The organism is Streptomyces sp. NPDC043952 (assembly GCF_056435325.1).
The window spans coordinates 70,243-127,913 of record NZ_JBWKES010000013.1 but is presented as its reverse complement, the minus strand read 5'-3'; the positions used below and the strand labels follow the sequence as shown (position 1 = coordinate 127,913).

Below are 57,671 nucleotides of genomic sequence, written 5' to 3'. Positions count from 1 at the left end.
GGCGTGTCCGGCTCGTCCGCGCCGAGCGGCTCCGCCGCGTGGCCGTCGCCCACCGGCAGCACGACCAGCGCCGCCGCATCGTCCTCGTCCCGATGCCGGTGCCGTCGTTCGGGGGACTCCTCCGCGGAGCCCGCCGCACCCGCGCCGAATGCGGCCCCGGCCACGGCCGCCGCGGCCGTTCCCGCCGCCACCCCGAGCAGGGCGGCCGGCAGCGTGCCCTCGCCCACGCCTTCTTGAGCCGCCACGACCGGACGCTCACCGTCGGCCTCCGCCTCCGGCGTCCACGCCCGCTCGTCGGGCTCCAGCAGACCGGAGGCGTCCGACCGCTCCTCCTGCGCCCCGGCGGAGGCGGCGCCCGCGCCGGGCATCATGCCGGGCATCGCGGGCGCAGGCTCGCCCGCGACCGAGTCGCCTGCCACCGAGGCGCCTGCCTCCCCGGCCTCGCCCGCCCCGGCGGCCCCCGCCTCCCCGGCCCCGGCCCCGCCCGCCACCGCGGTACCCGTCTCTCCGGGCTCCGCGAGCGGTTGCACGGGAGCCGCCGTCGGCCGCGGTGCGATGGGCAGCCCGTCCGAGCCGATCATCACACCCTCGCTGGGGTCGGGCAGCGTGAGACCCTCGCCGCCCGCTCCGGTGCCCCCGGTGATCTCCTCGGGGACTCCGGGCTCACCGGTCCACGGCTCACCGTCGGGCTCCAGCAGCCCCGAGGCATCGCTCGGATCGGCCGCCCCCTGCGCGGCGGGGCCGCCCTGCCCCATGCCGGGCATCATGGGCATGCCGTTCATCCCGCCCATGCCCGGGACCGGGCCTGCCCCGGCCTCCTCGGCGGCGAGCGCGCCGGGCAGCGCCTCCGCCTCCTCGTCCAGCGGCAGTCCGAGCCCGTCGCCGCCCGCCGGGGCGCCGTTGCCGCCGATCTCCTCGCCCAGCTCGGGGTCGCCGGTCCAGGGTTCGGCCTCGCTGTCGAGCAGGCCGCTGGCGTCGCTGGGGTCGAGGGTGCCGCTCTGGGGCATGCCGCCCGTGCCCATGCCGGGCGTCATGGGCATGCCGCCGGTGCCGGTGAGGCCGTCCTCGGTGGAGAGGTCGCCGGGGTAGTGCGCGGCCGTTTCCTCGTCCGTCGGCAGTCCGAGTCCGTCGCCGCCTGCCTCGGCGCCGTTGCCGCCGATCTCGTCGGCCACGCTCGGGTCGCCGGTCCAGGGTTGGGCGTCGCTGTCGAGCAGGCCGCTGGCGTCGCTGGGGTCGAGGGCGCCGCTCTGGGGCATGCCGCCCGTGCCCATGCCGGGCATCATCGGCATGCCGCCCGTGCCGAGGGCCTTTTCGCCGTCCGACAGGCCGCCGACGGACGGCGACTCCAGCGCGTCGTCCAGAAGTGACGGCGAGTCGAGCCCCGCAGGCAGCCCGGACTCCGTGTCGAGGCCGCCGGGGAACTGCTCGGGGGAGACATCGCCGAGCCCGTCCCCCGCGGTCAGATCGCCGGCGGGGCCGCCGACACCTGTGTCGCCGGGAAACTCCTCCGGGGCGCCGCCGCCGTCGGCCCAACTGGCCGGGTCCTCCGCGAGGTTGTCGGCCAGCGCCGGCACCTTCCCGCCGTCCGTGTTCAGCCCGCCGGGGAACGCGGCGGGCGAGAACGTCGGAACACCGCCGGCCACGTCGGTGCCGTCCGGGAACGAGGTGGGCGAGAGGGTGGGCGCACCGTCGTCCACACCGGTGCCACCCGGAAACGCGGACGGATTGAGCGCCCGGTCCAGGGCGCTCGGATCGAGGGTGTCGTTGCCGATCGCGTCGTCCGGGAGCCCGTCGAGACCGGGCGCGTCGCCGTCCACGCCGGTGCCGCCGGAGTACGGCGCGGGTGTGGCCAGCGCGTTCATCGGGTCCAGTCCTGGCATGTCCGGGTCCGGGAGGCCCGAGGTGTCGGGGGCCGAGTACGCCTGCGGGTCCGGCGCGTTGACGTCCGGCAGGTTCGGGTCGGTCAGATCGGGGTCGGAGACGTCCGGGACGTCGTCGGACACATCGGGGTTGTCCGTGGGGCTGGTGACGGGCGGCGGGGTGTGCACCGAGTCGATGGTGACCTGGTACTCGCCCGCCAGGCTCTTGAGGACCGCGCGCATGTCCCTGGTCATCCACTCGACCAGCTGCGGCTTCTCGTGGATGGGGATCAGTCCGTTGCTCATCGGCTGGACGCCCATCTTCAGGGCCTGGTTGGCGTACCAGTTGTCGATGTCGGCGATCTTCGCCTTGGCGTTGTAGAGGTTGGCCGAGTTGTCCGCGAGCTGCTGCGGCACCGAGTTGCCCGCCTCACCGCCGGAGAGCACGTCGGCGGTCGCCTTCACCTGCCGGGAGAAGGTGTTGATCATGTCGCAGAAGGCGTCCGCCGCGGCCCCCTTCCACGGCCCGTTCTCCCCGGCCAGCGCGTTCGCCTGGTCGGCGAGGCTCTTGGCGATGCCGGCGAGCACCACCTGCGCGTTGAGGAAGTGACCCGCCGCGTCCAGCAGGGACTGCGGGTCCGAAATGCCCTTGGCACGCTCCTCGTTGGCGTCCGAGGCGGTCCCGGCGGACATGCCGTTGATGGCCGCCATGATCTGCTTCCAGTCCCACGAGTTGTAGTCGTCGATCGAACCGGGATCGTTTCCGGGATCGGCGAAGATGCCGTCGCCGCTGTCGCTGAACCCACCGCTGTTGTAGTCCGGGCTGGCCATCTGTGCCCCAGTCTCCCGCTCGCGCCCCTGTCAGGGTCCCCGCCGCCCCCGGCCGCCGTCGTACGGCGCCGGGAACGGCGGGGACCACCCGTCAACTTGCTCCGCCGCCGGACCCGCCGGCGTCGGTCACCAGGCTGGTGAAGTCGCTGCTCGTGCTCTGCATGGCGTTCTGCAGATCCGTCGCCTTCATCCGCCCGGCGTCTTCCAGAGTGGTGTAGTGCTGCGCCAACTGCTTGACGCCGTCGCGCAGATCACCCAGACCCTGGGCCAGGTCCTGGAACACCTTGATGTACGACTCCTTGAGCCCGGAGTCGGCGTTCGGACCGTTGATCTTCGTCCGGATCTGGTTCGCGTGGTAGAACGCGCCCGGCTCGGCCTGCACCTTCCCCAGCTCGGTCGCGGCGTCCCGCGCGGGCTGGATCAGCTTGTCGATGTTGTCGGCGAACAACAGCATCGACGGGGTGTCCACGCTGGTACCGCTGCCTGGATTGCCCGAACCCCCCGGCACGTTCGGCGGGGTGAACGTCGTGCTCGCGGTCACGGTGCGGTGGCCGGGGTCGATCGTCGTACCGCCGTCGTACTGCTGCGGCTGTGGATCACCGCCTGAGTTCGAATTCGAGTTGCTGTCGGAATTCGACTGGGCGGAGTAACCGTCGGTCATCCCGGATCACCCCCAGAGCCGAACGCCCTGGCGCTCGCCGCTGGAGTAGTACTCGTTGATCTCACCGAGCATCTGGGTGGCGGAGGCGGCCTTCTGCGTCATGTCCGCGGCGGCCGCGTCCCACTGCGCCTTGACCTGCTGGTAGGTCTGCTGGGCGTCGCTGGTCCACTCGCTGAGGTGCATCTTCGCGGCGTTGTCCAGCTCGGTGAGCGTCTGGTTGATGCGCTGCGTGATGGAGTTCATCTCGCCGACGATGTAGTCGACCTGCTCCATCTGGACGGTGTACGTGGTCATCTGCTGTCCGGCTCCTTGGGAACGGATGCGAGTACGAAGGGGTGTGTCGGCCGGGGACCGGCTCAGGAGGGGAAGCCCGGCAGGCCGACCTGGCCGGAGCTCATCTGCTGCGCGACCTGCTGGGCCTGCTGCTGGGTGTTCTCGTGGGTGTTGGCGTAGATGTGGGTGTTCTCCGCCAGCTTCTCCAGCATGGTGCGCAGCGCCTGGTTGACCTTGTCGAAGTCGGTCAGCCAGTCCTGCATGGCCGAGTGGTAGATGTTCGCGGCTTCGCCGCTCCAGCTCGCCCGCAGGCCCTCGATCTGGCCGTCCATCTGCGCGTACGAGCCGGTGGTCTCGTCCAGGGCGGTCTGGAAGCTGCCCTGGGCGGCGGTCATTCCCTGTAGTTCGACTGACGTCAGTGCCATTCGTATGGTCCTCTCTCGAACTGCGGCGCCGGCCTAGGCCGTTGACAGCGATGTCACATCCACGGGGGATGCGCATCGGCGCCGGATGGTGGGGGGTTCACCCGCCGTCCGCCGCCGCGCACGAGGCCGTGTGCGGGGGCGGGGGCGGACGTCTCTCAGGTCTGCACCAGGGGCCTCGCCGGGGGCGGCGGCTCCGTGGTGCCCGGCCGCCCGGCCCCCGCGTGCGGGGCCTTCGCCGGGTGCGCTGCGGCGGCCGGTGCGGGGTGGGGCGCCGGTCCCGCCGCCGCGGCGCCCGCAGGACCCGCGGCGCCCGCAGGGGCTGCTGAACCGGCAGGGCCCGGTGAGCCCGTCGGGTGCGGTGAGCCCGCCGGTCCGGGGCCCGCTGGCGTGTCGCGGGCCGGGGGGCCGGGGAGGTCGGTCGCGGAGACGGTACGGGTACGGGCGGACGCGGCGAGCCGTTCGGCCAGGCGGTGCGCCTCCCAGGCACCCCCGCGCGGCGGCGCGGCATGGAAGGCGGCGGCCAGCATCTCGCCTGCGTCGTCGGCCAGTTGGAAGCCGAAGGCCCACAGCCGCCGTCGTACCAGCTCGATGGCCTGCTCCACGGTGTACGGGTCCAGCCGCAGGTACTCGGCGAACTCCCCGGCGACGTCCGCCCGTTCGGCCACCAGCGCACGCAGCTCGGCGGGCGAGCCGCACAGCGCGAGCACCGCCTCGCAGGGCGTGCCGGCCAGCCGGGCCAGTCCGTCGAGCACCGCCGCGCGTTCGGCGGGCGAACGGCGGCCGAGGGCGTCGTCGAGGCGCAGCACCAGCAGCCCGCCCTCCGCCTCCTCCAGGGCCGCCGCCAGCCGGTGGGCGGGCTGCTTCGGGAAGCGTGCCGGGAGCGTGGAGAGCCGTACCTCGTGCACGGCGCCCGAGGGCAGCAGCCCCGCCTCGGTCAGACACCGCGCGTACGCGCGGGCCAGCGCCCGCCGGCCGCTGCCCTGCGGCCCCTCCAGCACGATGTTGGCCTGCGCGGAGATCGGCCGCCCGTGCTCCCGCGGCGCACCGGCCAGCGCCTCCACACGGGTGGCCAGGGCGGCGCGGGCCGTGTCGAGGCCGGTCATCGCGGCCAGCTTCCGCAGGCCCGCCGGACGGGGAGGGCCGGCAACGGGGGCCGTCGGCGAGGGCGCGGGGGCCGGGGCCGCGGGCTGATGGTCCCGGCCGCCTCGTGCAACGGGCCGATCGGGTCGGCCACTTGCCGTGGCCGTCGGTCCGCCGCCCTGCGCCTGTGCCGCGCCGCCCGGCACCGTGATGACGTCCGACCCGTCGAGCCGCGACAACTCCGTGTCGTCGCCCGGCGGTTGGGTGGCGAGCCGGGACGCCTGCCGGCTGATCATCTCCTCGAAGACCTGGCGGGCGACGCGCCCGTTGCCGAAGGTCGCGCCCTTGGGCACGTCCTGGAAGTAGCGGTCCAGGGCCTCCAGCGCGGAGCCCGACAGCTCGTAGTAGTGCTTGGCGCACAGGCCCCGCACGATGGTGACCAGTTCCTCGGCGCTGTAGTTGGGGAACTCCACGGTGCGGGCGAAGCGGGAGGCCATGCCCGGATTGGAGGCGAGGAACTGCTCCATCTGCGCGGAGTACCCGGCGACGATCACCACGACCTCGTCGCGGTGGTCCTCCATCAGCTTCATCAGCGTGTCCACGGCCTCCTGCCCGAAGTCGGGGCCGTTGCCGCGGGACTGGTTGGTGAGCGTGTACGCCTCGTCGATGAACAGCACACCGCCGAGCGCCTTGTTGAAGACCTCCGTGGTCTTGATGGCCGTGCCGCCGATGATCTGCGCCACCAGATCGGCGCGGGCCACCTCGACGATATGGCCCTGGCTGAGGATGCCCAGTTCGGCGAGGACCGCGCCGTAGAGCCGGGCCACCGTGGTCTTGCCGGTGCCGGGCGGGCCCGCGAAGACCAGGTGCCGGCTCATGGGCGGCATCGGCAGGCCCATCTCCTGGCGGCGCTGCGCCATCTTGTTGAGGTTGATCAGCCCGGTGACCTCCCGCTTCACGCTCTCCAGGCCGACCAGCGCCTCCAGCTCCGCGAGCGGCCCGGTGCCGGTGTGCGCGGCCTGCCGGGTCGCCGCGTCGCCGTCCGCCGCGCCGGAATCGCCGGGACCGCCGGCGCCGCTCGTACGGCCTGCCGGGTCGCCGCCGGTGTCCACGCGCTCCACCGAGACCCGGCCCGAGGTGAGCTGGCGTACCGGGACGCCCCCGTTGTCGCGGACCTCGCAGTCGTGCACCCGCACCGGTTCCTCGGTGTTGCAGCGCACGCCGTCGCCGCCGTTGTCGAAGACGGCGCAGTTGGTCAGCTCGGCCCGCGAGGACGCCTGGACGTTCACGCCGTGCCCGCGCGCGCCGTTGACCCGGCAGCCGACCGCGCTGAGCGCACCGCCCGCGCTGATCCGGATGCCGTCGCCGTCCGCGCCGGTGAACTCGCTGTCCTGAGCGCTGAGTTCGCACTCCGCGCCGACGAGCGTCGTACAGCCCGTGAACGCCGAGCCGGTCACCTCGGCGCGGGCGCCCGAGGCGAGGGCGAGGCCGGGGCCGCCACCGGAGCGCAGCCGCACCGCGGACAGCGTCGCCGACGCCCCCTCGGACAGCTCGACGCCGGTCGCCAACTCGGCCTCGCGCACGGTCAGCCGGGCCTTGGACCCGGCGCCCAGCAGCGCGGTGCCGCAGGCGTCGGCCGTCAGCCGGTCGAGGACCACCACACCGTCCGCCGCGTGCACGGCCGCCGTGCTCGCGCCCTCGACGGTCAGCCCCGCGCCCTCGGCCTGCCCGCCCGCCTCCACCAGCAGACCGGTCGGGGTGCCGGTGATCCGGCAGTCCTGCAGACGGGGCCGCGCCCCGGCCGCGACATGGATGCCCTCCCGCCGCGCCCCGGCGACCAGGCACTCCCGCAGCACCGGCGCGCTGCCCTCGCCGACCCGGACCGCCTGACCCCCGGAACCGGTGAACGAGCAGCGCACCAAGGCGACTTCGGCGGCACTGGTCAGATACGCGTCCAGGGCCGCGCTGCCGCTCACCTCGACGCCGGTCAGCGTGGCGCGCGCCTGCTGCTCCACGGCGAGCGCGGGCTTGCCGCTGCCGCTGATCCGGGTCGCCTCCACCACCGCCGTGGCCTGCCCGTTGACACAGACACCGTTGCCCCGCGCCCGGTCCAGCCGGCAGTCGCGCAACGTCAGCCGGCCGTGCTCGGCCACCACGACCGCCGACGAGCCGACCTCCTGGATGTGCGTGCCCTCCACCGCGTTGGCGCCGCCGGAGGTGACCACGATGCCCGCGCCCTGCGCGTTGGTGACCTGGCAGTCCCGCAGCGCGACCACGCCGTCCTGCCAGGCCAGCACCGCCGCCCACGCCTCGCCGGAGATCCGGCAGCCGTCCAGCGCGGCCTGCCCCCGGCGCACGTCGAGCACCGGGGCCTCCCGGTCGGTGCCGGACAGTCGGAGCCCGGTGATCCGTACCGCCTCCGCGTCCAGGACGACGGTGCTGCCCGCGGACGCCGCGATCTCCACCGTGCCGCCGGCGCCCTCGGCGGCCAGCGTCACCGCGCGGTTGATGTACAGGCTCTCGTCGTAACGCCCCGGCGCGACGGTGATCAGCGCGCCGTCGGTGGCGTCCGCGAGCGCGTCGGCGATGGCGCGGTAGGCACCGGGGCGGTCCGGGGACACCAGTAGCACGGGCCGGGTCACAGTTTCGCTCCCTCGTCAGGCGCACTCAGGTCGCCGCTGTCGCCGTCGCCGGTGGTGCGCGGGCCCCGCCGCGGCGCCGGCGCTTCACCCATCAGGCCCGGAGGCGCCCCGAGGCTCTCCTCGCCGCCCCGCTCGTCCCGCCCGGCCGCGTCGTCGGCGCGCAACGCGGCGGCCGCGCGGTCGAGGCCGTCCAGCGCGATCTCGTCCAACGGCACCCGCTGGGCGTCCACCTTGCCGTCGGAGGCGATCTCCGAGGGCGACAACTCCCGCAGCAGCACCGGGCCTTCGCCTTCCGCTGGACGCAGCACCTTGAACCTCGTACCGGGCAGGAACACCACGCGGTCCGGCTCGGCGGGGTCGATCAGATTGGTACGGCGGGCGGTGATCGACCAGATGAGGAAGTCGGTGGCGTCGTGCGGGCCGGGGCGGGGGGCGCCGTACGCCGTGCAGAACGCCCACTCCGTCACCAGCCGCCCCTCGCGGAACCACGCCCGCTCCGCCGCGCTCGCGCGGGCCCGCAGCAGCGCGGCACCCCGGTACGACGGCAGCCTGCGCAGCCCGGCCGCCACACAGCGGGCCAGCGGCACGTGCGGGCCGACCGCAGCGGCGCGTACGGCCGCGTTGACCCGCGCGCTGTCCCCGGACAGGAACAGCCGTACGGCCACCAGGTCGGTGAGCGCGTCCGCCGCCTCGCCGCGTGCGCCGCCGCGCAGGCCCGGTGACTCCGACATCACCCGCGACACCGTGCCCGCGACCGCGTTGTACTGCGTGCTCAGCGTCCGCCGTACCCAGTCCCGCTCCTTCTCGGTGCCGCGCTCGGGCGGCACGGCGCAGGCGGACGCCTTGGGGGTGGGCTGGACGCGGACGCCGGGGGTTGCCGCGGGGGGCTTCGGGGCGTCCGCGGCCTTCGGCGCGGCGGCGGGCGGCGCCGCCGCGCCGGCCCGGTCGTCGTCGGCGGCGGCGGGCGCCACGGGAGCCGCGGCCGGGGAGTCGGACTCCAGCCGGATCGACGGCGCGGGCCGCACGACGGGCTTCGGCTCGGCCGGCCGGGGGGCGGGGGCAGGGGCCGTGGGCGCGGGGGGAGCGGTCGGCACCGGGGGCGCGGTCGGCGGCACCGTGGGCTGCGGCTGCGGTTCCGCTTGCGGTGTTTCGGTGGTGGGGGTGGGCGGCAGCGACGGACCGGCGCCGGGGCTGCCGGGCGCGTGCGGGGCCGACCCTGCCGGTTCCGGTTCCGGCTCCGCGTTCCGTTCCGGTTCCGGTTCCGGGACGGGCGGTCGTGTGGGTACGTCGGTCCGTGCCGGGCGGTCCGTGCGCCGGCCGTCGGGAGCGTGCGCCGGGCGCGGGTTCTCCCGCGGCGGCTCGCCCGGTTGCCCCGGCTCGGACACGGCCGGAAGGTCGGGCAGGGGAAGGCGCGCGGGCGCGGTGGGACGAGGCGGCGCGGGCGGCGGCGGAACCAAGCTTTGCGGCGCGGGCGCCGGCGGAACCACGCCCTGCGGCATGGGCGGTGGCGGAACCAAGCCGTGCGGCGCGGGCTGCGGCGGAACCGAGCCCTGCGGCGCGAGCAGCGGCGGAACCGGGCCCTGCGGCGCGGGCTGCGGAACGGGGCTCTGCGACGTGGGCTGCTGCGGGACGGGGCCCTGCGACGTGGGCTGCTGCGGGACGGGGCCCTGCGACGTGGGCGGCGGCGGAACCGGGCCCTGGTCCACGGGCGCGGGTGCCGGACCCTCGGTGCGCGGCGCGTCGGGTATCGGCTCCGGGCCAGGACGCGGCGCCTCCCGCACCGGTACGGCGACAGGTACGGGCACGGGCGTGGGTGCGGTTGAGAGTCCCCCGGTCGCCGTAGCGGCCGACTCGGCGGCGGTCTCCCGCGCGGGCCGGCCGGCCATGCCCCCGGCCCCGGAATCGCCGGTCACGTGCACGTCGTCGCCCGACTCGACCCGCGGCAACCCGGCCGCCGGCGATCCACCCGACGGCGCCTCGGACTCGATCCTGGCCGCGGGCGGCACCGTGGCGGGAGCGGGCGTCGCCGGTGCCGCGGCGCCGCGTACCCGGACGGTCCGCTCGTCGAGGTCCAGCCGCGCCAGCGCCGACGCCGCGCCCGAGCCCTCACCTCGTACAACCCCGTTCTCCGCCACCGGAGTTGCCGCCGGAGCCGCCGCACTCCAGGGCGCCACCTCCGCGGCCCGCGCCTGCCCCCGGAACGCGGCGGGGGCGATCGCCTGCGGGCCCGTCGCCGTGGCGTCCGGCGCCGACCACAGGTGCGCGTCGTCCGCCAGGACCGCCAGGTGGCCCGGCTCGTCGGCCGGTGCGATGGTGAAGCCCTCACGGCGCTCGGGGTCCAGCCGCCACAGCATGTCCTCGGCGAGGGAGCGCATGCGCTCCTCCGTGCCCGGCGTGCCGCGGTCGTAGAGGATCGCGGCGTAGCCGGGCGCGGCCGGTATCCGGCGCACCGCGTCGCCGTCCGCGGGTTCGGCCAGCGGGCGCATCCACAGCCCGCTCTGCACCACTTCGAGCACCGCGTCGGCGGCGTACTCGTACACGCCGGTGGAGATCTCCGGCACCCCGGACAGGGGGCGGCGCAGTCCGAAGAGGGCGGGCGGGGCGGGGGCGCTCCCGGTGCGCGGGAAGTACATCAGCTCGCTGACGAAGGGGCGGTGGCCGAGCGTGCCGTCCGGCCGTACCGCCGCCACCTCGGGCGAGGCGAGACCGACGCGCGACTCGACGGGCACGCCCGCGTACAGCACCACCTGCTGGCCGAGCGCGTCGGCGAGTTCCTGGCCCAGCGCCTCGGCGCCCTCGGGCAGCGCGACGGGACCGAGGTGCAGGAAGCGCACCCAGGAGCGGGCGGACGGCAGGACCGTCTCCCACAGCCGGGTCACGTCCGCCAGGGTCACCGGCGGTCCGCCGGGGCTGCCGAGGACCACGGTGAGGATGTCGGGGTGGCTGGGCAGCCGGTCCACCAGGCGCCGGCCGCTCTCGGCGGCGGGATGGTCGTGCGGGCTGCGCACCCACACCCCGCAGGGCGCGGGCTCGGCGATGCCGTGGCCGCTGGTCGTCCAGGGGCGGTCGAAGGTGGAGAACTCCCAGCGCGGCTTGGGGAACCGGCGCGAGTCGCGCTCCGCCGAACGGCCGGGCCGGAACCGCAGCCAGCCCGCGCCGTGGTCGCTCGGGATGAACAGGCCGCCGCCGTCGGTCGGCAGCACCGCGCCGTCCGGCGCGAGCACCAGCCGGCCGAGCCGGTCCGCGATCCGCTGGGCGGCGCGCCGCGACTCCTGGGGCGTGCCCCGGCCGAAGACCAGGCGCAGGCTCTCGCCGCGGCCCGCCAGCAGCCGTGCCACCGCGTCCGCCGAGCCCTCCAGCGACCCGTACGGGAGATCCACCACGGCCAGGGTGTGCTGGGGGTCGGCGGCGAGCCCCGCGGCGAACGCGGCGGCGTGCGGGTCGGGTTCGCCCTTGGGGTGCACCAGCAGCGCCCGGCCCTCGGCCCGGCACTGCAACGCCGTCCCGCCCGCGCGGGTGGTGCCCAGTCCTCTGCGCATCCGCTCACCCCACCCGTGCGGGGGAGCCGGTGGGGGAGGGGTCGGCGGAGACCGCCGGGACCGGGGCCCGGCCCCCGCCCGAAGTACCCGTCACACCAGGGGAGTTGGTGGAGGCCGAGGCCGTCGCTCCGTCCTGCCCGGCCTGCACCGTCAGCGCCGCCGCCGAGCGGTCGAGGACCGGCCCGTGCGGGAGCGCGGCCAGCAGGGTCTCCGGCAGCGCGGTCGCGGTGCCGGAGCCGATGCCGAGGGACTGCGCGGCGGAGGAGCCCAGCGGGTAGACGATGCCCTGGTCGGTGATCAGGAAGGTGTGCGGGTTCGACACCCGGGCCGCCACCTCCCGCTGGTCCACGGCGTACACACCGTGCGACGGCGGCACCAGCACCCGCTGGCTCCCGGTCGCCGCCGGGCCGCTCTCCACCTCCACGCTCGCGGTCAGCCGGGCCCCCCTCGTGCTCTCGCGCAGGCACACCGCCTGCCGGGAGGTGTCGAGGGCCGGGGCGCCGAGCAGGTCCGGCACCCCGCTGTCCAGGGAGTGGGCGGCGGAGACCCGCGCGGAGGCGATGTCGGTCACCGACACCTGGCGCGGGGCCGGCGCGCCGGGCCGGGCCGCGAGCAACGCGGCCTCGGTGGGGCTGACTTGGGCGACCCCGTCGGCGGTCATGACGTACGTGTGCTTCGCGCCCGCCGTGGTCATGGTGAACAACTGGCCCACGGTGACCGGCCGTCCGGCGACCTTCCCGGCCGGGCGGCCCGCCTGGTCGAGCTTCGCCGGGGCGAGCGCCGCCCCGGTCGGTACGGCGGCCAGCCACGCGGCGGAGGCGGCCACCGGCCGGTCACCGTCGAGGCCGAGCGCGATCAGCGCGGACTGCGCGGGCACCGGGTACTTGGTGCCCCGCCAGAGCACGAAACGCCGGCCGTCCGCCGACTTCAGCAGCAGCTGCCGCCCGGCGGGGAAGGCGCCCGCCCGCTTGCCCGGCGCGAAGTCGACCACCTGGCCGAACGGCAGGTCCGGGCGCAGGCAGTCGGTCCAGGACCCGGCCAGCAGGGCGGCCGGGGTGGGCAGCGAGTCGGGCGCGCCGTCGATGCCGACCGGCGCGCCGTGCGGTACGCCGCTCAGCGCCTTCGCCGCGACCGTGCGTACGGCGGCGCCGTCGCCGGTCAGCAGCAGCGCCGAGGCGTAGTTGCGCACCGGGCGCAGCCGGCCGTCGAGGAACAGGTACCGGGTGCCGGTCTCCTTCTCCACGACGATCGAGCCGGGCTCGCGCCAGGCCGCCGTGGTCACCGGCGACAGCTTGCCGTACACCAGGAAGCCCAGGCACAGCAGGACGACGAGTCCCGCGCCGAAGAAACTGCCCAGCGCGGCCCGCTTGGTGGGGCTGTCGCCGCGGCCGGGGTCCCCGGTGACGAGGGCGGTCGCCAGCCGGCCCATGGCGAACTGGTACGCCTGCATGTGATCGCGTCGGGTCTGCACGCCTCGGCCTCCCTCAGCTCGTCAGGGCGCGGAAGTAGGTGTACGCGTGCAGGACCTGGAGCAGCAGCGGCAGCAGCGCGATCGCGGTGACCGTCTCCAGCAGGTCGCCGCTGTGCCCCCACACCGGCAGCAGCCGGCCGCCGGGCAGCCGCCACGCGGCCACCAGCAGGGCGAGGACCGCGGCGAGCAGCAGGGCCACCACGATCAGCCGGGCGCCGTCGCCCGCCGCGGCGAACCGGGTGAGCGCCACCGTGGCCAGGCCGGCGGCCCCGGCGAGCACGGTCGGCACGCGCTGCGCGGACCGGTTCAGGCCGCGCGCCCGCAGCAGCACCGCGCCCGCGAACACCAGCGGCAGCAGCCAGCCGATCCAGCCGCCCTCGCGGGTCATGTACCAGAACCCGGCCGTGTAGACCAGCGCGGAGGACACGCTGAGCGTGTCCAGGAAGGCACCGGCCGCCTTGACCCTGCGCTCCACCCGCTCCTGCGGCTCCGGGTCGATGTCCTCCTGCAACTCGGCCGCGTTGTGCGGGAGCCGGGGCACCCGCAGCCGGGCGGCGCGCAGTGCGAGCCGGGGGCCGAAGTGGCCGAGCACGAACATCGCGACCGCGACCACGGCGACCGCCTGACCGCCGTGCCAGTGGGCGGCCCGCATCAGCCCGGTCCCCACGGCGGCGGCGAGCGCGGTGCCCAGCGCGGTGCCGGGCACCACCGGCGGCAGCGGGCGCAGCGCCAGCAGCGCGACGGCCACCACCGCGACCCCGCCCGCCGCGGCCAGCATTCCGGGCAGCCCCGGCGCGAAGCCGCCGTGCGGTCCCTCGCGGAAGGTCAGCCCGGCCAGCGCGCCGAACGCGAGGGCGCCGAGCCCGGCCACCAGCACGCCGGCCGCGTCGGCGGCGAGCCGGTGCCCGGCCACGCATCCGGCGGCCAGCAGTACGGCGATCACCCCGGCGCCGGCCGAGGCCGCGAGCCCCGGACCGAACCCCAGCAGCGCCCACGCCACCGCCGGCAGCGCCAGCACCGCGAGGGCGAGCGCCAGATTCCGGGTCAGGGCCGGCCGCCAGCCGCCTGGCAACGCTGTCACGACGTGCGCGACCCCGTCGGCGACATCGTCGAAGTGCAGGGCGGGCAACGGCTCGTCGGCGGGCCGCAGCTGGAGCACCTCGCCATGGCGCAGGCCGGCGGTGGCGGGGGTGGCGTCGGCGTCGAACGGGTCCTCGCCGAGCCGTTGCAGCACCCAGGGCGTGCCGCGGTCGGCCGCCTCCGTCGTCACATGGCGCACCAGCACGGGCAGCAGCGCGGAGACCGGCGTGGTGAGCGGGATCGCCAGATCGGCCTGGCCGGTGGGGCCCACCACCGTGACCCGGCAGACCTCCGAGGCGGGTGCGGTGACCGCGGGGGCTGTGGTCATCGGACTGCTCCTGGGGAGAGGGAGGGGGACGTGGGGAGGGCGCTCGGGTCACTCATGACGACACCAGCCCGGTCTGCACGAGCCGTACCGAACGCCGGGTGACGAGCTGCGCCCGGCCCGCGGGCAGTGTGCGCGGCTTGGCCTCGCCGAGGAACTTGCCCTCCTCCTTCGGGTAGGAGAAGAGGAGTCCGGGGTTGCCCAGCTCCCACAGCCGGCGCAGTACCGGGTCCATCATGGCACGGACCGATCCCGAGGTGCTGCGGGCGACGACCAGGTGCATGCCGATGTGCAGGCCCTGCGCGAGCAGCGGCACCAGGGGCGCCATCGGGGAGGGCGCGCCGGGGGTCCCGGAGAACAGGTCGTAGTCGTCGATGAGCACGAACAGCAGCGGCCCCTCCCACCAGTCGCGGCGGGCCAGCTGCTCCGGGCTGATGTCCGGGCCCGGCACCCGCTTGCCCACCGACACCGAGGCGCTGGTGGCCAGTTGGGCGAGCGCGTCGCTGTCCACGACATACCCGACCCGGTACGCCTCGGGCACCGAGTTGAGGAGCCCGCGCCCCGGATCGGCGACCATGATGCGCGCCTCCTCGGGGGTGTAGCGGGTGGTGATGGCGCGGATCATCAGGCGCAGCGCGTTGGTCTTGCCGGTCTCGCCGTCGCCGAACACCATCAGGTGCGGGTTCGTGGTGAAGTCGTGCCACACCGGTTCGAGGCGCTGTTCGTCCCAGCCGAGGCAGACCCTGAAGTCGCCGTCCGCCAGCGGGAGTTCGGTCGCCGGGAGGCGGGTCGGCAGCAGCCGGACGCCCGGTGCGGGGCGGCCCGTCCAGAAGGTGTCGATCTCGGCCACGGCCGACTTGGTGGCCGTCGTCAGATCGCCGGTCTCGCCGGAGCCGTCCAGGCGGGGCAGCGCGGACAGGAAGTGGTGGCCGGCCGCCGTCAGACCGCGGCCGGGCTGGTGCGGCACGGCCGCCGCGATCCGGGAGCCGACCTCGGACTCCATCGAATCGCCCAGCCGCAGCTCGAACTTGGTGCCCAGCAGATCGCGCAACCGGGGCCGGAACTCCGACCAGCGCACCGCGGAACCGATCACATGCAGGCCGAACGACAGGCCGCGCGCGGCCATCTCGATGACGCGGGGCTCCAGTTCCTCGTAGTCCTGGCGCAGCGTGCCCCAGCCGTCCACCACCAGGAACACATCCCCGTAGGGGTCGTCGATCTCGCCCGTGGCCCGCAGCCGCCGGTAGGCGGCCATCGACTCCAGGCCGCGCGAGGTGAACTCCTCCTCGCGCTTCTCCAGCAGCTGGCTCAGCTCGGCGACCGTGCGCAGCACGCGGTCGCGCTCCAGGCGGGTGGCGACCGAGCCGACGTGCGGCAGACCGGCCGTGGAGACCAGACCGCCGCCGCCGAAGTCCAGGCAGTAGAACTGGACTTCCTCGGGGGTGTGGGTCAGCGCCAGGGACAGCAGCAGGGTGCGCAGCAGTGTCGACTTGCCGGTCTGCGGGGCACCGGCCACGCCGATGTGGCCGTCGGCGCCGGAGAGATCGGCGACCAGCAGTTCCCGCAGCTGCTCGAAGGGCCGGTCCACGATGCCGAGCGGCACCCGCAGCGAGCTGAGCGAGGGGTGGTCCGCCGCGCTCATGCCGCGCACCGGGTCCGGCACGATGCCCGGCAGCAGCTGGTCCAGGCTCGGGGGCTCGGTCAGCGGCGGCAGCCACACCTGCCGGGCCGGCGGCCCGCTCTCCTCCAGGTGCCCGATCAGCACCTCCAGGAGACTCTCCTCGCTCTGCTCGCCGCCCGACGCTTGCGCGGCGGCCTTGCGTTCGGCGGCGGCCGACGCCTCCCGCGCGGCCTCCAGGGCCTGCTGCTCGGCGATGCGCTCGGACCTCAGCGTGCCCTGCCGCTCCAGCCCGAACAGGGTGATCTCCTGCCCCGCGGCGGCCAGTTGCGCGGACTGCTCCGCCTCGCCCACCGGCTCGGGTGCGGCGCCGGAGACGTAAGCGGCCTTGAAGCGGACCAGGTTGGTGGTGTCCACCTTCAGATAGCCGTTGCCCGGCGCCGACGGCAGCTCGTAGGCGTGCGAGACGCCGATGACGCTGCGCGACTCCATCGCGGAGAACGTCCGCAGGGCGATCCGGTACGACAGATGTCCCTCGACCTTGTGGATGCGGCTCTCGTCCAGCCGCTGGGAGGCCAGCAGCAGATGCACCCCGAGGCTGCGCCCGAGGCGGCCGATGGAGACGAACAGGTCCACGAACTCCGGCTTGCTGGCGAGCAGTTCGGAGAACTCGTCCACGATGATCAGCAGCGAGGGCAGCGGCGTCAGGTTCGCCCCGGCGCCGCGCGCCTTCTCGTAGTCGAACAGCGAGGAGTACCCGGACTCGCGCAGCAGCTCCTGGCGGCGGATCATCTCGCCGTTGATGGAGTCGCGCATGCGGTCCACGAGGTGGATCTCGTCGGCCAGGTTGGTGATGACCGCCGAGGTGTGCGGCAGCCGGTCCATGCCCAGGAAGGTCGCGCCGCCCTTGAAGTCGACCAGCACCAGGTTGAGGATCTCCGAGGAGTGCGTGGCGACCAGGCCCATCACCAGGGTGCGCAGCAGCTCGCTCTTGCCGGAGCCGGTGGCCCCGATGAGCAGTCCGTGCGGGCCCATGCCGCCCTGCGCCGACTCCTTGATGTCCAGCTCGACGACCTCGCCCTCCTCCGTGACGCCCAGCGGCACCAGGAGACGCGCGGACTGGGTGAGGCGCGGGCGCCACTTGGCGGCCACGTCGAAGGTGCGCGGGTCCCGGATGCCGAGCAGCGCGGTGAGGTCGAAGTCCGACTCCAGCGGCCGGTCCACCAGGTCCACGCTGCCGCTGGTGCGCATCGGCGCCAGCAGCCGGGCCAGCGTGTCCGCCTCCGTGCGGCTCAGCGCGTCGGCCTCGGCGGTCACCGTGTCGTCACCGGCCGGGAAGGCGACGCCGGTGCCGCGCGTGGTCAGCCGCAGCACCTTCGGACCGCCGGTCATCGCGCCGGTCGCGTCCAGCAGGACCACGTTGCGCAGCCCGCCGTGCGTCAGCCGCGACGTCTCCGGCAGCCGTACGCCCTGCGCCACGATGACCACGAACGGCTCGGCCACGCTCGGCGAGGCGTCCGGGTCGTGGTCGGGCCGGTCCCGCACCTCGGTGCCCAGCAGGTCCATCAGCGCGTCGTGGTCCTCGGCGGCGAGCCGCACCTGACCGGCGTCGTCCTCCTCGTGCGGATGCGCGTTGTGCGGCAGCCACTTGAGCCAGTCCCACTCGGCCCGCGCCGACGCCCCGCCCAGCAGGGCGATCCGCAGCTCGTCGGGGGAGTGGAAGGCGGCGAGCTGCGCGACCATCGCCCGCAGCAGCCCGAGCGCGGGCTCCGGCTCACCGGCCAGCTCCACGCTGGTGAACCGCCGTAGCGCGACCGGGATCGGCAGCCGGGGCACCGTCTGGTGCGCCTTGGTGAACCGGCGCAGCGAGATCGCGGTCAGCGGCTCCAGGTCCTCCACCGGCTTGGTCTGCGGCGGCAGGAACTCCAGCGCGGCGCGGCGCACCCCCTGTCCGATGCGGACGCGGGCGAAGTCCTCGTGCGCCGGGCGGCGTTCCCACAGCCGGGGGCCCATCACCAGCGCCCACAGCCGGCCCGGCTCGGGGTTGTCCCACAGCAGGGCGGCCCGCTGCTGCTCGGCGGCCTGCCGGGCCTGCCGGCGCTTCTGCGCGAGGTAGCGCAGGTAGTCACGCCGTTCGGCCCGCATCCGCCGCCGTCGCTCGGCTCCGGCCCGGCCGATCTGGGTCAGCGTCATGCTGACCATGGCGACGCCCATCATCCCGGACATCATGTACGTCGTCGGTCCGGCGCTGCGCATGGAGAACATGAGCACCATGGCGCCGGTGCCCAGCGCCATGGGCAGATACATCAGCGCCGATCCGAAATCGGCGCTCGCCGGCTCCCCCAGAACCGGTGGCTCCGCCAGCTCGACCTGTCCCTCGGGGAGCTGCGGACCCTCGGCGCGCGGTGATCGTTTGGCCACCACGGTGCTCAATGGCAGGGACCTTTCTGAGGCGCTCACGCGGGCATGGCCGGTCAACCATTCAGGTGTGGGCGCGGGTTGACGCTTGTTGATGTGGAGGGCAGTGATCCACTACTGGGCAGATGATATGCACGAGAAGGCGGTGCCGGGTGAACACGTACGGGACCTCGGTGCGCCAACTCGGAAACTTTGCTTTCCTTTTGAATTACTCATGCGGCTCGGTCCGGGATTTATGTCCGCCAACACCCTTTGATCTGCGGGTATGTGACGCCAATGAGGGTTTCGCCCGCGGGGTGCGCCCATAAAGTGAATCGTTGGTTACGGCAGTATGGATGGCCGGTGTCGGCGCGCCTGGAGTCGCCCTGTGTGACGCGACGACTGCGCACTGTGCCGCCGCTTGGGCCTCCCCGCCGCGGGAACTCGGAGCCCGGATGCCGCCGACCGCGGAGGAGGTGCCGTCGCCGTGGACGACTGGGACATGTGGGACAAGCGCGACGAGGCCCGGCTGTCACCGCGCGAGCGGCTGGCCCTGCTGGAGATCGAGGCGCACCTGCGGCAGGACCGGGGCTTCGTCCGGCGGATGGGCGGCGGGGCACACCGGGAACGGGGCGTCCGCGCGCACCGGCGGATCTGGCTGCCGACGGGGGTACTGCTGCTGGCCCTCGCGTCCGCGTTCTGCGCGGTCATGGGCATCCGCACCTCGGACCCCGGCCTGCTGTGGTGCTTCGCGGTGCTGTGGCCCCTCGCCCTCTTCCAGACCTTCCGCCTGCTGTGCCGCCTGGCCCGCCACCGGGGGCGTCGTCCGGGGGACCGGCTGAGCTCGTGGCTGTGACGCCGCGGCCTGGTCTATGGGGCCGCCTTCCGGGGAAGGGCAGGACGGGGGCGGCTGGGCGTGTGCGGGGTCGAGGTTGCGTGGGGGGCGTTGGGCGGGTCGGGGGTTGCCGGTTCGTTGGGCGGGCTGGGGGTTGCCGGTTCGAGAGCCCGGCCCCGGCGCCTTGCCTTGCCGGGCGGACGCGACGGGGATCGGTGTGAGTAACCCGCCGGTGAGCGGGAGAGAGCCGGTCCGGGCGCCGGATCGAATCACGCGGACGCGGGAACGGGCGACGCGTGGGCGGGATGGGCTACGGCACCCAGGCGCCGAGGCGGGCCGCAGGGGCGCGCGTCGCCTGCCTCGGCCCCGCCCTGCTGGCGATCCCTCCCCGTGACCGCGCCATGGGCCCCTGACCGACCCGCGCTCGGACTTTCTCCGCGCCAAGTCTCCTCCGGGCCGCCGGACCCGCCGTGGGCGCCTGCTCGCGGCTGTGGGGCCGGATTACGGGGCGTCTGTGTGGCCGAGGCGGGTCGGTTGCCCTGCAACGGCGCCTCCGGCTTGGCCCGTCCCCGCCGCCCCGCCTCAGACAGCCGACCGGTCTGCGTCGCGCCCCGCCGAGTCCACGGCGGCCCCGCTCCCGCCGGCAACCGGCCCACTCAGCTCAGCCCCCACCAAGTCCCGCGACCGCCTCGACAACGCCCGCACCCCCGCCCGCACCAGCACCCGCCCCCAACGGGCCCTGAACCGCCCCACCCTCACCCCCTGCATCCCCCGCCCCCTCTCAGCCCTCCTTCCACCGGCCCGACAGTGCGTCCCGGATCCGGTCGACCAGGCCCGTGCCGGGGGCGAGGAGTTTGTTGGCCGGGGGAGTGTCGGGGGTGGAGGGGTGGGGGCGGGTCGGGGCGGTTTTCTTGGCGCGGCGCACCTTGTCCCCGAGGTCCAGCAGGGCGTCGGCGGAACACGCCGCCTCCAGCCGCGGGAAGAGGTTCTGCTCCTCGTCCGTCAGATGGGACCGGATCTCGGTCATCAGCCGTGCCATCAGCGTGTCGAACCGGGGATCGTCCGCGGGCAGCCCCTCCAGGTCCTTCATGATCCGCTCGGCCCGCGCGTGGTCCTCGATCTCCTTGTCCGCGAGGGCCGCCCCGCCCTCAAGGTGCTCGCGCACCGCCGGATACAGGTACGCCTCCTCCGCCACCGAGTGCCGCACCAGCTCGATCGTGACCTCGTCCGCCAGCCCCCGGCGCCGCGGCGAGCCGGGCGGCAGTGCCTCGATACGGCCGAACAGCTCCGCCACCTCGCGGTGGTCGGTGGTCAGTTCCTCTACGACGTTCCCGCCGTGACCCATCTCCGTCACCTCCGGATACGGAGCGACGGCCACCCGGTCGCCCACCGCCGCGCCGAGTGCCCCGGTGCGGCACCTCCAAGCACCGCCGGCGAGCACCCCTGGGCACCGCCGGCCCCGCCCCCGTCACCCCGCTCCAAACCCCCTCCCACCTGCGCACTCGACGCCGTGAGTAGCGCGCACCACCGTCCGACCGGACAATTGACTCCAACGTGTGAAACCAACTGGCAGGGGAACTCAGCTGCCAGTGCCGTCCAGACAGCGGCGGCCGCACAGGGCAGTCCCGCGAGGACGCGGGGCACCAGCCCTGTCCTCTCCCCGCACCGCGGGCCGGCGCTGCCCGCCCGGCGGCAGGGCGTGCGCCGCACGCCGCGCGGGAGCGTCCACGGGACGCGGACCGCATCGACCAGTCGACACCGGCGAATCGACGCGGACCACAGCGACCATCCGCGACGTATCCGGACGCAGGACGACAAAGGAAAGCCCATGACCGGTGACACACCCTTTCCCTGGCGGCGCGCCCTCGTGACCGGCGGCGCCGGCTTCCTCGGGTCCCATCTGTGCGAGCGGCTGCTGGATTCGGGCGTCGAAGTCGACTGCGCCGACAACCTGGCCTGCGGTCGCCGGGAGAACGTGGCCCACCTGGAGGACCGGCCCGGCTTCCGGTACGTGTACTGCGACGTCTCCGAACCCGACTGCGCCGAGCGGCTGCCGGGCCCGTACGACCTGGTCCTGCACTTCGCCTGCCCGGCCTCGCCCGCCGACTACCTGCGCATGCCCCTGGAGACCCTGGACGTGGGCAGCCTCGGCACCCGCAACGCCCTGGGCCTCGCCGAACGCGACGGCGCCCGCTTCCTGCTGGCCTCCACCTCCGAGGTGTACGGCGACCCGCAGGTGCACCCGCAGCACGAGGGGTACTGGGGCAACGTCAACCCGATCGGCCCGCGCAGCGTGTACGACGAGTCCAAACGGTTCGCCGAGGCCCTGGTCACCGCGCACGCCGGCACCCGCGGGGCCGACGCCGGGATCGTCCGGCTGTTCAACAGCTACGGGCCCCGGATGCGCGCCCACGACGGCCGCGCCGTGCCCACCTTCATCTGCCAGGCGCTGGCGGGGGAACCGGTCACCGTGACCGGCGACGGCAGCCAGACCCGCTCGCTGTGCTACGTGGACGACACCGTCGACGGCGTGCTGCGGGTCGCCAGGAGCAAGTCCGTGCGGCCGGTGAACATCGGCGGCAGCGACGAGATCACCGTCGCCGAACTGGCCCGCCGCATCGTCGCCCTCACCGGCTCCCGCTCGCCCATCGCCTTCGTCGACCGGCCCGTGGACGACCCCGGCCGCCGCCGGCCCGACACCACCCTCGCCCGCGAACTGCTCGGCTGGTCCCCGCAGATCCCCTGGGAGGAGGGCCTGAAGCAGACCATCGCCTACTTCACGGCCCGGCTCCCGCAGCCGGTACCGGGCACGAGCGGCACACCGCAGCCGGCCCCGCAGACCTGAGCGTCCCCCCGCCGCCCTGGAGGCAGCGCATGCACGTCCTCGGAATCAACGCACTCTTCCACGACCCCGCGGCCGCCCTGCTCACCGACGGCAGGGTCGTGGCGGCCGCCGAGGAGGAGCGGTTCTCCCGCCGCAAGCACGGCAAACGGCCCCTCCCCTTCTCCGCCTGGGAGCTGCCCGAGCACGCGGCCCGCTGGTGCCTCGACCGCGCCGGCCTCACCCCGGCCGACCTGGACGCCGTCGCCTACTCCTACGACCCGTCGCTGGCCCGCCCCGCGGACCAGCTGGGCCTGCACGACCCCTGGGACCACCTGCGCCAGGAATACGCCCGCCGGGCACCGGAGTTCCTTGCCGAGGCGCTGCCCGGACTGGACCCCGCCAAGGTCAGGTTCGTCGCGCACCACATCGCGCACGCCGCCTCCGCCGGACCCGTCTCGCCGTACCCGGACTGCGCCGTCCTCGTCCTGGACGGCCGCGGCGAATGCGGCTCCCACCTGGCCGGCCGCTACACCAACCGGGAACTCACCGTCCTCGGCACCCAGCAACTGCCCGACTCCCTCGGCCTGTTCTACGAGGACCTCACCCAGCACCTCGGATTCCTGCGCAGCAGCGACGAGTTCAAGGTGATGGCCCTCGCCTCCTACGGCAGCCCCCGCTTCGCCGACCGGCTGCGGGAGTACGTCCACGCCGACGACCGGGGCGGCTTCCGGGCCCGCCCGGTGCCCTGGGCCGAGCTGGTCCCGCCGCGCCCGGCCGGCGGCGCCTGGAGCCGGGACCACGCCGACCTCGCGGCCAGCGCCCAACTCTGCCTGGAGGAAGCCATGGTGGCCATCGCCCGGTGGCTGCGCGAACGCACCGGCGAGGACGCGCTCACCATGGCCGGCGGGGTCGCCCTCAACTGCGTCGCCAACACCAGGCTCTGGCGCGAGAGTGGCTTCACGCACGTGTGGGTGCAGCCCGCCGCCGGGGACGCCGGTACCGCGCTCGGCGCCGCCGCGCACATCGCCGGCATGAAGGACACCGTCGAGCCGATGCCGACGGCCGCCCTCGGCCGCGGCTGGAGCGACACCGAACTGCGCGCGTGGCTGGAGCGGGCCGCCGTACCGTACGAGGAACCCGCCGACATCGCCGAGACGGCCGCCGAGGCGCTTGCCGCGGACCAGATCGTGGCCTGGTTCCAGGGCCGCACCGAGTACGGGCCGCGCGCACTCGGCCACCGCTCGCTGCTCGCCCACCCCGGCCGGGCCCAGAACGTGGAGCGGCTCAACGCCGTCAAGGGCCGCGAGGAGTTCCGGCCCGTCGCCCCCATGGTGCTCGCCGAACGCGCCGCCGGGATCTTCGACGGGCCGCTGCCCAGCCCGCACATGCTGTTCGTGCACGACGTGGCCGCCGACTGGCGGGAGCGCATCCCGGCCGTCGTACACGTCGACGGCACCGCCCGCATCCAGACCGTCGACCGAGCCCAGGAACCCCTGATGGCGCGGGTGATCGACGGCTTCGAACGGCGCACCGGGCTGCCCGTCGTCGTCAACACCAGCCTGAACACGGCGGGCCGCCCCATGGTGGACGACCCGCGCGACGCCCTGGAGTGCTTCGGCTCCGCCCCCGTGGACCTGCTGGTGCTCGGCCCGTTCGCCGTGCGCCGCGGAAAGGCCTTCGCATGAGCGCCGCGCCCGCCTACACCGTGGTCCTGCCGACGATCGGCCGCCCCTGCCTCGCCGAGTGCCTGCGCGCCCTCGCCGCGGCCGAGGGACACGTGCCGCACGAGGTGATCGTCGTGGACGACCGGCCCGGCACCGAGGGCGAACTGCCCCTGTCCGCCGCCGGAGTGCTGCTCGACCGCATCCGCATCCTGCGCACCGGCGGCAAGGGCCCGGCCGCCGCCCGCAACGCAGGCTGGCGCACCGTCGAGACTCCCTGGACCGTCTTCCTGGACGACGACGTCCAGGTGCTGCCCGACTGGTCCCGGCAACTCGCCGACGACCTGCGGCAGGCCGGCGAGGGCATCGGCGGCGTCCAGGGCCGGCTGCGGGTCCCGCTGCCCGAGGACCGCAGGCCCACCGACTGGGAACGCACCACCAAGGGCCTGGAGACCGCCGCCTGGGCCACCGCCGACATGGCGTACCGCACCGCCGCGCTCGCCCGCGTCGACGGCTTCGACGAACGCTTCCCGCGCGCCTTCCGCGAGGACGCCGACCTCGCCCTGCGCGTCCGGCGGGCCGGCTGGTTCCTCGTCCGCGGCCACCGCGTCACCCGGCACCCGGTCCGCCCGGCCCACTGGTGGGCCTCGCTGCCCGCGCAGCGCGGCAACGCCGACGACGCGCTGATGAACCGGCTGCACGGCCGCGACTGGTGGGCCCGCGCCCAGGCGCCCCGCGGCCGGCTGCCCCGGCACCTGCTGGTCACCGGCGCCGCGTTCGCCGGAGCCGGCTGCGCCCTGGCCGGCCGCCGCCGCGCCGCCGCCGTCTGCGCCGCCCTGTGGGGCCTGGGCACCGCCGAGTTCGCGCTCGCCCGCATCCTGCCCGGCCCGCGCACCGCCCGCGAGATCGCCGGGATGCTCGGCACCAGCGTCCTCATCCCGCCGCTCGCCGTACGCCACTGGCTGTCCGGCACCGTCCGCCACCGGCACGTGAGGCCGCTGGACGCCCGGCCCGCGGGAGGCGCCGCATGAGCGCCCCGCGCGCCGTGCTGTTCGACCGGGACGGCACCCTCGTGGCCGACGTGCCCTACAACGGCGACCCCGACCGGGTCCGGCTGCTGCCCGGCGCGGCCGAGGCCGTCGCCCTCGCGCGGACCGCCGGGCTGGCGACGGCCGTGGTCAGCAACCAGTCCGGGATCGGCCGCGGGCTGCTCACCGCCGAGGACGTCGCCCGTGTCGACAAGCGCGCCGACGAACTGCTCGGCGGCCTCGACGCCTGGCTGCACTGCCCGCACACCCCGGACGCCGGCTGCCCCTGCCGCAAGCCCCGCCCCGGACTCGTCCTGGCCGCCGCCGAACGCCTCGGCGTGCCGCCCGCGGCCTGCCTGGTCGTCGGCGACATCGCCGCCGACGTGCTGGCCGCGCGGGCCGCGGGCGCGCACGGCGTCCTGGTGCCCAACGACGCCACCGCCCCGGCCGAGGTACGGCGCTTCGCCCGGCACAGCGCCCCCGACGTGCTCACCGCCGTCCGCGACGCCCTCGGCACGGGCGCGGGGAGGTGCCCGCGATGAAGGCGCTCGTGGTCCGGCTCGACAGCTTCGGCGACGTCCTGCTCGCCGGCCCCGCCGTGCGCGCCGTCGCCGCCCACCACGACTCCGTGACCATGCTGTGCGGCCCGCGCGGCGCCGACGCCGCCCGCATGCTGCCCTCGGTCGCGGACGTCCTCGTCTGGGACGCCCCCTGGGAGGGCTTCGCACCACCGCCCGTGGACCCGGCGGACATCGGCGCCCTGATCGACCGGCTGCGCGCGGGGGCGTACGACACCGCCCTGATCCTCACCTCCTTCCACCAGAGCCCGCTGCCCACCGCGCTGCTGCTGCGGCTCGCCGGGATCGGCCGCATCGGCGCCGACAGCACCGACCACCCCGGCCGGCTGCTCGACGTCCGCCACCGCCGCCTGCCCGGCCGCCACGAGGCCGAGGCCGCCCTCGACACCGCCGCCGCCCTCGGCCTCACCCTGCCGCCCGGCGACGACGGCCGGCTGCGCGTCCTGCCGCCCCCCGACACCGGTGACCTGGCCGGCAACGGCCCCTACGTCGTCCTGCACCCCGGCGCCAGCGCGCCCGCCCGTGCCTGGAGCCCGCGCCGCTGCGCCGAGGCGGCGGCACTGCTCGCCGACGCCGGGCACCGCGTCGTCGTCACCGGCGGCCCGCACGAGAAGGCGCTCACCCGGTACGTGAGCGGCGCGACGGCCGTGGACCTCGGCGGCCGCACCGGACCGCGCACCCTCGCCGGAGTGCTGCGCATGGCCGACGTGGTCGTCAGCGCCAACACCGGCCCCGCCCATCTCGCGGCGGCCGTCGGCACCCCCGTCGTCTCCCTGTTCGCCCCCGTGGTCCCCGCCGAACGCTGGGCCCCCTACGGCGTCCCCGTCATCCTTCTCGGCGACCAGTCCGCCCCTTGCGCGAACAGCCGGGCCCTCGACTGCCCGGTACCCGGCCACCCCTGTCTGGACGAGGTCACCGGACAGGACGTGGTCGGCGCGGTGCACAAGCTCATCCAGGAGGGGCACGCATGAACATCCTCGTCTGGCACGTGCACGGATCGTGGCTCACCACCTTCGTGCAGGGCCCCCACACCTACCTGGTCCCGGTCACCGGCGACCGCGGCCCCGACGGCCTCGGCCGCGCCCTCACCTGGGACTGGCCGCCCTCCGTGCTGGAGCGCACCCCCGAGCAACTCCGCACGGACGACATCGACGTGATGGTCCTGCAACGTCCGCACGAACCCGAGCTCGCCCGGCGCTGGACCGGCCGCCGGCCCGGCCGGGACGTGCCCGCCGTGTACGTCGAGCACAACAGCCCCGACGCCTCCCCGGAGCACCAACTCCACCCGCTGGCCGACCAGTCGGCGATCCCCGTCGTCCATGTCACCCACTTCAACCGGCTGATGTGGGACAGCGGCCGGGCCCCCACCGAGGTCGTCGAGCACGGCATCATCGACCCCGGCCGGCAGTGGACCGGCACCGAGCGGCGCGCCGCCGTCGTCGTCAACGAGCCCGTGCGCAGGGGCCGTACGACCGGCACCGACCTGCTGCCCCGGTTCGCCCGCCGCGCCCCCCTGGACGTCTTCGGGATGCGCACCGAGGGCCTTGCCGGCCACCTCGGCCTGCCGCCCGACCGGGTCCGCACCCGCGACCTGCCCCAGCACGAACTCCACCGCGCGATGGCCCGGTGCCGCCTGTACCTGCACCCCGTGCGCTGGACCTCGCTCGGACTGTCCCTGCTGGAGGCCATGTTCCTCGGCATGCCGGTGGTCGCCCTGGACACCACCGAGGTCCGCGAAGCCATACCCGAGGGCGCCGGGGTGGTCTCCAACCGCCTCGACGTCCTGGAGGACGCCGTCCAGGCATTCCTCGCCGACCCCGAGCACGCGCGCCGCACCGGCGACGCGGCACGGGCCGCGGTCCGGGCCCGGTACGGAGAGCGGCGCTTCCTGGACGACTGGGAGCGCCTGATCAAGGAGGTCACCCGATGAGCCGTACCCCGCACACGGCCGGGCGCGTCGCCATGGTCTCCGAGCACGCCAGCCCGCTGGCCGCGCTCGGCGGACCGGACGCGGGCGGCCAGAACGTCTACGTGGCCCAGGTCGCCCGGCAACTCGCCAAGAAGGGCTACCGGGTCACCGTCTACACCCGGCGGGACTCGACCGGCCTGCCGGACCAGGTGACCCTCATCGACGGCGTCCAGGTGGTGCATGTGCCCGCCGGGCCGGCCGCGCCCGTGCCCAAGGACGAACTCCTGCCGCACATGGTGGAGTTCGGGCAGTTCCTCGCCGGGCAGTGGGCGGCGAACCCGCCCGACGTGGTGCACTCCCACTTCTGGATGTCGGGCCTGGCCGCCCTGTGCGGCGCCCGCGGCCTCGGCATCCCGGTCGTGCAGACCTACCACGCCCTCGGCACCGTCAAGCAGCGCTACCAGGGCGCCGCCGACACCAGCCCGCCGCAGCGCCTCGCCGTCGAGGAGGCCATCGGCCACGAGTGCGCCCGGATCATCGCCACGTGCAGCGACGAGGTGGCCGAACTGAAGGCCATGGGGCTGCCCGAGGACCGGTTCAGCGTGGTGCCCTGCGGGGTCGATCCCGACCAGTTCGCCCCGCTGCCCGGCGCCCGTCCGGCCGGGGCCCGCAGGCGGCTGCTGGCCGTCGGCCGGCTCGTGCCCCGCAAGGGCTTCGACCGCGCCATCCGCGCCCTGGCCGGCGTCCCCGACGCCGAACTGGTCATCGCCGGCGGCCCGGAGGCCGAGCTGCTGGCCGGCGACCCCGAGGCCCGGCGGCTGCGCGCGCTGGCCGGCGAGTACGGCGTGGCCGACCGCGTCACCCTGCTCGGCGGGGTCAGCAGGACCCGGATGCCCCGGCTGATGGCCGGCGCCGACCTCGTGCTGTCCCTGCCCCGCTACGAGCCCTTCGGCATCGTCCCACTGGAGGCCATGGCCTGCGCCACCCCCGTCCTCGCCACCGCGGTCGGCGGCCAGCTCGACACCGTCGTGGACGGCGGCACCGGCGTCCTGGTCCCGGCCGACGACGACTACGACCTCGGCGCCGTGGTGCGCTCCCTGCTCGCCGACCCCGAACGCCTGGAGCGGTACGGCGCCGCGGGCCGCCGGCGCGTGCTCAGCCACTACACCTGGGACCGCGTGGCCGACGGCGTCGCCGGGGTCTACCGCGCCGTCTGCCCGCACCCCTCGCTCTCCGGAGTCGTCCGATGAACACCGCCATCGACACCACGCACTGCGACGACCTCAGGAAGGCCCTGGAGAGCTTCCGCGCCTGCGGACCGCTCATCGGGCGCTGGGGCACCGAACTGGCCCGCCGCCTGGGCAGCGGATCACGGCTGCTGGTCGCGGGCAACGGCGGCAGCGCGGCCCAGGCCCAGCACCTGACCGCCGAACTGGTCGGCCGCTACCGCGACGACCGGCCGCCGTTCTCCGCCCTCGCCCTGCACGCCGACACCTCCTCCACCACCGCCATCGCCAACGACTACGGCGTACAGGAGGTGTTCGCCCGGCAGACCGCCGCCCACGGGCGCCCCGGCGACGTGCTCATGCTGCTGTCCACCAGCGGCGCCAGCGCCAACCTGCTGTCCGCCGCCGACCGCGCCCACCGCCTCGGCATGACCGTGTGGGCCCTGACCGGCCGGGCCCCCAACCCGCTCCAGCTCGGCGCCGACGACGCCCTGTGCGCGGACGCGCCGACGGCCGCGACCGTGCAGGAACTCCACCTGGTCGCCGTGCACATGCTGTGCGAGGCGTTCGACCGGGCCGTGGAGCAAGGCGAGGCGGACGGGCGCGAGCAGGCCCGCCCCGACGGCCGGCACGGCGACGTGGGGCGGCTGCTGGACGGCCGCCCGGTGGCCCTGCGAAGGGACCGGACATGACACACACCGCTACCGCCCCGCGCACGCCGCTGGTCGTGGTCGGCGACGCCCTCCTCGACCACGACCTGTGCGGCCACGCCGAGCGGCTGGCCCCCGACGCGCCGGTGCCCGTCGTCCACGACACCCGGCGCAGCTCCCGCCCCGGCGGCGCGGCCCTCGCCGCCTGCCTGGCCGCCGCCGACGGCCGCCCGGTCACCCTCGTCACCGCCCTCGGCACCGACCCCGCGAGCGCCACCCTGCGCGAACTCCTCGCCGGTCGCGTCGAGTTGGTGGAGATACCGCTGGAGGGCTGCCTCAGCAGCAAGACCCGTGTGCTCGCCGGGGACCGCCCGCTGCTGCGCCTGGACGACGGCGAGGGGCGTGCCCGCGAGGCCACCCGCGAGGCGGAGTCCGCGATCACGGCGGCCCGCGGCGTCCTGGTCGCCGACTACGGCCGGGGCACCGCGGACGTCCTGCGGGACGCGCTGTGCCGTACCGCCGCGCCCCTGGTCTGGGACCCCCATGTGCGGGGCGGCCGCCCGGCGCCGGGCGCCCGCCTGGTCACGCCCTCCGCGCAGGAGGCCCGTGTCCTCGCCCGGCGACTCGCCGACGAGGAGGGCGAGTCGGACGGCGGCACCGGACTGCGCACCGCCGCCCGTGACGCCCGCGCCCTGGTGCGGGCCTGGCAGGTGCAGGCGGTCGCCGTCACCCTCGGCGAACGCGGCGCGCTGCTCTCCCTGGGCGAGACCCCGCTGCTGGTGCCGACCCCGGCCGCCGCGGCCGGCGACCCCTGCGGCGCGGGCGACCGCTTCGCCGCGGCCGCCGCCGGACTGCTCGCCGACGGCGCCTTCACCGAGGCCGCCGTGCAGGCCGCCGTGCACGCGGCCACGCGGTACGTCGCCGAGGGCGGGGCCCGCGCGGTGGCGGCACCGGAGCACCCGGACCGCCCCGAGGAGCCGGAACCGGCCGCGCCCGGCGGCGACGCCACCGCCGACGCCCTGCGCACGGCCGCGCGGGTCCGGGCCGCCGGCCGTACCGTCGTCGCCGCGGGCGGCTGCTTCGACCTGCTGCACGCCGGTCACGTCGCCCTCCTCCAGGCCGCCCGGCGGGCCGGCGACTGCCTGATCGTCTGCGTCAACTCCGACGACTCGGTCCGCCGCCGCAAGGGCGCCGGCCGCCCCCTGGTCCCCGTCGCCGACCGGGTCCGGGTGCTGCGCGCCCTGGAATGCGTGGACGCGGTCGCCGTCTTCGGCGAGGACACGCCCGAACGTCTCCTCGCCGACCTGCGCCCGCACATCTGGGCCAAGGGCGGCGACTACGCCCGCACCCCGCTGCCCGAACAGTCCCTGGTGGAGAGCTGGGGCGGCCAAGTCCTGCTGCTGCCGTACCTGGACGGCCGCTCCACCACGGGCCTCGCGCGCCGGGCCGCCGCGTCCCCGGCGACCGCGCGGCAAGGGGACGGCGCCATGGACGGCTGAGCCCCGGCCCACCGGCCGGCCGCGACACCGGACCGTCGTACGACACCGGACCGTCGTACGACACCGGACCGTCGTACGACACCGGATCTCGTACGACGCCGGATCTTGCACCGGCACCGGCACCGGCCCCGGCACCGGCCCCGGCACCGGCACCGGCCCCGGCCCCGGCACCGGCACCGGCCCCGGAATGGCACCGGCACCTGAATGGCCCCGGCCCCGGAATGGCCCCGGCACCGGGAGGGCACCCGATACCGGGAGGGCACCCGGCACCGGACCCCGGACCGCACCAAACCCCGGTCCCACCGGAGCCCGGACCGCACCGGACCCCTGACCGCACCGGGCCCCGGATCGCACCGGGCTTCGGTCCCCACCGGTCCCCGGCCCGCGCCGACACCGGACGCGGCCCCGGACCTGGAGGTGGACTTGGAGGCGGACCGTCACCCCGGCTCGCGCCGCCGCCCCGGACCCGGCCCGCCCCCCGACCGCTGGCCCCGGCTCCCGCACCCCCGGAGGAGACCCCTCGTGACCCGCACTCCCCATCCCCCGACCGTCCTGGTGCTGCGCGCGCTGGGCCTCGGTGACCTGCTGGCCGGAGTGCCCGCGCTGCGCGGCATCCGCCGGGGGTTCCCCGGTCACCGGATCGTGCTCGCACAGCCCGCGGGGCTCGCCGAACCGGCCCTGGACACCGGTGCGTTGGACGCCGTGTTCCCGGCCGAGGCACCGGGGCGCGCGGTCCCGGCGCTCACCCACTGGGCGGCACCACCGCCCGACGTGGCGATCGACCTGCACGGCAACGGCCCCGAGAGCCGCGACGCCCTCGCCGCCCTGCACCCGCGCCGGCTGCTCGCCCACGCCTGCCCGGACGGCCCGCCCTGGCCCGCCCAGCTACACGAACGGGACCGCTGGTGCCGCTTCCTGGAGCACTACGGCATCCCCGCCGACCCCCTCGACCTGCGCCTGCCCCCGCCCGCGACGCCCTCCCCGGCGCCGGGCGCCGTCCTGGTGCACCCCGGCGCCGCCTCCGGCGCCCGCCGCTGGCCGGCCGAGCGGTTCGCCGCCGTCGTACGGTGCCTGCGGGCCGCCGGACACGATGTGGTGCTCACCGGCGGTCCGGGGGAGGAGGCCCTCGTCCGGTCGGTCGCCGAGCGCGGCGGCGTGCACCAGCGGGACGTACGGGCCGGCAGCCTGCCCCTGGCCGAACTGTCCGCGCTGGTGGCCGAGGCGTCCCTGGTGCTCTGCGGCGACACCGGCCTCGCCCATCTCGCATACGCCCACGGCACCCGCTCCGTCACCCTGTTCGGGCCCGTCTCGCCCCGTCTGTGGGGCCCGCCCCCGACCCCCGGCCACCTGGCCCTGTGGCAGCCCGGCCCGCCCGGCGACCCGCACGGCCGCACCCCGGACGCCCGCCTGCTGCGCATCGGCTACGGCGAAGTCGCCGCGGCCTGTCTGACCCTGCTGCGGCGCGACCGGGACCGCCCGGCGAACCGACCCCCGCGCCCGGCGGTGGCCCATGCCAACTGAGCCCGCCCCCACCCGAGTTCAGCGCCCGGCCGCGGCCGGCGACCACCGGATCACCGTCGCCGTCATCACCCGTGACCGCCCCGCCAGCCTGCTGCGCACCCTCGACGCCCTGGCCGCGCTGCCCGAGCGCCCGCCGGTCATCGTCGTGGACAACTCCCGTGACGAGCGCACCCGTCGGGCCGTACGCGGCCACCCGGCGCTCACCCGGCTGCTGCACCCCGCCGCCAACACCGGTGCCCTGGGCCGCAATCTGGCCGTCCGGCACGCCCGCACCCCCTATGTGGCCTTCAGCGACGACGACTCCTGGTGGGAGCCCGGCAGCCTCGCCACCGCCGCCGACCTCCTCGACCGACACCCCCGGCTCGGCCTGCTCGCCGCCCGCACCCTGGTCGGCGACGAGGCCGCCGACGACCCCCTCAACGCCGTACTCGCCGCCTCGCCCCTGCCCCCCGAGCCGGACCTGCCGGGCCGCCCGGTCCTCGGCTTCCTCGGCTGCGCCTGCGTCGTGCGCCGGGAAGCGTTCCTCGCCGCGGGTGGCTTCCACCCGCTGCTGTTCTTCGGCGGCGAGGAGACCCTGCTCGCCTACGACCTCGCCGCGCGCGGCTGGGGCGTGGCCTACGAACCCGCCCTGCGCGCCCGCCACCACCCCGAGGAGCACGGCCGTACCGGGCGCCCCTTCCTCGTCCGGCGCAACCACGTCCTCACCATCTGCCTGCGCCGCCCCTGGCCCGTCGTCCTGCGCGCCGCCGGGGACCTCGCCCTCGCCGCCGCGTCCGACCACCCCGGCGCCCGCCGGGCCCTGCGGGAAGCCCTCGCCCGCCTGCCCGCCACCCTGGCGCGCCGCCGCCGGCTCCCGCCACGGGTCGAGAGCGCGGCCCGCCTGCTGGACCGCCAGGCCAGAGGGGAGGCCGCCCGAGAGGGGACCGCCCGAGAGGGGACCGGCCGAGAGGAGGACGCCACGTCATGAGCGACGCCCGGACCGACGACCGTACGACCGTCGTCGTGATCACCCACAACCGCCGCGACGAACTGCTGCGCACCCTCGCCGAGTTGGCGCGCCTGCCCGAGCGGCCCCGCGTGATCGTCACCGACAACGCGTCGAGCGACGGCACCGCCGAGGCCGTCGCGCGCGGCTTCCCGGACGTGACCCTGCTGCGTCCGGGCCGCAACCTCGGCGCCGTCGGCCGCAACCTGGCCGTCCGCCACGTCCGCACGCCCTACGTGGCCTTCTGCGACGACGACTCCTGGTGGGAGCCCGGCAGCCTGGCCCGCGCCGCCGACCTGCTGGACGCCCGGCCCCGGCTCGCGGCCGTCACCGCGCGGATCGTCGTGGAGCCGGACGGCACGGAGGACCCGGTGGTGTGCGAACTGCGCGACTCGCCCCTGTCCGGCCCCGACTGGCTCCCCGGACCGGCTCTCGGCTCCTTCCTCGCCGCCGCCACGGTGATGCGCACCGCCGCCTTCCGCGCGGGCGGCGGCTTCCACCCCGGACTGTGGCTCGGCGGGGAGGAGGAACTGCTCGCCTGCGACCTGATCCGGCAGGGCTGGTGGCTCGCCTACGCCGGGGAACTCACCGTCCACCACCAGGCATCCCTGCTGCGCGACAGCACCGCCCGGCGCGTCCTGGGCTTGCGCAACACCCTGTGGTTCACCTGGCTGCGCCGCCCGCTGCTGCCCGCCCTGCGCCGCACCGGCCACCTGATCCGCACCGTCCCCCGCGACGCCGCCTCCGCGCGCGCCTTCGCCCGTGCCACCGCCGGCCTGCCCTGGGTGCTGCGCCAGCGCGACCCCGTGCCCCCCGACCTGGAACACCGCCTGACCGCGCTGGAACGGGCCCGCCGCGACTCCCCGGCCCGCCGCTACATCGGCTGACGCCCGAGGTCACCGCACCGCGCGAAACACCGTCCGCCTCCGGCCGCGTCCGGTTGAGAGCGGGGCGTCCGCCGTGCATGGTGGGTGTCCAAGGTCAGGTTCATGGTCAGGAAGCGGCCGTACCGGCCCCTCCCCGAGCTGCCCGGGTGATGCCATGAAAGCCTTCACGCCGCGGCCGGGCGCACCGGCCCCCCTGATGATCGAGTCCTCCGTGGTGGAGGGCCTGCCCGCCGAGGGCGCGCTGCTGCTGCGCATGTCCGGCACCCTCGACGCGCACGGCGCCGATGCCTGGTCACAGGAGCTGCGCGGCCATCTGGAGCAGGCGGACCGCGCCGGGCTGCGGCCCGTCCTCGACATGGCCCATGTACAGCTCGGCGGCGCCGCAGTGCTGCGCACCCTCAGCCAGACCACGCGCGTCCGCGCCGGCCGCCCCGACCTGATCATCGTGCGCGCCCGGCCGGGTGTCCGCGAGGCCGTGCGCCTGGCCCGCCTGGAGGGCGTCCAGCTGTACGCCACCCTGGACGAGGCGGTGCGTGAACTGGCCCGCGCCGCCGCCGGGGTGGAGGAGTTGCCCGCCTGGCGCTCCCAGATGGCCGATCCGCTGCGGCCGTCGTACCAGGACCTGGACCAAGAGGTCCGCGCCCTGCGCGCACGGGTCCGCACCGCCCCGGTGATCGGCATGGCGCAGGGCGTGCTCATGGCCCGCTACGCCCTGCCCGAGACCGGCGGCGCCTTCCGTGTGCTGCGGGAGACCTCCCAGCGCTTCAACGTGCCGCTGCGCGTCCTCGCCTCCGTCGTCGTCGTGGCCCGGCCGCCCGACGGCCCGGCCTGGTTCCCCGGCCGCCGCCCGCTGCCCGTGCCCCCGCTGCGCGTCCTCGCCCGCGCCGAACGCGACCCCCGCTACCGCGGGCAGATGATCGACGCCGTACTGCGCGAGGCGCTCGCCATCGGCCGCGCCCCGGCCGGCCATGTGCTCTGCGTCGATCCCGCCGTCAACGCGCTCGCCCTGGAGGCCCGGTACGGCGGCACGGACGCCTACCTCGACCACCTCGGGCGCGGCCGTGACGACGGTACGGCCGAGGCGGTCGCCCGCACCCGCGGACGACGCGTGAGCATGCCCCACGTGGCCACCGACGCGCTGCTCTCCGAGGACAGCCGGCGCGCCCTGCTCGCGACCGGCGCGCGAGCCCTCCAGTGCGTCCCGGTCCTGTCCTCCGCGGGCTGCTGCGCCGGCCTGATCACCGTGCACTGGCCCGACGCCGGACACCGCCCGACCTCGGCCCAGGCCGAGGCCCTGGGGCTGCTCGCCGCCGACACCGCGGCCTGGCTGGCCTGGTACCACCGCACGGTCCTGCTCGACGCCCTCGAACACCTCCATCAGCGGCTGACCAGGCCGTGAGCGGTGCGCGGCGCGTCCACCGCCCGTCGTGAGCGGAGTGCGTCACGTCCGCCGCCCTGGGAACCCGGACCCGGCACGCAGTACGCATCACCCGGAGGGAGTACGGCGCATGTCCAATCCACAGCAGCCCGAACAGCGGCGCAGTGACAAGGGAGGCGCCACCCCGCAGGACAGCGGCGAACTCAAGGCCCGGCAGGCGGCCGAGCGCGGCGCGGGCGGCCGCCCGAAGGGCACGGACAAGGGCGACAAGGGCGGGGGAGAGGGCGGCGGAGTGCCCCCGGCGCAGCAGCCCGACCACCCCTGAGCCCGAGCCCGTCCACGCGGAAGGACCCCGGCGACACAGCGTGTCCGCCGGGGTCCTTCGTCGCTGCGGTCACCGACCGTCAGTGAGCGCCGAGCCCCCCGCCTCCGAAGGACCCGCTGGACCCGCTGCTCCAGCGCGGACGCTTCTGGTCCTCGCTGGTCTTGGAGTCCATGTTGCTCAGCTCGTAGGGGGTGAGCGGACGGCCGCCCTTGGGTGTCCTGGGGACCTCCTGGTAGTCCCGGTTCTCCCGGAGCTCGTGCACCGCACCCTCCGGTGGCAGCTTCGGCTGCTCCTCGGGACGCGGGCGAGCGGGTTCGCTGGACTTGACGCGGGAGGTCAGCCAGAAGCCGCCGGCGAGCAGTGCCAGGAGCCCGACGGCCACGACGAAGAGGACGAGGCTCATCAGGCCGCTCGGTGCGGCCAGCTGCATCGGTGCGGTGTTCATACGACAGAGATACCCCTCCCATAACCGAGCGAATCGAACAAATGAAATAAATCGGACTCCGCTGTCGTGGGGACGGCCGGGTTTGCCCCCGGCCCTCGGGGCAACCCGCACGCTGTGACCCAGCAGGCTTCCCCGCAGCAGCTCTACCGGTTCCTGGAGGACCGCTTCGGATGTGCCCAGGCGTGCACGGAGTGTGCCCGCGCCTGCTCCGTGCGGGTCAGCCTGGTCGATCCGGGCGGCTCCGACCACCAGGAGCGGGTGCGGCGGCTCGGGATCATGTGCGCCGAGGTGTGCGACGCCACCTGCCGGCTGCTGTGCGAGGAGGGCCTCCAGGACGAGGAGGGGCTGCGCGGCCGGGTGGACTGGTGCCGCAAGGTCTGCCTCGAATCCGCCCACGCGTTCGACGGGCACCCCGGCGCCGAATCGGCCGCGGCCGCCTGCCGCTCCTGCGCCGACGCGTGCGCCGAATTCCTGGAGACGCTGACCTAGCCGGTCGAGGGCGCCCATAGGGTGCATGGGTGCGCTGTCCGGGTCAGTCGACGGCGTAGCCATGGGCGATTTGTCCTCACGCGCCTCTACGCTTCGCCACGGTCGACCGTCCGCACAGGCCTGGAGAGGCCCTGGAGAGGCCCAGAGAGGACTCCCCTCATGTCAGCTCCCGTGGTCGTCATCACCGGCGCGCTCAGCGGAATCGGACGGGCCACCGCCGTGGCCTACGCCAGGCGGGGTGCCGATGTCGTCGTCTCGGGACGGCATCCGGGCCCCGGCAAGGAACTCGCCGGGGAACTCGAAGGGCTCGGGGCGCGGGCCCTGTTCGTGCGGGCCGACGTGCGGCTGGAGGACGAGGTCCGCGACCTCGTGGCGCAGGCCGTCGACCGCTTCGGCCGGATCGACGTCGCCCTCAACAACGCCGGGACCGAGGGGCGGTCCGCGCCGATCACCGCCGTGACGGACGACGCCTACGCGGCCACCTTCGACACCAACGTCAAGGGAACCCTGCTGAGCATGAAGCACGAGTTCCGCGCCATGCGGGAGCGCGGCGGCGGCAGCATCGTCAACGTCAGCAGCGTGTACGGCCTGATGGGCTACCCGGAGGTCGCCGTGTACGCCGGCAGCAAGCACGCCGTCATCGGCATCACCAAGGCGGCCGCCCTCGAAGGCGCCGCGCACGGCATCCGGGTGAACGCGGTCGCCCCCGGCTTCACCCGGACCGGCATGTACGAGCGGGTCACCGGCGACGACCGGACGCGCGAGGCGGTGAACTCCGTGCTGCCCCTGCACCGGCCGGGCACCCCCGAGGAGGTGGCCGAGGCCGTGATCTTCCTCGGGTCCGCGGGGGCGTCGTACATCACCGGCCAGACCCTGACCCTGGACGGGGGCCTCATGGCGGGCTGGCCGGCCTTCCCGACAGCCGACCTGGCGTGAGCCCCCCTGCCGGATCACCCGGTGGCCCCTATGCCAGACCGCGACTCCGCGCCCCGGCGGCGGACGGCAACCGGGTGGCACAGCTCATGGATCTCATGCGGCGTCCGACGCGGCGACGCGGGTGAGGAGTTCGTCCAGGGAGATGGCGTCGGCGCGGGTCGAGGGTACCGTGCAGGCGTGGGCGCCCGCGATCGCGCCGTAGCGGGCGCAGCGCAGCGGGTCCAGGCCGTCCAGCCAGCCGAGCAGGAAGGCGGCGGCGAACGCGTCGCCCGCGCCGTTGGAGTCCACCACGGGCTCGGGCGGGGCGACCGCGGGCACATGGGACAGCTCGCCGTCGGCCAGCAGGTACGCGCCCTCGGCGCCCGCGGTGGCCACCACGATCCGGGCCCGGCCGCGCGCCGCGATGTCCCGCATGGTGCGCTCCGGGTCGGCCAGCGCGGTGGTGGACAGGAACACCAGGTCGGCGGCGAGCGCGAAGGGCTCGTGGTACGGGTTGGCGCCGTCCCAGTTGTGCAGGTCCGTGGAGACGGTCAGCCCGGCCTCGCGCAGCACCGGCAGGGCGTACGCGCACGGGTGGGTGATGACCACGTGCGCGTGCCGGCTCCGCGCGGCGAGCGCGCGCAGGGTGCCCTCGGGCAGCCGGTCGGACTCCTGGCTGCGGGTGTCGTCGTACAGGGAGAGCCGGCGCCCGTCCGGGCCGACCAGGTTGACCGCGCGCTTGGTGCCGGCGGCGGAGGGCACGTCGGTGAGCGGGATGCCCCGGTCCCGGTGCAGCGCGCGCACCAGATCGCCCTCGGGGTCGGCGCCGACCAGGTCGATGTGGTGGGCGCGCAGGCCCAGGGCACTGACCCCGAGCGCCACGAAGTCCCCGCTCTGCCCGGCGCGGGTCACGATGCCCGGCCGGATCATGTGGCTGTCGGCGTAGGGGACCGGCAGCTCCGGCACGTGGACGACGGTGTCCACGCCGGCGCCGCCCAGGACGAGGACATCGGTCTCGGTGGTCATGGCAGTCGGCTCGTTTCTCTCGCGTCGCTGGGATGGGTGAGTCAAGCAGCCGCCCCCATCGCTGGCAACAACTTGCTGCAACTTTCCGCAAGTTGCAGCAGCGGTGGGCGGGCCGGTCAAGGGGCAGTTGCCGCGGATTCTTCCGAGCGCCTGCCGCCATACTGGAGGCATGGGCGACCCCGGTCTCTACACCCCGCGCTCCGTGACCTGGCAGCTGCACGGCGACCCCATGATGTGGATCGCCGGTGTCCGCGCCCTCTACCTCCAGGCCCTGCTCCCGCGCGCGGTGCGCGGAGTCCTCCAGAACTCCGACTTCCGGCGGGACGCGTGGGGCCGCCTCTCGCGCACCGCGGACTTCGTCGGCGTCACGACGTACGGCACCACCGAGGCCGCCGAACGCGCCGGTGCCCACGTCCGCGGCATCCACCGCAGGCTCACCGTCACCGACCCCGCGACCGGCGAGCGGTACGGCGTCGGCGAACCGGGGCTGCTGCGCTGGGTGCACTGCGCGGAGGTCGACTCCTACCTCCAGGTGCTGCGCCGCTCCGGCTACCCGCTCACCGACGCCCAGGCCGACCGCTACATCGCCGAACGCCGGGTCAGCGCCCGCCTGGTGGGCCTCGACCCGCGGGACGTCCCGGCCGACCGCGCCGAACTGGCCGCGTACTTCACCAGGATGCGTCCCCACCTCGCGGCGGGCCCCGAGGCACGGGAGGTGGACGACTTCCTCCAACACCCGCCGGTACGACCCCTGTTGATCCCGGCCCGCGACCTGCTCTGGCGCCGGGTGGCGGACCTCGCCTACGCCGCGCTGCCCCCGTACGCCCACGACCTGTACGGCAGACCGGTCCCCGACCCCGCCACCGTCACCCGCCGCCTGCGCGGCACCGGTACCCTGCTCCGCCGCATCCCGCCCCACCTGCGCTGGCAGCGCCCCCCGAAGCACATCCTGCGCGCGATGTCCCGCCTGGGCCCGGCCGCGTGCCCGGCCCCGCACAAGGTGCCCTGAGCCTCCTCCGGCCCCGTGTTACGAAGGACCATGCCCGCGAACCGGGGAACCCGCGCGTACGACGCCGTCATCGTCGGGGCAGGCCGGCTGACTGGCGGCGAGCGCGAGTACGCCGCCCGGCGGCGCTTCCACGGCATGACCGGCCGCGTCGCCGCGGTGGCCAACTGGCCGTAGCCCTCGGCGATATGGAAGGTGCCGGCGAAGGCCTCGCGGGGGTCGGCGTCCGGCTCGCGCGGCTTCGGCAGCCGGGTGAGCGGCATGTTGACCTTGAGCTGGGCACCCTCGGCGGGTTCCGGCGGCGTGTCCCCGGTGAGGGCGGCCAGTTCCTGCGGCGAGGCGTTGACCGGGACGTGCCGGGCGGCGGCGACGCGGCGATGGCCGTGCTGGAGAACGTGGCAAGTTGACATGACGTCAGGAAAAGCACACCGGATGCGGCGCGCGGCGGCGGGCGCGCGTCCGGCCGGAATCCGGTCTCCCGCAGTCCTTGACCCGCGCCTTGCGCGGGCCCAGGATCTGCCGTCATGAGCGAGGCACAGGGCGGCACGGCAGGCGGACAGGGCAGCACGGTCGACGCGATGCTGCGGCGCAGCGCCCGCCGCACCCCGGCGCGGGTCGCGGTGGAGTACGGCGAACGCCGCTGGACGTACGGAGAACTGGACGACGCCGTCTCCCGCGCGACCGCGCTGCTGCTCAGCGAGGGCGTCGCCCCCGGCGACCGGGTCGCCGCCTACGGCCACAACTCGGACGCCTACCTGATCGCCTTCCTCGGCTGCGCCCGCGCGGGCCTCGTCCACGTCCCGGTCAACAACCACCTCACCGGCGACGACCTCGCCTACCTCCTCGGACAGTCCGGCAGCAGCCTGGTGCTCGCCGACCCCGCCCTCGCGGACCGGCTCCCCGCGGGCGTACGGTCGCTGCCGCTGCGGGACACCGGGGACTCGCTGCTGGCGCGGCTCGCGGACACCGCGCCGTACGACGGCCCGGAACCGCGCTCCGAGGACCTCGTCCAACTCCTCTACACCTCCGGCACGACCGCGCTGCCCAAGGGCGCGATGATGACCCACCGGGCCCTGGTGCACGAGTACGTGAGCGCGATCACCGCCCTGGACCTGCGCGCGGACGACCGCCCCGCGCACGCGCTGCCGCTCTACCACTCTGCCCAGCTGCACGTCTTCCTGCTGCCCTACCTCGCGGTGGGCGCCACCAGCGTCATCCTGGACGCGCCGGACGGGGACCTGCTGTTCGACCTGATCGAGGCGGGCCGCGTGGACAGCGTGTTCGCGCCGCCCACCGTGTGGATCGCCCTGGCGAACCGGCCCGACTTCGCCACCCGCGGCCTCGGCGGGCTCCGCAAGGCGTACTACGGCGCCTCCATCATGCCGGTGCCCGTCCTGGAGCGGCTGCGCGGGCGGCTGCCCCACCTCGCCCTGTACAACTGCTTCGGGCAGAGCGAGATCGGCCCCCTCGCCACGGTCCTCGGCCCGGCCGAGCACGAGGGCCGCCTCGACTCCTGCGGACGGCCCGTGCTGTTCGTGGAGGCCAGGGTCGTGGACGCGGAAGGCCGCGAGGTGCCCGACGGCACGACCGGCGAGATCGTCTACCGCTCACCGCAGCTGTGCGAGGGCTACTGGGACAAGCCCGAGGAGACCGCGGACGCCTTCCGCGGCGGCTGGTTCCACTCCGGCGACCTCGCGGTGCGGGACGCGGACGGCTGCTTCACCATCGTGGACCGGGTGAAGGACGTCATCAACTCCGGTGGGGTACTGGTCGCTTCACGGCAGGTCGAGGACGCCCTCTACACCCATGAGGCGGTGGCGGAGGCCGCCGTGATCGGTCTGCCCGACGAGCGCTGGATCGAGGCGGTCACGGCGGTCGTGGTGCCACGCGGCGAGGTCACCGAGCAGCAACTCGTCGCGCACGTACGGGAGAAGCTGCCGTCCTTCAAGGCGCCCAAGCGGGTGCTGTTCGTCGACGCGCTGCCCCGCAACGCCAGCGGGAAGATCCTCAAGCGCGAACTGCGGGACCACTTCGCCGAGGGGTGAGGCCATCACCCCTGACCGGTCTCCCGCGGCCGCAGATCCACGATGCGGCGGATCTTGCCGACCGAGCGCTCCAGCGACTCCGGCTCCACGATCTCCACGTCCACCGACACCCCGATGCCGTCCTTCACCGCCGCCACGATGGACCGGGCCGCCGCCTCCCGCGCCTCCGGCGTCGCACCCTGGCGCGCCTCGGCCCGCACCGTCAGCGAGTCCATCCGGCCCTCGCGGGTCAGCCTCAGCTGGAAGTGCGGGGCCACGCCCGGTGTGCGCAGCACGATCTCCTCGATCTGCGTCGGGAACAGGTTCACCCCGCGCAGGATCACCAGGTCGTCGCTGCGCCCGGAGATCTTCTCCATCCGCCGGAACACCCGCGCCGTGCCGGGCAGCAACCGGGTCAGGTCGCGGGTGCGGTACCGGACGATCGGCATGGCCTCCTTGGTCAGCGAGGTGAACACCAGCTCGCCCCGCTCGCCCTCCGGCAGCAGCTCGCCGGTGACGGGATCGATCACCTCCGGGTAGAAGTGGTCCTCCCACACGGTCAGCCCGTCCTTTGTCTCCACGCACTCCTGCGCCACACCGGGACCGACCACCTCCGACAGCCCGTAGATGTCCACGGCGTCGATCGCGAACCGCTCCTCGATCTCCCGCCGCATCTGCTCGGTCCACGGCTCGGCCCCGAAGATCCCCACCCGCAGCGAGGTGGTACGCGGGTCCACGCCCTGCCGCTCGAACTCGTCGAGCAGCGTCAGCATGTAGGAGGGCGTCACCATGATCACGGCCGGTTCCAGGTCCTGGATCAGCCGCACCTGCCGCGCCGTCATGCCGCCGGACGCCGGGACGACCGTACAGCCGAGCCGTTCCGCGCCGTAGTGGGCGCCGAGGCCGCCGGTGAACAACCCATAGCCGTACGCCACGTGCACCACGTCGCCGGGGCGTCCGCCCGCCGCCCGGATGGAGCGCGCGACCATGTCGGCCCACATGGACAGATCGTTCTCGGTGTAGCCGACCACGGTGGGGCGGCCGGTGGTGCCGCTGGAGGCGTGCAGCCGGCGGATCCGCTCCCTGGGCACCGCGAACATCCCGAACGGGTAGTTCTCCCGCAGGTCCGCCTTGGTGGTGAAGGGGAAACGGGCGAGATCCTCCAGCGAACGGCAGTCCTCCGGTCGTACCCCCGCCTTGTCGAAGGACTCCCGGTAGAACGGCACGTGCTCATAGGCGTGCCGCAGCGAGGCGCGCAGCCGCTCCAGCTGAAGCGCCCGCAACTCCTCGCCTCCGAGCCGTTCGCCCGCATCCAGCAGATCCCGCGCCTGCGCCATCGGCACGTCTCCTCACCAGGATTCACCAAGACTCGCCAAGACATTCCGGACGACCGATCATTCGGTCGAACTGTTCGGGGCCAGTAATTCAGGCCAAGGGGGTTTCAGACAAGAGGGCGGCGGAGATTTGTCGCACCGCCCGCGGGAACGTGCCGGGGGGCCCGCGGAAAGGCGTTGCGGTCGACCGCGCCGGGCCGCGAAGATCATGCGCATGCCCACCTTCACCACGGCCGACGGCACTCGCCTCGCCTACCACCTGCGCGGCGCGGGCGAACCCCTCGCCGTCCTGCCCGGCGGCCCCCTGCGCGCCTCCGCCTACCTGGGAGACCTCGGCGGGCTGACCGCGCACCGCCGGCTGGCCCTGCTGGACCTGCGGGGCACCGGCGACTCGGCGGCACCGGCCGACCCGGCGACGTACCGCTGCGACCGCATGGTGGAGGACGTGGAGACCTGGCGCGAGCACCTGGCCCTCGACCGCTTCGACCTGCTCGCCCACTCCGCCGGCGCGGCCCTGGCCATGCTCTACGCGGCCCGCCACCCCCACCGGATCAGGCGCCTGCTGCTGATCACCCCGAATCCGTCCGCCCTCGGCCTGCCCAACACCCCCGAGGACCGGCTCGCCGCGGCCGCGGCACGGGCGCACGAGCCGTGGTTCCCCGAGGCGTACCCGGCCTTCCGCTCCTGGCTCGCGGGCGAGACGGACTTCGACGACGTCTTCCTCCCCTTCTTCTACGGCCGCTGGGACGACACCGCGCGGGCCCACACGGACGCGGAGCCGGCGCAGACCAACGACGAGGCCGCCGACCGGTACTTCGCCGAGGGCGCCTTCACCCCGGACGCGACCCGCGCCGCCCTCACCGCGCTGACGGCCCCGGTCCTCGTGTACGCGGGCGCTCTCGACGGCGGACCGCGCCCGGAGCGGGCCCGCCGGGCGGCGGAGTGCTTCCCGAACGCCGAGGTCACCGTCCAGCCGGGTGCCGCGCACTATCCATGGCTGGACGATCCGGCGGAGTTCAGGCGGCGGGTCACGGGCTTCCTCGACCGGTGAAGCGGTGGACGGACACCGGGGGCCGCGCGCCGGTGGCCGGCGCCGGACGTCCTCCCCACGTGGGCTGTTGGGCACCGGGACCGGTCGCTAGGCTGAGCCGCGGACGACGACACCGGGAGGAGCACGGACGTGGCCGACAGCACCACCCAGCACAAGCCGCTCAAGGGCTGGGACAAGCCGGACCTGGACCTCAGCAAGGCGGAGTGGCGGTCCAGCAGCCGAGGCAAGGGCGATGTCCAGATCGCCTTCGTCGAGGGCTTCATCGCGATGCGCAACAGCGAGCGCCCGGAGAGCCCCTCCCTGATCTTCACCCCCGCGGAATGGGGCGCCTTCGTCTCCGACGCGCGGGAAGGGGAGTTCGACCTCACCTGAGGGCGGCCCGGATCTTCGGGGCGGCCTGATCCGAACCAGGGGTGCCGCGCGCCTGAACCGGGGGTGTTGCGCGCCGATTTCCGGACACGCGATCCACAGCGCCCTGCCGGGGCCGGTGCCTGATGGAGGCTGGCCCCAGCAAGGGAGAAGGTCGGGTTCCGGAGGTGAGGAAGCATGAGCGCTGCGCCGGTCATCGCCGCGGTGGACGGTTCCGAGGACAGCCTGCGCGCGATGGAGTGGGCCGCGGACGCCGCCCGTCGCCGCGCGGCACCGCTGCGGGTGGTCCATGTCCGCCAGTACGCCGCCTGGGGGCAGACCGACGTCCTGGTGGCCGGGCCGCCCGAGGAGGAGGGCGACCCCGTCCTCGACGAGGTGCGCACCCGGCTCGCGGACCACGCGCCCGAGGGCGTCGAGTACGTCACGCTGGAGGGCGCGCCCGGCGCGGTGCTGCCCGAACTCGGCGCCGGCGCTCAGCTGTTGGTGCTCGGCTCGCGGGGCCGCGGCGGCTTCGCCAGCCTGCTGCTCGGCTCCAGCAGCCTCGCCGCCGCGCGGGACGCCGAGTGCCCGGTGGTCGTCGTACCCCCGCCCGGCCGCGAGGTGCACGGCGAGGGAACGGCCGAACCGGGACCCCGTGTGGTGGTCGGCCTGAACGTCGACAGCCCCGACGAGGCCACGCTCTCCTTCGCCTTCACCGAGGCGGCCCTGCGCGGCGCCCGCGTCCAGGCGATCGCCGCCTACCCCTGGCCCCTTCAGACCTGGTCGGCACCGGGCCAGTTGGTGCCGCCGATGCCCGACGAGGAGGCCATCGCCGACGAGACGCGGGCCCTCGCCGAGGGATTCCTCGCCCCGCACCGCGAACGCCACCCGAGCGTCCGCGCCGACTCCGAGGCGCTGCCGGGCGACGCGGCGGGCAACCTCGTGGCCGCCTCCCGCGACGCCGAACTGGTCGTCGTCGGCCGCCACCGCCGCCGCCTCCTGGCCCCGGCCCGCATGATGGGCTCCGTCACCCAGGCCGTCCTCCTCCACGCGGCCAGTCCGGTCGCGGTGCTGCCGCCGACGCCGGGGGAGGCGTGAGCATCGCGGTGCCGCCGCCCGACACCGGGGGAGGCGTGGGCGAGGCCGTGCGGGTGAGCCGATGAGGTGAGGCGCGGCGACAGCGCTGCGGGGGCCCGCCGTGCCGCCGGAATTCGCTGGTCCGGGTGGTGCTCGCGAGCCTGGACGGTGGGTCGCGGTAGGCGGCGTGGGGTTCACCCTCGGGGACGCCGTGCCGCCGCTCGGGCCGCCTGCGCCGGTGGGTCGCGCGGGCGGCCCGGCCGCCGTGCAGGCGCCATGCGGCCGGTAGGCCGACCCGTGCCGGTGCTGGTGTCCAGGGTGCGCGCCGGCCGCGGCCGACCCACATGACAGACGCCGGTACGACCCCTGCCCACGCCCGATCGGACAAGTGCCCCCGCACCGCCACCCGCCCGGCGGCCTCGGCCTCGCGCCGCCTCTCGTCGGGCCCGCGCACCGGACGGGCGGGGCCCGCTCCCGGCCCCTTCTCGCTCCGGGGCTCGCCAGCCACCACCAGCGCGGCGCCACCCGCCCCCGAAGCGCCACTCCCGCACCCGCCCCCCGGCCTCCACCGGGCCACTCCCCGCACCCCGCTCTGTCCCGCCCTTGAACCACAGCTCCCCGTCCCACCACCAGCCGCCCGCAGGTCACCCAGTTCTGCCGGGGCACGTACCATGGCCGCATGTCGTTCCTCCGCCGCCGCAGCGCCACTCCCGCCGGGCCCGACTTCGACGTGCTGGCCATGGACCCGGGCGACTGGCCGGGCAACCTCGGTGCGGGGCTGCTGCCCGCGCCCGACGGCACCTGCCAGGGTGTCTTCCTGCGCTACGACCTCTTCGGCGGCCGCGGCCCCGCGATGATCATCGGCAATCTGCCGCAGGGCTCCCCGGCCCGCGAGGTGGCCGAGGACGAGATCCCCTTCGAGGTGGGCCAGCTGCTGCTGGCGCTGGAGAACGACGAGGAGGTCACCGTCGTCGGCACCGAGGACACCCCGGTGCTCCAGGGCGACAACCTCCTCATCGTGCGCCGGCTGAAGCTCTCCGAGAGCCGGATCTCCTGCGTGCAGTTCGACCGCAGCGACGGCGTCCTCGTCACCATCGCCGCCTGGGACCGGCCCATCACCGACGACCTGTACGCCCTGCTGAAGCCGCTCCCGGCGGAACTTTTCCAGCAGGGCTGAGGCCCCCGGCGGCTAGCTCGCCGAGCTCTCCACGGTCACGTCCGCCGCGCGGACGAACCCGACCCGGTGGCCGTACTGGATCTCGTAGTACAGGTCGTCGCCCCGCACCACCTGGTGCGAGTCCGGGGTGAAGGTGACCGAGTAGTAGTACTCACCCGGCATCTCGTCACCGACCACGTACTTCTGCCCGGCCGGAATGGTGTACGGCAGCGGCACCACCGACTGCGCGGGCACCCCCGCCGGGTAGGCGGACTTCTCCGGGTAGGCGCGGCCGTACACCGGGATGCTGGTCAGACCCTCCTTCGGGGTGATCACCTTCCCCTTGGCGGAGACCGCCGTCGGATGCTTCGCCGGGTTCTGGAACCACGCCTTCTGCCCGAGGTACCAGATGGCCGTCCAGTCGCCCCAGTGATCGGCGACCGCGTACTGCTGACCGGTGGAGACCCGCGAGGACACGTCGTTGACGTCGATCGTCGGCGCCGTACCGATCCCGATGTCCTTGATCAGCGGCGCGTTCACATCGTGGTCCGAGTACAGCCGCACCTCGCTGGAGGCGTGCGCCGCACACGGCTCGCCCGCCGTCGTGCAGCCCGTGTACGCCGGCTGGTTGGCGGCGTAGTCCGGCCGGATCGTCACCAGGCCGCCCTGCCTGCCCGCGGTCTTCTCGAACGGGTGGCCGAGCAGCTGGAAGTAGTGCGCCCAGTCCCAGTACGGCCCCGGATCGGTGTGCATCCCCGCGATGGTGGACGCGGTCGGGCCGGGCACGTTGTCATGGCCCAGGATGTGCTGCCGGTCCAGCGGAATGCCGTACTTGGCGGACAGGTACTTCACCAGGCGCGCCGAGGACCGGTACATCGCCTCGGTGAACCAGGCGTCCGGATCGGCGAGGAAGCCCTCGTGCTCGATGCCGATGGAGCGCGCGTTGACGTCCCAGTTGCCCGCGTGCCAGGCCACGTCCTTCGCCTTGACGTGCTGGGCGATCAGCCCGTCGGTGGAGCGGACGGTGTAGTTCCAGGACACGTAGGTGGGGTCCTGGATGAGGTTCAGGACGCCGTCCCAGGCGCCCTCGGTGTCATGGATGACGATGTACTTGATCGCCTGCGACGCCGGGCGGTCGCCCAGGTCGTGGTTGCCGTAGTCGTCGTCGCCGAACTGCGCGTACGCCGCCGGTAGCCACTCGCAGGACACCGACTTCGGGCACTCCGCGCCGTCGTCCTTCACCGTGCGCAGACCGGTCCGCGACAGCTGCGCGGTGTCCGGGGCGAGACGCGGCTCGGCGGCGAGGGCCACCCGCTGCCCGGCGTCCGTGGTGCGCCGCTCACCCGTGCGCAGCACGTCGTACACGTCATTGGCGTACGACGCCGCGGTCGCCTTGTCGTCGGCGCCGGAGAAGCGGGCCACCGCGCCGTACCAGTCGGCCGGGTCGGCGCTCAGCGGCTCCCCGAGCCGCTGCTGCGCGGCGGCCAGCAGGGCGGCGCCGCCGTCGATGTTCGCCGCCGGGTCGGTGCGCAGCTTCGCGGCCGGGATGCCGGTCAGCTTCGCCGCCTGCGGCAGGGTCTTCAGCCGGGCGGGGAGCGCGGAGTCGGCCGGCACCCGCGCCTTCGGGTGCGGGGCGGGGCGGGAGCTGTCGCCGCGGGCGTCCTCGGTGCCGTCGGCGAAGTGCTCCGAGGCGGCGATCGCGGTCCGGGCGTCCGTGAGGTGCATCGGGCCGTAGCCGCCGGAGACGCTGGGCGCGCCCCCGTGGTAGTCCCAGCGGGACTGGAGGTAGGAGACGGCCAGCAGCACGCTCTGCGGCACGTGGTACGCGGCGGACGCGGAGGCGAACGCGGACTGGAGCCGGTCGGGGGAGGAGTCCGGGGCGCTCTGGGCGGGGGCCGCGCCGAACAGCGGCAGCAGCAGGGCCGCCGCGGCGAGCGGCACGGCGGCCCGCCTCAGATGTCTGTGGCCGGGCGTGGACGGGGAATCAGGGGCGGAACCTCGCAATGCGGCCTCCTGTGACGGACGGGCGTGGCGGGGCGTGCGGCGCCGAACTGGGTCAGTGGTATCGGCTGGCCGACGATCCGTCAATGATGCAATCGCAAAGGAGATTTCCCACGTCACGGCGGGTTTCGGCGAGTTTCGCGACGGCGGCGGGCGGGCCTGCGGCGCGTCAGTGGCGTAGACCAATGGGCCGCGTCGCTGGTCGCGGCCGTACGGCGCCGTACGGTGCTGCCCGTACCGGCGCCGGACGCCTGCCGCCGTACGGCCGAAACGATTCCCCCGCATGGCCGCCCCCGGTGCGCGGAAAGCCCGCGGCGCGCGGAAGGCCCCCGGAGCGCGGGAGCCCCCCCAGAGGCCGGAAGACCCGCGGTGCGCCGTCGTTCCTGGCGCACCGCGGGCCTCCAAGAGGTGCCCCGCGTTCCCCTCAGCGTGTGCCGACCGCCGCGCGCACCGCCTTGCGGGCCATCTGGCAGTCGTCGTGCAGCCGCCGCAGCAGCAGCCGCTGCTCCTCGCCGGACGGCACCGCGCCCGGCCGGGGCAGACCGGGTGCCAACGGGGCCGGGTCCTGCATCGAGCGCTGCACGGCCGTCTCGTACCGCCGGATCTCACGGGTCAGCAGCAGCATCAGGTTCACCAGGAAGGCGTCGCGGGAGGCCGGGCCCGCCGACTGGGCGATCTGGCTGATCTGCCGCCGCGCCGCCGGAGCCTGACCGAGCACCAGCCAGAGCGTGGCCAGGTCATGGCCCGGCAGGTACCAGCCCGCGTGCTCCCAGTCCACCAGCACCGGACCCGCCGGGGACAGCAGCATGTTCGACAGCAGGGCGTCGCCGTGGCAGAACTGGAGCATGGCGCCCCGGCCCACCTCCTGCGCGATGCCGTGCAGCAGCTTCTGGAGGTCGCCGAGGTCCCGGTCGGTGAGCAGCCCCAACTCGTGGTAGCGGGACAGCTGTTCGACATAGTCCAGGGGCATGTCGAACAGACCGGCCGGGGGCCGCCAGGAGTTCACCCGGCAGACCGCGCCCAGCGCCGCGCGGATGTCGGCGCGGGGCGGCGCCTCCACCGGATGCCGCTGAAGTGCCGCCACCCGGCCGGGCATCCGCTCGATCACCAGGGTGCAGTTGTCCGGATCCGCCGCGATCAGCCGGGGCGCCCGAACCGGGGGGCGGTGCCGGACGAACGAGCGGTATACGGCTATTTCGTGGCGGCTCCGCTCCGCCCACGCCGGCGCCTGGTCCAGCAGGCACTTGGCGACGGCCGTGCTGCGCCCGGTGGTGCCCACGAACAGCACGGAGCGCGCGCTGCGCCGCAGCACCTGCACCGGCGCGAACTCCGGGCAGATCCGCTGCACCGCGGCGATCGCGGTACGCAGCGGGGCGCCCTGGGGGCCGGACAAGTCGAGCCTCCCGCTGAGCGGCGGGACGCCGGGCTGCCCCGGAACCCGCCGGGGACGGGGCGCGCCCAGCACGGAGCCGCCCGGACGTGCCGCCGGGTCGAGATACGGTCCGCTGCCCGCCGGGCGGGGGCGCAGCGGCCGAAGCGGGGCGGACACGGAGGACGTTGCCGCGTACATGGGAGATCCGATCCCTTCGTTGCCTGCGGTGCCTGCCTGTGAAGTCCTCGCGTCAACCCGGCCCGGTCCCCGGTACACCCTGGGGAATGTCCCCGGTGAGACCGGGTCGGGGTGGCGCTTTCCTACCTGACACCCGATGGCCCCTGGCACACCATCTGGCGCACCCTGGCGAACCCTGGCGAATAGTCGCTCGGCAACTCCCACCGGGCTACTGTCAACTCAGCCGAGAACCTGGGGGCTTGACGTGAGCGGACGACCCAACACCCGCCTTTCCGATCTGTTCGGCCTGGCCGGCTGGTCGAAGGGCGAACTCGCGAGACTGGTCAACCGGCAGGCGGCGGCCATGGGCCACCCCCAGCTGGCGACCGACACCTCACGGGTCCGGCGGTGGATCGACATGGGAGAGATCCCGCGCGATCCCGTGCCGCGGGTGCTGGCGGCCCTGTTCACCGAGCGTCTCGGCCGTGTCGTGACCATCGAGGACCTCGGTCTGGTGCGCCACGGGCGGGCAGGGAAACGGCAGGCCGACGGGATCGAGGAACATCCCGACGGAGTGCCGTGGGCGCCCGAGCGGACCGCCGCGGTCCTCACCGAATTCACGGGAATGGACCTCATGCTCAACCGACGCGGCTTGGTGGGCGCGGGTGCCGCGCTCGCCGCGGGATCCACACTCAGCAGCGCCATGCACGACTGGCTGCACACCGACCCGGTCCTGAAGGCGGACGGCCCCGCCCTGGACGACCCCCTGCACCCCGACCCCGCCGGTTTCGACCGCTACGAGGCCGCCCCCATCGGCTCGGAGGAGGTCGCGGAGCTGGAAGCCTCCGTCGAAGTGTTCCGGGCCTGGGACGCGGCCCGTGGCGGCGGCCTCCAGCGCAAGGCGGTGGTGGGCCAGCTCAACGAGGTGGGCGGCATGCTCGCCTACCGCCATCCCCCCCACCTCCAGCGCCGCCTGTGGGGCGTCGCCGCCAATCTGGCCGTCCTCGCGGGCTGGATGTCCCACGACGTCGGCCTGGAGCCCACCGCGCAGAAGTACTTCGTCATCGCGGCGCACGCCGCGCGGGAGGGCGGTGACCGGCCGCGCGCCGGGGAGGCGCTGTCCCGCGCGGCCCGCCAGATGGTCCACCTGGGCCGGCCCGACGACGCGCTGGACCTGATGAAGCTCGCCCAGTCCGGCGCGGGGGAGGGCCTCCAGCCGCGCACGAAGGCGATGTTCCACACCATCGAGGCCTGGGCGCAGGCGGCGATGGGCAAGGGCCAGGCGATGCGCCGCACCCTCGGGCAGGCGGAGGACCTGTTCGTCGCCGACAAGGGCGACGGCGAACCCCTCGACTGGATGCAGACCTTCAAGGCCGAGGACCTGTACGGCATGCAGGCCCTGGCCTACCGCACGCTGGCCGAGTTCGACCCGGCCGCGGCCGTGCACGCCCAGCACTTCGCGGACAAGGCCCTGGCGCTGCGTGTCGACGGCCGGGAGCGCTCGAAGATCTTCGACCATCTCTCCATGGCCTCGGCCTGCTTCATCGCCGACGACCCCGAGCAGGCCGACCGCTACGCGCGGCTCGCCCTGATGTCGATGGGCGCGAACTCCTCGCGGCGCACCTGGGACCGGCTGCGCCAGATGTACCGGCTCACCGCCCAGTACGCCGGATACCCGAAGATCCACGAGCTGCGGGAGGAGATCAGGCTCGCCCTGCCCAAGCCGCGGAGCAAGGGCGCGAACAGCGCACGGGCGTAACCGTCCGCGCCGTACCCTCTCGACCGGCCGGTCCGGCCGCCGGTCGCCCCTCCAGGCGTCGGCTCACGCACCCGTCCGAGTGTCGGCTCACGCCGTCACCCTGGCGAGGAGCACACACGCGTCGTCCGCCCGTCCGGCCCCGCCGAACTCCTCCACGAGCGCCCGCACGCAGTCCCGTGCGTCCCGTGCGTCCTCGAACCGTGGGGCGAGGTCCAGCAGCCGGTCCGTGGCCGCCGCCGCGCTGTGTCCGGGGACCAGCCCCTCGGTGTGCAGCAGGAGCAGGTCGCCCGGTACGAGGTCCACCTCGGCCTGCCCGTAGCAGGCGCCCGAGGTGGCGCCGAGCAGAACGCCCTCGGGGGCGTCGAGCACGCACCCCGTCCCGTCGCGGTACAGCAGCGGGGCGGGGTGTCCCGCCTGCCCCCACACCAGGGTCCGGGTGGCGGGCCGGTAGCGGCAGCAGACGGCGCTGCCGAGGGCGGGCTCCACCGTGGCGTCGAGCAACTGGTTGAGCAGGGCGAGGAGTTGGGCGGGCTGGGTGCCGGCCATGGCCATGCCGCGCACCGCGCCGAGCAGGGTGGCCATGCCCGAGGCGACGGCCACCCCGTGCCCGGTGAGGTCGCCGGCGCTCAGCAGGGTCTCGCCGTCGGCCAGCTCCAGGGCGTCGTACCAGGTCCCGCCGATCGGTGCCGCGCCGTCGGCGGGCAGCCGGTGCGCGGCGAGGTCCAGGGTCCGCGGGCCCTGGTACGGGGGGCGCAGGGAGCCGCGCCAGGGCGTCAGCACGGCCTCCTGGAGCTCGCTGGCGACCCGGCGCTCGGTCTGCTCCCGCTGCCGGTGCCGGTGGAGCGAGTCCTGCCGCTCGCGCACCGTCCTGCGGCGCCGGCGCAGCGTGCTGACGTCGCGCAGCACGGCCCACATCGAGGCGGTGGCACCGTCGGCGCCGAGCACCGGCTCGCCCATCATGTGCACGGTCCGCACCGAGCCGTCGGGGCGGCGCACCCGGAACTCGCCGTCGATCGGCCGGCCGTCGATCAGGCAGCCGGTGACCATCGCGGTCAGCTTCGGCCGGTCCTCCTCCACGACCAGCGAGGGCAGTTCGTCCAGGGTGAGGGCGGGCAGGGCCGGGTCGCGGCCGAGGATGCGGTACAGCTCCCCGGACCAGGCCGCCTCGTCCGTCAGCAGGTTCCACTCCGCGCTGCCGACCCGGCTGAGCAGCGCGCCTCGGGGGGTGCCGACGGGGGACGGGCGGACGGTGAGCGCTTCGGCGGTCGTCCCGGACTCCGCGGGCTCCCCGGACTCCGTGGTCGCCCCGGACCCGGCGGGCTCCCCGGTCTCGGCGGGTTCCGCGGGTCCGGTCGGGGGCAGGGGCGCGGGGCCGGTGCGCAGTTGGCCCAAGTGGGCGTCTAAATCGTCCAGTTGGTGCAGCGCCAGGTCGTACAGGGCGCGCTGCCAGCGTTCCTCGGGGTCCGTGCCGTCGTAGCGGACATCCCGCCGTACCGCGTCCACGTCGCCCTTGAGCCGCCGCGCCTGCGTGATCAACGCCTCGACCGGGTCGGGGCCGGCCAGCTGGGCGGCTGGGCGGTCCGCGGAGAGGGGGGACGGCATTTCGCACTCCGAACGAGGGGACGGCAGGGCCGGGCGGAACGGGGGGACCGCAACGACTGTCGCACAGCGCGGGACGCCCCGTAAGGGATTTGGCAACACACGATACGGTGGTGCTTCCGGCATATGCCAGAGTCTTCCCGAAGCGATCCCGGACCGCTCCCCAAGTACCCGGTCGGGCAATCAAGTCGTAGACAATCTACGGGAGTTGACGGACCCCGCGGTCCTGCGTCGAGGCCCCCTGACCGGACGTTCAGCCACATGTTCGACGGCCCTGTGCGCCCCGTCGTCCGGGTCCGGCCGGTACCCGTCGAACTCTGACCGGATTTGGCGGCATGCGAGGGGCCGATCCGTACTCCATAAAGGCATGGAGACCACCATCGAACTGCCCGCCCGCGCCCGGCTCCTGACCGCCGAGGACCGGGAGATCCCCGTCACGGCCACCCTGCGCTACACCACGGGCGATCCGCTCGCCGTCTTCGTGGACTTCCCGGCCGAGGCGGCGCTGGAGGACGAGGACGTCAGCTGGACCTTCGCGCGCTCCCTGCTGGACCAGGGGCTGCGTACCCCGGCCGGCCACGGCGACGTGCAGATCTGGCCCTACGGCCGCACCCGGACCGTCCTGGAGTTCCACTCGCCCTTCGGACTCGCCCTGCTCCAGTTCCCCACCTCGACCCTGCGCCGCTTCCTGGTGCGCACCTACGAGGTGGTGGCGGCCGGTCAGGAGGACATGGCGGCGGTCGTGGAACGGGGGCTGAACGTGCTGTTCGGAGGGGTGTGAGGCGTCTGCCGGAGTTGTCCCGGCCACTCTGGCCGCGGTTGCCCCGGCCACCCTGGCCGGATTTGAATATTGTTCATCTTTGCCTCACCGCACGGGTATGGACCCCGACGACCGGCGCGGGCACCCTGGCCCGCGGTGTGCCGCAGGGGCACTCCCGTGACCGAGGACGGACGAATGACACCGATCAGCCGAAGGGGCTTCGTGGGGCTGGGCGCATCCGTGGCGGCGGGAGTGGCGCTGGGCGCCACCACGCGCACCGCCGCGGCGGCGGCCACCACGGCGACCGGCACGATCAAGGACGTCAAGCACGTGGTGATCCTGATGCAGGAGAACCGCAGCTTCGACCACTACTTCGGCCGCCTCAAGGGCGTGCGCGGCTTCGACGACCGCAGCGGCATCACCCTCAGCGGCAACTACTCCGTCTTCAACCAGCCGAACCTGCTCTCCCGCCAGTACCCGTGGAAGCTCAGCGCCACCCCGTCGGCGGCCGGCAAGGACGGCGAGACCCTCGCGCAGTGCAACGGCGACCTGCCGCACTCCTGGTCCTCCCAGCACTCCGCCTGGAACAAGGGCCGCATGGACAACTGGGTGCTGGGCGTCGGCAACGTCCGCTCGCTCGGCTATCTGGACCGCTCCGACATCCCCTTCCATTACGCGCTCGCCGACAACTACACCATCTGCGACGCCTACTACTGCTCCACACTCAGCGCCACCGGCCCCAACCGCACCTTCCTGTGGAGCGGCAAGGTCGACTCCTCCAGCAACGACGGCGGCGACGAGTCCGGCCTCACCTGGCAGACCTACGCCGAGGCGCTCCAGGCCGCCGGGGTGAGCTGGAAGGTCTACCAGAACGCCGCCGACAACTACGGCGACAACGCCTGCGCGTACTTCAGCAACTTCACCAACGCCAAGGCGGGCGACCCGTTGTACGACCGCGGCATGGCCTCGGTGCCGAAGGTGACCGGCTCCACCCCGGACGACATCGCCGCCGCGATCAAGGCCGATGTGCAGGCGGGCACCCTCCCGCAGGTCTCCTGGGTGGTGGCCAACCAGGCTTTCTCCGAGCACCCCTACGCCCCGCCCGGCGACGGCGCCCACTTCGTCAACCTCGTCTACCAGGCCCTCGCCGCCGACGAGGACGTCTTCGACTCCACCGTCATGTTCCTCAACTACGACGAGAACGACGGCTACTTCGACCACGTGCCCCCGCCGTCTCCGCCCTCCGGCACCGCCGGCGAGTTCCTGAACGGGGTGCCGATCGGCTTCGGCTTCCGCGTGCCCATGATCGTCATCTCGCCCTGGACACGCGGCGGTTGGGTGTCCTCGGAGGTCTTCGAGCACACCTCGGTGCTGCGCTTCCTGGAGACCTGGACGGCCGCCCTCGGCACGCCCGCGAAGTGCCCCAACATCAGCGACTGGCGGCGCAAGGTGAGCGGCGACCTCACCGGCGTCTTCGACTTCGCCCACCCCGTCAAGGGCCCGGTCCCGCTGCCCGCGACCAGCGTCATCGGCATCGACAACTGCACCTCGCTGCCCAACCCGGTGCCGACCGACAACGCGCTGCCCGCCCAGGAGCCCGGCACCCGCCCGGCCCGCGCGCTGCCGTACCAGCCGGGCGGCTACCTGGACCGCCTGGAGTTCGACGCCGGCGGCAAGACGCTGGCCTGGTTCGTCATGACCAACCAGGGCGGCCCCGCCTCCCGCGCGGCCCACTTCTCCATCCACCTCAACGCCTACCGGGACACCACGCCCTGGCAGTACACGGTGGACGCGGGCGGCACCGCCACCGACTACTTCAACATCGGCTCGGGCTACGGCGACGGCAAGTACGACCTGTCGATGGTCGGCCCCAACCGCTTCCTGCGCCGCTTCCAGGGCGACGCCACCAAGGCGGGCAAGTCGGCGGAGGTGAGCACCCGTTACGCCGTGGAACCGGGCAGCGGGAAGCTCGCCGTCTACTTCAAGATGACCAACTCCGGCTCGGCGTCGGTGAAGTTCACGATCACCTCCAACCACTACCGCAGCGACGGCCCTTGGACGTACACCGTCGCCGCCGGTGCCTTTACGGAGGACTTCTTCAACGCGGTCGCGTACAGCAACGGCTGGTACGACTTCACGATCACCGTGGACTCCGACGCGACCTGGTCGCGCCGGTTCACCGGCCACCTGGAGACGGGCGCCGCCAGCGTCAGCGGCTGACCGCGGCGTACCGGTCCGGGCGCGGGGCGAGTCCGGCGGCCACCCGTCCGCCGCTCTCCAGCGCCCGGACCTCCCGCCCCACGCGCCCGGCCCCCGCACTCAAGGCCCGCGGGGGCGGGTCAGAACCGCAGCACCCCCGCGATCCCGTCCTCCTCGTCCAGCGTGCCGTCGGGCACGAAGCGGACGTCGGCGCCGGTCTCCAGGCACTGCTCCACGATCTCGTCCACGATGTCGTTGCGGGCGTCCAGGTCGCCGGGGTCGGCCGGTATCAGGTGGTCGCCGTCATCGCGGACGATGGCCTGGAAGCCCTCCTCCACGGCGAGCAGCCGCACCCGGCCCTCGCGGGCGCTCTGCCACAGCTCGTCCAGGCCCGCCGCGAAGGTCTTGCGCCCGCGCGCGGCGGTCAGCTCCTCGATCACGGCACTGGTGCCCTTCGAGGCCTCCGTCTCCAGCGCCGGCTTGATCGCCTGCCACACCGCCTCGGGACCGGAGTTCGCGAGCCCGCCGTGCCCCACGTGCACCGCGCGCCGGGAGATGCCGCCGGCCTCGTCCATCAGGGAGAGCGCGGCCTGTTCGCCGGTGACGTACAGCGGGCGGGGGTGGTCGCGCAGGACCGCGGCCATCGCGGTGTCCGCCTCGCGCAGGAACTGGCGGGTGCCCTCGTCGCGGAAGGTGCTCGGCTGGTCGCCGACGCGCATCTGCCGCTCGGCGTCGAAGTTCTCCTTGCTGCGGATCAGCGGGAAGCCCCCGGCGTGCTCCTCCACCACCCGGTCCACCCCGCCGCTCCACAGGGTGACCCGGTCGGCCGAGACGGACAGCACCCAGAAGGGCCGCTCGGCGGCCTGCGCGGCGACCAGGTTGCGGGTGAGGAAGGTGTCCGCGAGCACCACGCGCTCGGGGACGCTGCGGGCCAGCGACCAGACCTGGTGCTCGCCCGGCGCGGCGAAGATCACCAGGCCGTCCTCGGCATGGGTGAGGTCCACCTCGGCGAGCGCCCTCTCCAGCTGGGCGTCGACGTCCGCGCGCCGCTCACGGGTCACGGCCGGGTCGGTCTCCAGGCGCTTGCGGGCCTCGGCCAGCACATTGCGCAGCCGGACCGGATCCTGCTCGTTGCCCGCTCCGCGGCGGTGCGTCGGGGTCAGCACGGACACCGCCGGATAGGGCCGCGGACGCCGCAGTTCGGCAAGGGTTGCGGGACTCAGTGCGTGCTCCATGACAGAACCATAGGGCTGATTCACCCGTACGGCATTCGGGGTATTCGGGACATATGTCCGCGTGGCGGGATGTGTCCGCGGGGGGGCGGGGGGGCGGACCCCAGAAAGGCCAGAAAGGGCTTTCCCCCCGAAACAGGGAGAGACCCACACCCTTGGAGACCCTTTTCCCCCTCCCCCCCCCCCCCCCCCCC

The 57,671-nt window shown here is 74.6% G+C and carries 44 protein-coding genes and 1 pseudogene (1 of these 45 running past the window's edge); 27 read left to right on the top strand and 18 right to left on the bottom strand.

Annotated elements, in window-relative coordinates; all coding sequences use genetic code 11:
* The 9 genes from AC069R_RS17580 to eccCa form a co-directional block, all read right to left on the bottom strand.
* Positions 1–2,690 carry the 5' portion of a hypothetical protein gene (locus tag AC069R_RS17580; protein ID WP_478767674.1) on the bottom strand. 484 nt of this gene lie to the left of the window's left edge, so only the first 2,690 of its 3,174 coding nucleotides appear in the window; its start codon is at positions 2,688–2,690; its stop codon lies off the left edge, out of view.
* 91 nt (positions 2,691–2,781) lie between these two features.
* A complete protein-coding gene (locus AC069R_RS17575; RefSeq protein WP_478767673.1) occupies positions 2,782–3,351 on the bottom strand; it encodes a hypothetical protein in 570 nt (189 codons plus the stop codon).
* A gap of 6 nt (positions 3,352–3,357) precedes the next feature.
* On the bottom strand, positions 3,358–3,645 hold the full coding sequence (locus AC069R_RS17570; protein ID WP_037655754.1) for a WXG100 family type VII secretion target: 288 nt from the start codon (positions 3,643–3,645) through the stop codon (positions 3,358–3,360).
* 62 nt (positions 3,646–3,707) lie between these two features.
* Entirely contained in the window at positions 3,708–4,049 is a 342-nt protein-coding gene (locus tag AC069R_RS17565) for a WXG100 family type VII secretion target (protein ID WP_478767672.1), read from the bottom strand.
* Between the two features lie 155 nt (positions 4,050–4,204).
* On the bottom strand, positions 4,205–7,771 hold the full coding sequence (locus tag AC069R_RS17560; RefSeq protein ID WP_478767671.1) for a right-handed parallel beta-helix repeat-containing protein: 3,567 nt from the start codon (positions 7,769–7,771) through the stop codon (positions 4,205–4,207).
* Positions 7,768–11,310 carry a hypothetical protein gene (locus AC069R_RS17555; protein ID WP_478767670.1) on the bottom strand — a complete coding sequence of 1,181 codons (3,543 nt, stop codon included), beginning with the start codon at positions 11,308–11,310 and terminating at the stop codon, positions 7,768–7,770. The genes AC069R_RS17560 and AC069R_RS17555 overlap by 4 nt, the downstream gene beginning before the upstream one ends.
* A 4-nt stretch (positions 11,311–11,314) precedes the next feature.
* The gene (gene eccB, locus AC069R_RS17550) at positions 11,315–12,781 is read right to left on the bottom strand and encodes a type VII secretion protein EccB (RefSeq protein WP_478767669.1); all 1,467 of its coding nucleotides are present in this window, start codon (positions 12,779–12,781) and stop codon (positions 11,315–11,317) included.
* A 13-nt stretch (positions 12,782–12,794) separates the two neighbouring features.
* Positions 12,795–14,189, bottom strand: coding sequence for a type VII secretion integral membrane protein EccD (gene eccD / locus AC069R_RS17545; protein WP_478767668.1), 1,395 nt, complete (start codon positions 14,187–14,189; stop codon positions 12,795–12,797).
* A gap of 52 nt (positions 14,190–14,241) precedes the next feature.
* Positions 14,242–18,228 carry a type VII secretion protein EccCa gene (gene eccCa / locus AC069R_RS17540; RefSeq protein WP_478767725.1) on the bottom strand — a complete coding sequence of 1,329 codons (3,987 nt, stop codon included), beginning with the start codon at positions 18,226–18,228 and terminating at the stop codon, positions 14,242–14,244.
* A gap of 460 nt (positions 18,229–18,688) precedes the next feature.
* On the opposite strand from eccCa, the gene AC069R_RS17535 reads away from it, so the two are divergent.
* A complete protein-coding gene (locus tag AC069R_RS17535) occupies positions 18,689–19,057 on the top strand; it encodes a DUF3040 domain-containing protein (RefSeq protein ID WP_478767667.1) in 369 nt (122 codons plus the stop codon).
* 760 nt (positions 19,058–19,817) lie between these two features.
* Here the strand turns inward: AC069R_RS17535 and AC069R_RS17530 are convergent.
* Complete coding sequence (locus AC069R_RS17530; protein ID WP_478767666.1) at positions 19,818–20,381, bottom strand: hemerythrin domain-containing protein; 564 nt, start codon at positions 20,379–20,381, stop codon at positions 19,818–19,820.
* A 483-nt stretch (positions 20,382–20,864) separates the two neighbouring features.
* Between AC069R_RS17530 and AC069R_RS17525 the strand changes: the two genes are divergently transcribed.
* The 14 genes from AC069R_RS17525 to AC069R_RS17460 all read left to right on the top strand — a co-directional run bounded on the left by AC069R_RS17525 (position 20,865) and on the right by AC069R_RS17460 (position 35,507).
* Positions 20,865–21,881, top strand: a complete 1,017-nt coding sequence (locus tag AC069R_RS17525) for an NAD-dependent epimerase/dehydratase family protein (RefSeq protein ID WP_478767665.1) — start codon at positions 20,865–20,867, stop codon at positions 21,879–21,881.
* A 29-nt stretch (positions 21,882–21,910) separates the two neighbouring features.
* The gene (locus AC069R_RS17520; RefSeq protein WP_478767664.1) at positions 21,911–23,545 is read left to right on the top strand and encodes a carbamoyltransferase family protein; all 1,635 of its coding nucleotides are present in this window, start codon (positions 21,911–21,913) and stop codon (positions 23,543–23,545) included.
* Positions 23,542–24,552 carry a glycosyltransferase family 2 protein gene (locus AC069R_RS17515; protein WP_478767663.1) on the top strand — a complete coding sequence of 337 codons (1,011 nt, stop codon included), beginning with the start codon at positions 23,542–23,544 and terminating at the stop codon, positions 24,550–24,552. The genes AC069R_RS17520 and AC069R_RS17515 overlap by 4 nt, the downstream gene beginning before the upstream one ends.
* On the top strand, positions 24,549–25,091 hold the full coding sequence (locus tag AC069R_RS17510) for a D-glycero-alpha-D-manno-heptose-1,7-bisphosphate 7-phosphatase (RefSeq protein WP_478767662.1): 543 nt from the start codon (positions 24,549–24,551) through the stop codon (positions 25,089–25,091). The genes AC069R_RS17515 and AC069R_RS17510 overlap by 4 nt, the downstream gene beginning before the upstream one ends.
* Positions 25,088–26,098, top strand: coding sequence for a glycosyltransferase family 9 protein (locus AC069R_RS17505; protein ID WP_478767661.1), 1,011 nt, complete (start codon positions 25,088–25,090; stop codon positions 26,096–26,098). The genes AC069R_RS17510 and AC069R_RS17505 overlap by 4 nt, the downstream gene beginning before the upstream one ends.
* Positions 26,095–27,057, top strand: coding sequence for a glycosyltransferase (locus AC069R_RS17500; protein WP_478767660.1), 963 nt, complete (start codon positions 26,095–26,097; stop codon positions 27,055–27,057). Before AC069R_RS17505 ends, AC069R_RS17500 begins: the two co-directional genes overlap by 4 nt.
* A complete protein-coding gene (locus AC069R_RS17495; protein WP_478767659.1) occupies positions 27,054–28,286 on the top strand; it encodes a glycosyltransferase in 1,233 nt (410 codons plus the stop codon). Before AC069R_RS17500 ends, AC069R_RS17495 begins: the two co-directional genes overlap by 4 nt.
* The gene (locus AC069R_RS17490) at positions 28,283–28,954 is read left to right on the top strand and encodes a D-sedoheptulose-7-phosphate isomerase (protein ID WP_478767658.1); all 672 of its coding nucleotides are present in this window, start codon (positions 28,283–28,285) and stop codon (positions 28,952–28,954) included. The genes AC069R_RS17495 and AC069R_RS17490 overlap by 4 nt, the downstream gene beginning before the upstream one ends.
* Positions 28,951–30,411 carry a PfkB family carbohydrate kinase gene (locus AC069R_RS17485; protein WP_478767657.1) on the top strand — a complete coding sequence of 487 codons (1,461 nt, stop codon included), beginning with the start codon at positions 28,951–28,953 and terminating at the stop codon, positions 30,409–30,411. Before AC069R_RS17490 ends, AC069R_RS17485 begins: the two co-directional genes overlap by 4 nt.
* Before the next feature lie 522 nt (positions 30,412–30,933).
* Positions 30,934–31,932, top strand: coding sequence for a glycosyltransferase family 9 protein (locus AC069R_RS17480; protein ID WP_478767656.1), 999 nt, complete (start codon positions 30,934–30,936; stop codon positions 31,930–31,932).
* A complete protein-coding gene (locus AC069R_RS17475; protein ID WP_478767655.1) occupies positions 31,922–32,899 on the top strand; it encodes a glycosyltransferase family 2 protein in 978 nt (325 codons plus the stop codon). Before AC069R_RS17480 ends, AC069R_RS17475 begins: the two co-directional genes overlap by 11 nt.
* Positions 32,896–33,804 carry a glycosyltransferase family 2 protein gene (locus AC069R_RS17470; RefSeq protein WP_478767654.1) on the top strand — a complete coding sequence of 303 codons (909 nt, stop codon included), beginning with the start codon at positions 32,896–32,898 and terminating at the stop codon, positions 33,802–33,804. The genes AC069R_RS17475 and AC069R_RS17470 overlap by 4 nt, the downstream gene beginning before the upstream one ends.
* Before the next feature lie 154 nt (positions 33,805–33,958).
* Positions 33,959–35,203 carry an ANTAR domain-containing protein gene (locus AC069R_RS17465; RefSeq protein WP_478767653.1) on the top strand — a complete coding sequence of 415 codons (1,245 nt, stop codon included), beginning with the start codon at positions 33,959–33,961 and terminating at the stop codon, positions 35,201–35,203.
* Positions 35,204–35,312: 109 nt separating this feature from the next.
* Entirely contained in the window at positions 35,313–35,507 is a 195-nt protein-coding gene (locus AC069R_RS17460) for a hypothetical protein (RefSeq protein WP_478767652.1), read from the top strand.
* A 79-nt stretch (positions 35,508–35,586) separates the two neighbouring features.
* On the opposite strand, the gene AC069R_RS17455 is transcribed toward AC069R_RS17460, so the two are convergent.
* The gene (locus tag AC069R_RS17455) at positions 35,587–35,952 is read right to left on the bottom strand and encodes a DUF6479 family protein (protein ID WP_478767651.1); all 366 of its coding nucleotides are present in this window, start codon (positions 35,950–35,952) and stop codon (positions 35,587–35,589) included.
* Positions 35,953–36,066: 114 nt separating this feature from the next.
* Here AC069R_RS17455 and AC069R_RS17450 point away from each other — a divergent pair, with 114 nt between their 5' ends.
* Positions 36,067–36,441, top strand: a complete 375-nt coding sequence (locus AC069R_RS17450; RefSeq protein ID WP_478767650.1) for a four-helix bundle copper-binding protein — start codon at positions 36,067–36,069, stop codon at positions 36,439–36,441.
* Between the two features lie 159 nt (positions 36,442–36,600).
* On the top strand, positions 36,601–37,377 hold the full coding sequence (locus tag AC069R_RS17445) for an SDR family NAD(P)-dependent oxidoreductase (RefSeq protein WP_478767649.1): 777 nt from the start codon (positions 36,601–36,603) through the stop codon (positions 37,375–37,377).
* Between the two features lie 93 nt (positions 37,378–37,470).
* Here the strand turns inward: AC069R_RS17445 and AC069R_RS17440 are convergent, their stop codons facing one another.
* The gene (locus AC069R_RS17440) at positions 37,471–38,382 is read right to left on the bottom strand and encodes an adenosine kinase (protein WP_478767648.1); all 912 of its coding nucleotides are present in this window, start codon (positions 38,380–38,382) and stop codon (positions 37,471–37,473) included.
* A gap of 169 nt (positions 38,383–38,551) precedes the next feature.
* Here AC069R_RS17440 and AC069R_RS17435 point away from each other — a divergent pair, with 169 nt between their 5' ends.
* Positions 38,552–39,391, top strand: a complete 840-nt coding sequence (locus AC069R_RS17435; protein WP_478767647.1) for an oxygenase MpaB family protein — start codon at positions 38,552–38,554, stop codon at positions 39,389–39,391.
* 30 nt (positions 39,392–39,421) lie between these two features.
* Positions 39,422–39,565 (top strand): hypothetical protein, encoded by a 144-nt coding sequence (locus tag AC069R_RS17430; RefSeq protein WP_478767730.1) that lies wholly within the window; start codon positions 39,422–39,424, stop codon positions 39,563–39,565.
* Here AC069R_RS17430 and AC069R_RS17425 read toward each other — a convergent pair.
* Positions 39,544–39,759, bottom strand: a pseudogene (locus AC069R_RS17425) (FAD-dependent oxidoreductase); the annotation flags it as partial. The gene AC069R_RS17430 and the pseudogene AC069R_RS17425 overlap by 22 nt on opposite strands.
* 153 nt (positions 39,760–39,912) lie before the next feature.
* Between AC069R_RS17425 and AC069R_RS17420 the strand changes: the two are divergent.
* A complete protein-coding gene (locus tag AC069R_RS17420) occupies positions 39,913–41,433 on the top strand; it encodes an acyl-CoA synthetase (protein WP_478767646.1) in 1,521 nt (506 codons plus the stop codon).
* A 5-nt stretch (positions 41,434–41,438) separates the two neighbouring features.
* On the opposite strand, the gene paaK is transcribed toward AC069R_RS17420, so the two are convergent.
* Positions 41,439–42,749 carry a phenylacetate--CoA ligase PaaK gene (gene paaK / locus AC069R_RS17415; protein WP_478767645.1) on the bottom strand — a complete coding sequence of 437 codons (1,311 nt, stop codon included), beginning with the start codon at positions 42,747–42,749 and terminating at the stop codon, positions 41,439–41,441.
* A gap of 211 nt (positions 42,750–42,960) precedes the next feature.
* Between paaK and AC069R_RS17410 the strand changes: the two genes are divergently transcribed.
* From AC069R_RS17410 to AC069R_RS17395, 4 genes are all read left to right on the top strand, one after another.
* A complete protein-coding gene (locus AC069R_RS17410) occupies positions 42,961–43,797 on the top strand; it encodes an alpha/beta fold hydrolase (RefSeq protein ID WP_478767644.1) in 837 nt (278 codons plus the stop codon).
* A 129-nt stretch (positions 43,798–43,926) separates the two neighbouring features.
* Positions 43,927–44,169, top strand: coding sequence for a DUF397 domain-containing protein (locus tag AC069R_RS17405; RefSeq protein WP_471060924.1), 243 nt, complete (start codon positions 43,927–43,929; stop codon positions 44,167–44,169).
* A 174-nt stretch (positions 44,170–44,343) separates the two neighbouring features.
* Positions 44,344–45,243 (top strand): universal stress protein, encoded by a 900-nt coding sequence (locus AC069R_RS17400; protein WP_478767643.1) that lies wholly within the window; start codon positions 44,344–44,346, stop codon positions 45,241–45,243.
* A gap of 658 nt (positions 45,244–45,901) precedes the next feature.
* Positions 45,902–46,399 (top strand): hypothetical protein, encoded by a 498-nt coding sequence (locus AC069R_RS17395; protein WP_467265865.1) that lies wholly within the window; start codon positions 45,902–45,904, stop codon positions 46,397–46,399.
* 12 nt (positions 46,400–46,411) lie between these two features.
* On the opposite strand, the gene AC069R_RS17390 is transcribed toward AC069R_RS17395, so the two are convergent.
* Together AC069R_RS17390 and AC069R_RS17385 are read right to left on the bottom strand one after the other, a co-directional pair.
* Positions 46,412–48,382, bottom strand: a complete 1,971-nt coding sequence (locus AC069R_RS17390) for an N-acetylmuramoyl-L-alanine amidase (RefSeq protein WP_478767642.1) — start codon at positions 48,380–48,382, stop codon at positions 46,412–46,414.
* Positions 48,383–48,803: 421 nt separating this feature from the next.
* On the bottom strand, positions 48,804–49,949 hold the full coding sequence (locus AC069R_RS17385; protein WP_478767641.1) for an aminoglycoside phosphotransferase family protein: 1,146 nt from the start codon (positions 49,947–49,949) through the stop codon (positions 48,804–48,806).
* A gap of 244 nt (positions 49,950–50,193) precedes the next feature.
* Between AC069R_RS17385 and AC069R_RS17380 the strand changes: the two genes are divergently transcribed.
* Positions 50,194–51,687 carry a DNA-binding protein NsdB gene (locus AC069R_RS17380; protein WP_478767640.1) on the top strand — a complete coding sequence of 498 codons (1,494 nt, stop codon included), beginning with the start codon at positions 50,194–50,196 and terminating at the stop codon, positions 51,685–51,687.
* 87 nt (positions 51,688–51,774) lie between these two features.
* Here the strand turns inward: AC069R_RS17380 and AC069R_RS17375 are convergent, their stop codons facing one another.
* The gene (locus tag AC069R_RS17375) at positions 51,775–53,289 is read right to left on the bottom strand and encodes a PP2C family protein-serine/threonine phosphatase (RefSeq protein ID WP_478767639.1); all 1,515 of its coding nucleotides are present in this window, start codon (positions 53,287–53,289) and stop codon (positions 51,775–51,777) included.
* Positions 53,290–53,653: 364 nt separating this feature from the next.
* On the opposite strand from AC069R_RS17375, the gene AC069R_RS17370 reads away from it, so the two are divergent.
* Positions 53,654–54,067, top strand: a complete 414-nt coding sequence (locus tag AC069R_RS17370; RefSeq protein WP_478767638.1) for an SsgA family sporulation/cell division regulator — start codon at positions 53,654–53,656, stop codon at positions 54,065–54,067.
* A 174-nt stretch (positions 54,068–54,241) separates the two neighbouring features.
* Positions 54,242–56,266 carry a phosphocholine-specific phospholipase C gene (locus AC069R_RS17365; RefSeq protein ID WP_478767637.1) on the top strand — a complete coding sequence of 675 codons (2,025 nt, stop codon included), beginning with the start codon at positions 54,242–54,244 and terminating at the stop codon, positions 56,264–56,266.
* 119 nt (positions 56,267–56,385) lie between these two features.
* Here the strand turns inward: AC069R_RS17365 and AC069R_RS17360 are convergent, their stop codons facing one another.
* Entirely contained in the window at positions 56,386–57,480 is a 1,095-nt protein-coding gene (locus AC069R_RS17360; protein ID WP_478767636.1) for a baeRF3 domain-containing protein, read from the bottom strand.
* Positions 57,481–57,671 lie beyond the last annotated feature (191 nt).

Excerpts from the sequence above, each read along its gene's own strand:
- AC069R_RS17435 (WP_478767647.1), top strand. The coding sequence starts at position 38,552 with ATGGGCGACCCCGGTCTCTACACCCCGCGCTCCGTGACCTGGCAGCTG.
- AC069R_RS17565 (WP_478767672.1), bottom strand. The coding sequence starts at position 4,049 with ATGGCACTGACGTCAGTCGAACTACAGGGAATGACCGCCGCCCAGGGC.
- eccD (WP_478767668.1), bottom strand. The coding sequence starts at position 14,189 with ATGACCACAGCCCCCGCGGTCACCGCACCCGCCTCGGAGGTCTGCCGG.
- AC069R_RS17385 (WP_478767641.1), bottom strand. The coding sequence starts at position 49,949 with ATGTACGCGGCAACGTCCTCCGTGTCCGCCCCGCTTCGGCCGCTGCGC.
- AC069R_RS17400 (WP_478767643.1), top strand. The coding sequence starts at position 44,344 with ATGAGCGCTGCGCCGGTCATCGCCGCGGTGGACGGTTCCGAGGACAGC.
- AC069R_RS17465 (WP_478767653.1), top strand. The coding sequence starts at position 33,959 with ATGAAAGCCTTCACGCCGCGGCCGGGCGCACCGGCCCCCCTGATGATC.
- AC069R_RS17530 (WP_478767666.1), bottom strand. The coding sequence starts at position 20,381 with ATGGGTCACGGCGGGAACGTCGTAGAGGAACTGACCACCGACCACCGC.
- AC069R_RS17485 (WP_478767657.1), top strand. The coding sequence starts at position 28,951 with ATGACACACACCGCTACCGCCCCGCGCACGCCGCTGGTCGTGGTCGGC.
- AC069R_RS17570 (WP_037655754.1), bottom strand. The coding sequence starts at position 3,645 with ATGACCACGTACACCGTCCAGATGGAGCAGGTCGACTACATCGTCGGC.
- AC069R_RS17510 (WP_478767662.1), top strand. The coding sequence starts at position 24,549 with ATGAGCGCCCCGCGCGCCGTGCTGTTCGACCGGGACGGCACCCTCGTG.
- AC069R_RS17420 (WP_478767646.1), top strand. The coding sequence starts at position 39,913 with ATGAGCGAGGCACAGGGCGGCACGGCAGGCGGACAGGGCAGCACGGTC.
- AC069R_RS17460 (WP_478767652.1), top strand. The coding sequence starts at position 35,313 with ATGTCCAATCCACAGCAGCCCGAACAGCGGCGCAGTGACAAGGGAGGC.
- AC069R_RS17555 (WP_478767670.1), bottom strand. The coding sequence starts at position 11,310 with ATGCGCAGAGGACTGGGCACCACCCGCGCGGGCGGGACGGCGTTGCAG.
- AC069R_RS17520 (WP_478767664.1), top strand. The coding sequence starts at position 21,911 with ATGCACGTCCTCGGAATCAACGCACTCTTCCACGACCCCGCGGCCGCC.
- AC069R_RS17515 (WP_478767663.1), top strand. The coding sequence starts at position 23,542 with ATGAGCGCCGCGCCCGCCTACACCGTGGTCCTGCCGACGATCGGCCGC.
- AC069R_RS17375 (WP_478767639.1), bottom strand. The coding sequence starts at position 53,289 with ATGCCGTCCCCCCTCTCCGCGGACCGCCCAGCCGCCCAGCTGGCCGGC.
- AC069R_RS17440 (WP_478767648.1), bottom strand. The coding sequence starts at position 38,382 with ATGACCACCGAGACCGATGTCCTCGTCCTGGGCGGCGCCGGCGTGGAC.
- AC069R_RS17370 (WP_478767638.1), top strand. The coding sequence starts at position 53,654 with ATGGAGACCACCATCGAACTGCCCGCCCGCGCCCGGCTCCTGACCGCC.
- AC069R_RS17525 (WP_478767665.1), top strand. The coding sequence starts at position 20,865 with ATGACCGGTGACACACCCTTTCCCTGGCGGCGCGCCCTCGTGACCGGC.
- AC069R_RS17475 (WP_478767655.1), top strand. The coding sequence starts at position 31,922 with ATGCCAACTGAGCCCGCCCCCACCCGAGTTCAGCGCCCGGCCGCGGCC.
- AC069R_RS17445 (WP_478767649.1), top strand. The coding sequence starts at position 36,601 with ATGTCAGCTCCCGTGGTCGTCATCACCGGCGCGCTCAGCGGAATCGGA.
- AC069R_RS17470 (WP_478767654.1), top strand. The coding sequence starts at position 32,896 with ATGAGCGACGCCCGGACCGACGACCGTACGACCGTCGTCGTGATCACC.
- paaK (WP_478767645.1), bottom strand. The coding sequence starts at position 42,749 with ATGGCGCAGGCGCGGGATCTGCTGGATGCGGGCGAACGGCTCGGAGGC.
- AC069R_RS17360 (WP_478767636.1), bottom strand. The coding sequence starts at position 57,480 with ATGGAGCACGCACTGAGTCCCGCAACCCTTGCCGAACTGCGGCGTCCG.
- AC069R_RS17500 (WP_478767660.1), top strand. The coding sequence starts at position 26,095 with ATGAACATCCTCGTCTGGCACGTGCACGGATCGTGGCTCACCACCTTC.
- AC069R_RS17430 (WP_478767730.1), top strand. The coding sequence starts at position 39,422 with ATGCCCGCGAACCGGGGAACCCGCGCGTACGACGCCGTCATCGTCGGG.
- AC069R_RS17575 (WP_478767673.1), bottom strand. The coding sequence starts at position 3,351 with ATGACCGACGGTTACTCCGCCCAGTCGAATTCCGACAGCAACTCGAAT.
- AC069R_RS17365 (WP_478767637.1), top strand. The coding sequence starts at position 54,242 with ATGACACCGATCAGCCGAAGGGGCTTCGTGGGGCTGGGCGCATCCGTG.
- AC069R_RS17495 (WP_478767659.1), top strand. The coding sequence starts at position 27,054 with ATGAGCCGTACCCCGCACACGGCCGGGCGCGTCGCCATGGTCTCCGAG.
- AC069R_RS17490 (WP_478767658.1), top strand. The coding sequence starts at position 28,283 with ATGAACACCGCCATCGACACCACGCACTGCGACGACCTCAGGAAGGCC.
- AC069R_RS17410 (WP_478767644.1), top strand. The coding sequence starts at position 42,961 with ATGCCCACCTTCACCACGGCCGACGGCACTCGCCTCGCCTACCACCTG.
- AC069R_RS17505 (WP_478767661.1), top strand. The coding sequence starts at position 25,088 with ATGAAGGCGCTCGTGGTCCGGCTCGACAGCTTCGGCGACGTCCTGCTC.
- AC069R_RS17455 (WP_478767651.1), bottom strand. The coding sequence starts at position 35,952 with ATGAACACCGCACCGATGCAGCTGGCCGCACCGAGCGGCCTGATGAGC.
- AC069R_RS17395 (WP_467265865.1), top strand. The coding sequence starts at position 45,902 with ATGTCGTTCCTCCGCCGCCGCAGCGCCACTCCCGCCGGGCCCGACTTC.